The organism is Luteimonas sp. gir, assembly GCF_037198055.1.
Taxonomy (GTDB): Bacteria; Pseudomonadota; Gammaproteobacteria; order Xanthomonadales; family Xanthomonadaceae; genus Luteimonas; species Luteimonas citri_A.
On sequence record NZ_JBBAXQ010000005.1, the window covers coordinates 55,023 to 112,693 of the forward strand.

The 57,671-nt window shown below is 69.4% G+C and carries 47 protein-coding genes (2 of these 47 cut by a window edge); 29 read left to right on the forward strand and 18 right to left on the reverse strand.

All coding sequences use genetic code 11. The features are described 5' to 3' along the window. The 3 genes in view from WAF18_RS08920 to WAF18_RS08930 are tightly spaced (at most 2 nt apart) and all read left to right on the forward strand, a layout consistent with a single transcriptional unit that may run on beyond the window. Positions 1–119: the 3' end of an HlyD family efflux transporter periplasmic adaptor subunit gene (locus WAF18_RS08920; protein ID WP_337244792.1), read on the forward strand. It extends 829 nt beyond the left edge of the window; only the last 119 of its 948 coding nucleotides appear in the window; the start codon falls outside the window, past its left edge; its stop codon occupies positions 117–119. Positions 120–121: 2 nt separating this feature from the next. Continuing rightward, positions 122–1,102: an ABC transporter ATP-binding protein gene (locus WAF18_RS08925; protein ID WP_337244793.1), complete on the forward strand. Its 981-nt coding sequence runs from the start codon at positions 122–124 to the stop codon at positions 1,100–1,102. Next, entirely contained in the window at positions 1,099–2,196 is a 1,098-nt protein-coding gene (locus tag WAF18_RS08930) for an ABC transporter permease (protein ID WP_337244794.1), read from the forward strand. Before WAF18_RS08925 ends, WAF18_RS08930 begins: the two co-directional genes overlap by 4 nt. Before the next feature lie 41 nt (positions 2,197–2,237). Here WAF18_RS08930 and miaB read toward each other — a convergent pair whose 3' ends face one another. Then, positions 2,238–3,680: a tRNA (N6-isopentenyl adenosine(37)-C2)-methylthiotransferase MiaB gene (gene miaB / locus WAF18_RS08935; protein WP_337244795.1), complete on the reverse strand. Its 1,443-nt coding sequence runs from the start codon at positions 3,678–3,680 to the stop codon at positions 2,238–2,240. A gap of 167 nt (positions 3,681–3,847) precedes the next feature. On the opposite strand from miaB, the gene WAF18_RS08940 reads away from it, so the two are divergent. From WAF18_RS08940 to WAF18_RS08965, 6 genes are all read left to right on the forward strand, one after another. After that, complete coding sequence (locus tag WAF18_RS08940; protein WP_337244796.1) at positions 3,848–4,732, forward strand: lytic transglycosylase domain-containing protein; 885 nt, start codon at positions 3,848–3,850, stop codon at positions 4,730–4,732. A 146-nt stretch (positions 4,733–4,878) separates the two neighbouring features. Next, entirely contained in the window at positions 4,879–5,517 is a 639-nt protein-coding gene (gene petA / locus WAF18_RS08945) for a ubiquinol-cytochrome c reductase iron-sulfur subunit (RefSeq protein WP_183426779.1), read from the forward strand. After that, positions 5,517–6,776: a cytochrome bc complex cytochrome b subunit gene (locus WAF18_RS08950; RefSeq protein WP_183426780.1), complete on the forward strand. Its 1,260-nt coding sequence runs from the start codon at positions 5,517–5,519 to the stop codon at positions 6,774–6,776. Before petA ends, WAF18_RS08950 begins: the two co-directional genes overlap by 1 nt. Further along, on the forward strand, positions 6,769–7,512 hold the full coding sequence (locus WAF18_RS08955) for a cytochrome c1 (protein WP_183426781.1): 744 nt from the start codon (positions 6,769–6,771) through the stop codon (positions 7,510–7,512). The genes WAF18_RS08950 and WAF18_RS08955 overlap by 8 nt, the downstream gene beginning before the upstream one ends. Positions 7,513–7,690: 178 nt before the next feature. After that, positions 7,691–8,311 carry a glutathione S-transferase N-terminal domain-containing protein gene (locus WAF18_RS08960; RefSeq protein WP_183426782.1) on the forward strand — a complete coding sequence of 207 codons (621 nt, stop codon included), beginning with the start codon at positions 7,691–7,693 and terminating at the stop codon, positions 8,309–8,311. A 75-nt stretch (positions 8,312–8,386) separates the two neighbouring features. Beyond that, complete coding sequence (locus tag WAF18_RS08965) at positions 8,387–8,911, forward strand: ClpXP protease specificity-enhancing factor (RefSeq protein WP_337244797.1); 525 nt, start codon at positions 8,387–8,389, stop codon at positions 8,909–8,911. Positions 8,912–9,359: 448 nt separating this feature from the next. Here the strand turns inward: WAF18_RS08965 and WAF18_RS08970 are convergent, their stop codons facing one another. From WAF18_RS08970 to WAF18_RS08980, 3 genes are all read right to left on the reverse strand, one after another. Beyond that, positions 9,360–9,692, reverse strand: coding sequence for a DUF3301 domain-containing protein (locus WAF18_RS08970; protein ID WP_337244798.1), 333 nt, complete (start codon positions 9,690–9,692; stop codon positions 9,360–9,362). Between the two features lie 116 nt (positions 9,693–9,808). After that, positions 9,809–10,687 carry a carboxylating nicotinate-nucleotide diphosphorylase gene (gene nadC / locus WAF18_RS08975; RefSeq protein WP_337244799.1) on the reverse strand — a complete coding sequence of 293 codons (879 nt, stop codon included), beginning with the start codon at positions 10,685–10,687 and terminating at the stop codon, positions 9,809–9,811. Between the two features lie 102 nt (positions 10,688–10,789). Beyond that, entirely contained in the window at positions 10,790–11,071 is a 282-nt protein-coding gene (locus tag WAF18_RS08980; protein WP_337244800.1) for a Trm112 family protein, read from the reverse strand. 520 nt (positions 11,072–11,591) lie between these two features. Here WAF18_RS08980 and purE point away from each other — a divergent pair. Together purE and WAF18_RS08990 are read left to right on the forward strand one after the other, a co-directional pair. Then, the gene (gene purE / locus WAF18_RS08985) at positions 11,592–12,056 is read left to right on the forward strand and encodes a 5-(carboxyamino)imidazole ribonucleotide mutase (protein WP_255492934.1); all 465 of its coding nucleotides are present in this window, start codon (positions 11,592–11,594) and stop codon (positions 12,054–12,056) included. A gap of 31 nt (positions 12,057–12,087) precedes the next feature. Then, complete coding sequence (locus tag WAF18_RS08990) at positions 12,088–13,242, forward strand: 5-(carboxyamino)imidazole ribonucleotide synthase (protein WP_337244885.1); 1,155 nt, start codon at positions 12,088–12,090, stop codon at positions 13,240–13,242. Between the two features lie 59 nt (positions 13,243–13,301). Here WAF18_RS08990 and WAF18_RS08995 read toward each other — a convergent pair whose 3' ends face one another. The 8 genes from WAF18_RS08995 to WAF18_RS09030 form a co-directional block, all read right to left on the reverse strand. After that, the gene (locus WAF18_RS08995) at positions 13,302–13,787 is read right to left on the reverse strand and encodes a hypothetical protein (protein ID WP_337244801.1); all 486 of its coding nucleotides are present in this window, start codon (positions 13,785–13,787) and stop codon (positions 13,302–13,304) included. Next, positions 13,784–14,572, reverse strand: coding sequence for a heme ABC transporter ATP-binding protein (locus WAF18_RS09000; protein WP_337244802.1), 789 nt, complete (start codon positions 14,570–14,572; stop codon positions 13,784–13,786). Before WAF18_RS09000 ends, WAF18_RS08995 begins: the two co-directional genes overlap by 4 nt. Next, complete coding sequence (locus WAF18_RS09005) at positions 14,569–15,561, reverse strand: iron ABC transporter permease (RefSeq protein WP_337244886.1); 993 nt, start codon at positions 15,559–15,561, stop codon at positions 14,569–14,571. Before WAF18_RS09005 ends, WAF18_RS09000 begins: the two co-directional genes overlap by 4 nt. A 74-nt stretch (positions 15,562–15,635) precedes the next feature. Beyond that, positions 15,636–16,685, reverse strand: a complete 1,050-nt coding sequence (locus WAF18_RS09010) for an ABC transporter substrate-binding protein (RefSeq protein ID WP_337244803.1) — start codon at positions 16,683–16,685, stop codon at positions 15,636–15,638. Between the two features lie 167 nt (positions 16,686–16,852). Continuing rightward, a complete protein-coding gene (locus WAF18_RS09015) occupies positions 16,853–18,226 on the reverse strand; it encodes a YncE family protein (RefSeq protein WP_337244804.1) in 1,374 nt (457 codons plus the stop codon). 151 nt (positions 18,227–18,377) lie between these two features. Beyond that, the gene (locus WAF18_RS09020) at positions 18,378–19,415 is read right to left on the reverse strand and encodes an alpha/beta hydrolase-fold protein (RefSeq protein ID WP_337244805.1); all 1,038 of its coding nucleotides are present in this window, start codon (positions 19,413–19,415) and stop codon (positions 18,378–18,380) included. 19 nt (positions 19,416–19,434) lie between these two features. Further along, positions 19,435–21,627 carry a FepA family TonB-dependent siderophore receptor gene (locus WAF18_RS09025; RefSeq protein ID WP_337244806.1) on the reverse strand — a complete coding sequence of 731 codons (2,193 nt, stop codon included), beginning with the start codon at positions 21,625–21,627 and terminating at the stop codon, positions 19,435–19,437. 168 nt (positions 21,628–21,795) lie between these two features. Beyond that, on the reverse strand, positions 21,796–23,856 hold the full coding sequence (locus tag WAF18_RS09030) for a TonB-dependent receptor (RefSeq protein ID WP_337244807.1): 2,061 nt from the start codon (positions 23,854–23,856) through the stop codon (positions 21,796–21,798). A gap of 255 nt (positions 23,857–24,111) precedes the next feature. Here WAF18_RS09030 and WAF18_RS09035 point away from each other — a divergent pair, with 255 nt between their 5' ends. The 7 genes from WAF18_RS09035 to WAF18_RS09065 all read left to right on the forward strand — a co-directional run bounded on the left by WAF18_RS09035 (position 24,112) and on the right by WAF18_RS09065 (position 34,689). Further along, positions 24,112–25,323, forward strand: coding sequence for an MFS transporter (locus tag WAF18_RS09035; RefSeq protein ID WP_337244808.1), 1,212 nt, complete (start codon positions 24,112–24,114; stop codon positions 25,321–25,323). Beyond that, positions 25,320–26,504, forward strand: coding sequence for an isochorismate synthase (locus WAF18_RS09040; protein WP_337244809.1), 1,185 nt, complete (start codon positions 25,320–25,322; stop codon positions 26,502–26,504). Before WAF18_RS09035 ends, WAF18_RS09040 begins: the two co-directional genes overlap by 4 nt. 16 nt (positions 26,505–26,520) lie before the next feature. Further along, positions 26,521–28,167, forward strand: a complete 1,647-nt coding sequence (locus WAF18_RS09045; RefSeq protein WP_337244810.1) for an AMP-binding protein — start codon at positions 26,521–26,523, stop codon at positions 28,165–28,167. 313 nt (positions 28,168–28,480) lie between these two features. Next, entirely contained in the window at positions 28,481–29,113 is a 633-nt protein-coding gene (locus tag WAF18_RS09050; RefSeq protein ID WP_337244811.1) for an isochorismatase family protein, read from the forward strand. Further along, positions 29,113–29,358 (forward strand): phosphopantetheine-binding protein, encoded by a 246-nt coding sequence (locus tag WAF18_RS09055; protein ID WP_183426800.1) that lies wholly within the window; start codon positions 29,113–29,115, stop codon positions 29,356–29,358. The genes WAF18_RS09050 and WAF18_RS09055 overlap by 1 nt, the downstream gene beginning before the upstream one ends. After that, positions 29,358–33,830, forward strand: a complete 4,473-nt coding sequence (locus WAF18_RS09060) for an amino acid adenylation domain-containing protein (protein WP_337244812.1) — start codon at positions 29,358–29,360, stop codon at positions 33,828–33,830. Before WAF18_RS09055 ends, WAF18_RS09060 begins: the two co-directional genes overlap by 1 nt. A gap of 88 nt (positions 33,831–33,918) precedes the next feature. Then, positions 33,919–34,689, forward strand: coding sequence for a 2,3-dihydro-2,3-dihydroxybenzoate dehydrogenase (locus WAF18_RS09065; protein WP_337244813.1), 771 nt, complete (start codon positions 33,919–33,921; stop codon positions 34,687–34,689). 35 nt (positions 34,690–34,724) lie between these two features. On the opposite strand, the gene WAF18_RS09070 is transcribed toward WAF18_RS09065, so the two are convergent. Continuing rightward, complete coding sequence (locus WAF18_RS09070) at positions 34,725–37,463, reverse strand: alpha-1,6-glucosidase domain-containing protein (RefSeq protein WP_337244814.1); 2,739 nt, start codon at positions 37,461–37,463, stop codon at positions 34,725–34,727. 4 nt (positions 37,464–37,467) lie between these two features. Then, positions 37,468–39,087, reverse strand: coding sequence for an alpha-glucosidase (locus WAF18_RS09075; protein WP_337244815.1), 1,620 nt, complete (start codon positions 39,085–39,087; stop codon positions 37,468–37,470). Positions 39,088–39,282: 195 nt separating this feature from the next. Here WAF18_RS09075 and WAF18_RS09080 point away from each other — a divergent pair, with 195 nt between their 5' ends. The 4 genes from WAF18_RS09080 (at position 39,283) to WAF18_RS09095 (ending at position 44,849) form a co-directional block, all read left to right on the forward strand. Then, complete coding sequence (locus WAF18_RS09080) at positions 39,283–40,761, forward strand: MFS transporter (RefSeq protein ID WP_337244816.1); 1,479 nt, start codon at positions 39,283–39,285, stop codon at positions 40,759–40,761. Between the two features lie 56 nt (positions 40,762–40,817). After that, the gene (locus WAF18_RS09085; RefSeq protein ID WP_337244817.1) at positions 40,818–42,542 is read left to right on the forward strand and encodes an alpha-amylase family glycosyl hydrolase; all 1,725 of its coding nucleotides are present in this window, start codon (positions 40,818–40,820) and stop codon (positions 42,540–42,542) included. A 121-nt stretch (positions 42,543–42,663) separates the two neighbouring features. Next, the gene (gene hemN / locus WAF18_RS09090) at positions 42,664–44,076 is read left to right on the forward strand and encodes an oxygen-independent coproporphyrinogen III oxidase (RefSeq protein WP_183425953.1); all 1,413 of its coding nucleotides are present in this window, start codon (positions 42,664–42,666) and stop codon (positions 44,074–44,076) included. Positions 44,077–44,099: 23 nt separating this feature from the next. Continuing rightward, complete coding sequence (locus tag WAF18_RS09095; RefSeq protein WP_183425952.1) at positions 44,100–44,849, forward strand: helix-turn-helix domain-containing protein; 750 nt, start codon at positions 44,100–44,102, stop codon at positions 44,847–44,849. 134 nt (positions 44,850–44,983) lie between these two features. On the opposite strand, the gene WAF18_RS09100 is transcribed toward WAF18_RS09095, so the two are convergent. After that, on the reverse strand, positions 44,984–45,427 hold the full coding sequence (locus WAF18_RS09100; RefSeq protein WP_337244818.1) for a hypothetical protein: 444 nt from the start codon (positions 45,425–45,427) through the stop codon (positions 44,984–44,986). 313 nt (positions 45,428–45,740) lie between these two features. Here WAF18_RS09100 and WAF18_RS09105 point away from each other — a divergent pair, with 313 nt between their 5' ends. The 4 genes from WAF18_RS09105 to WAF18_RS09120 all read left to right on the forward strand — a co-directional run bounded on the left by WAF18_RS09105 (position 45,741) and on the right by WAF18_RS09120 (position 50,694). Further along, positions 45,741–48,026, forward strand: coding sequence for a nitric-oxide reductase large subunit (locus WAF18_RS09105; protein ID WP_337244819.1), 2,286 nt, complete (start codon positions 45,741–45,743; stop codon positions 48,024–48,026). Positions 48,027–48,351: 325 nt separating this feature from the next. After that, entirely contained in the window at positions 48,352–48,789 is a 438-nt protein-coding gene (locus WAF18_RS09110; RefSeq protein WP_337244820.1) for an acetyltransferase, read from the forward strand. A gap of 191 nt (positions 48,790–48,980) precedes the next feature. After that, a complete protein-coding gene (locus tag WAF18_RS09115; protein WP_337244821.1) occupies positions 48,981–50,204 on the forward strand; it encodes an NnrS family protein in 1,224 nt (407 codons plus the stop codon). Positions 50,205–50,298: 94 nt separating this feature from the next. Continuing rightward, positions 50,299–50,694, forward strand: a complete 396-nt coding sequence (locus tag WAF18_RS09120; protein WP_337244822.1) for a SirB2 family protein — start codon at positions 50,299–50,301, stop codon at positions 50,692–50,694. Between the two features lie 809 nt (positions 50,695–51,503). On the opposite strand, the gene nirK is transcribed toward WAF18_RS09120, so the two are convergent. Next, complete coding sequence (gene nirK, locus WAF18_RS09125) at positions 51,504–52,673, reverse strand: copper-containing nitrite reductase (RefSeq protein ID WP_337244823.1); 1,170 nt, start codon at positions 52,671–52,673, stop codon at positions 51,504–51,506. A 546-nt stretch (positions 52,674–53,219) separates the two neighbouring features. Further along, positions 53,220–53,675 (reverse strand): azurin, encoded by a 456-nt coding sequence (azu, locus tag WAF18_RS09130; protein WP_183425941.1) that lies wholly within the window; start codon positions 53,673–53,675, stop codon positions 53,220–53,222. Between the two features lie 163 nt (positions 53,676–53,838). On the opposite strand from azu, the gene WAF18_RS09135 reads away from it, so the two are divergent. Then, positions 53,839–54,231, forward strand: a complete 393-nt coding sequence (locus tag WAF18_RS09135; RefSeq protein ID WP_337244824.1) for a group III truncated hemoglobin — start codon at positions 53,839–53,841, stop codon at positions 54,229–54,231. On the opposite strand, the gene WAF18_RS09140 is transcribed toward WAF18_RS09135, so the two are convergent. Continuing rightward, the gene (locus WAF18_RS09140; protein ID WP_337244825.1) at positions 54,210–55,262 is read right to left on the reverse strand and encodes a LacI family DNA-binding transcriptional regulator; all 1,053 of its coding nucleotides are present in this window, start codon (positions 55,260–55,262) and stop codon (positions 54,210–54,212) included. The genes WAF18_RS09135 and WAF18_RS09140 overlap by 22 nt on opposite strands. Before the next feature lie 308 nt (positions 55,263–55,570). Here WAF18_RS09140 and thrS point away from each other — a divergent pair, with 308 nt between their 5' ends. After that, a complete protein-coding gene (gene thrS / locus WAF18_RS09145) occupies positions 55,571–57,478 on the forward strand; it encodes a threonine--tRNA ligase (protein ID WP_183425938.1) in 1,908 nt (635 codons plus the stop codon). 66 nt (positions 57,479–57,544) lie between these two features. After that, positions 57,545–57,671 carry the start of a translation initiation factor IF-3 gene (gene infC / locus WAF18_RS09150; protein ID WP_183425937.1) on the forward strand. The gene runs 419 nt beyond the window's last position, so only the first 127 of its 546 coding nucleotides appear in the window; it begins with the start codon at positions 57,545–57,547; its stop codon lies beyond the right edge, outside the window.

Sequence of the window (57,671 nt, forward strand, 5' to 3'; positions counted from 1 at the left end):
TCACGCCGTACTACGCGCTCAGCGGCAAGGACGCCGCGCGCCTGAGCTATCTGGCCGAGGTCGAGCTCGAAGAGGCCGGCGACCTGCCGGCGGGCCTGCCGCTGCGGGTGGAGTTCTGACGATGGGCGATGGACCTTCGATCGGCACGATGCCATCCGCGGCAGCCAGCGATGCCGCGGTCCACGCCCGTGGCTTGGTCAAGCGCTTCGGCGAACTGGTCGCGGTCGACCATGTCGATCTGACCGTCCCGCGCGCCAGCGTCTACGGCTTCCTCGGGCCGAACGGCTCGGGCAAGTCGACCACGATCCGCATGCTCTGCGGCCTATTGACGCCCAGCGAGGGCGACATCGAGGTACTCGGCCTGCGCATTCCCGACCAGGCCGACGTGCTGCGCCTGCGTATCGGCTACATGACCCAGAAGTTCTCGCTGTTCGAGGACCTGACGGTGCGCGAGAACCTGGAGTTCCTCGCGGCGGTCTACGGCCTGCCGCGTGCGCAGGCGCGTGCCCGGGTCGATGAGCTGGTCGAGCTTTACCATTTCGCCGATCGCCAGGGCCAACTCGCCGGCACGATGAGTGGCGGCCAGAAGCAGCGGCTGGCACTGGCCGGCGCGGTGATCCACCGGCCGGAACTGCTGTTCCTCGACGAGCCGACCAGCGCGGTCGATCCCGAGTCGCGTCGCGACTTCTGGGACAAGCTCTTCGAGCTGGCCGACAGCGGCACCACGCTGCTGGTCTCGACCCACTACATGGACGAGGCCGAGCGCTGCCATCGCATCGCGATCCTCGACCGCGGCGTGCTGGTCGCCGACGGTGCGCCGGGCGCATTGGCGGACGAACTCTCGGGCCGCAGTGTCGAGGTGCACGCCGCGCAGCCGCGGCGGGCGCAGCAGGTCCTCGCCCGTCTGCCCAACGTGCTCAGCGTTGCCCAGATCGGCAACAGCCTGCGTGTGCTCGCACGGGACGGCGCGGATGGGGACGGCGGGCTGGCCGAGGCGCTGCGCGGCGCCGGACTCGAGGCCGAGGTCCGGCCGGCGACACCCAACCTCGAGGACGTGTTCGTCGCCGCGACCCGTCGCGACGATGCGGAAGGCGCCGCATGAACCCGCTGCGCCGGCTCTGGGCCGTGGTGATCAAGGAGCTGCGGCAGATCCGCCGTGATCGGATCAGTCTGGTGATGATCGTGATGATTCCGGTCGTCGACCTGTTGCTGTTCGGCTACGCGATCAACTACAACCCGCGCGGGCTCGATGCGGCGATCGCCGACCAGGCGGTGACCGCGACCTCGCGCGCGGCGGTGATGGATCTGCAGGCGACTGGCGTCGTCGACACTGTCGCGGTCGTCGACAGTCCGCAGCAACTGGTGGAGATGCTGCGCCGGGGCGAGATCAGCGTCGGGATCACGATCCCGCCGGATTTCGAGCGCCGCGTGCTCGACGGCCGGCCGGCGATGCAGGTGATGGTCGACGGCACCGACACTGTCGTGCAGGCGGCTGCGAACCAGATCGCGCAACTGCCGCTCGAAGACCCCGGTGGACATCGGGCCGCGCGCGCGGCGCCGCAGATCGAGGTCGTGAGTTTCTACAATCCCGAGCGGCGCTCGGCGGTGAGCATCGTGCCCGGGCTGATCGGCATCATTCTCACGATGACCATGACGATGTTCACCGCGATGGCGATCGTGCGCGAACGCGAGCGCGGCAACATGGAGCTGTTGATCGCCACCCCGCTGGCGCGCGGCGAGCTGATGGTCGGCAAGGTGCTGCCGTATGCGGCGATCGGCCTGATCCAGACCACGCTGATCCTGGTGCTGGGGTTCTGGTTCTTCGACGTACCGCTGCGCGGCAGCCTGCTCGACGTCTACCTGGCCTCGCTGCTGCTGATCTTCGCGAACCTCGCGATGGGGCTGCTGATCTCCACGCATGCGCGCACCCAGTTCCAGGCGATCCAGGTCGCGATGCTGGTGTTCCTGCCCTCAATCCTGATCTCGGGCTTCATGTTCCCGTTCGCCGGCATGCCGGACGTGGTGCAGTGGGGCGCCGAGGCGTTGCCGATGACCCAGTTCCTGCGCCTGGTACGCGGCATCATGCTGCGCGGCGCCAGCATCTGGGAGCTGTGGACGTCGATCCTGGCGCTGGGCGCGTTCACTGCGGTCACGATGGCGCTGGCGATCGCGCGGTTCCGAAAACGTCTCGATTGACGCGACGCCGCGGCGCGAGAAGGCCGCGGCGGCAGGCCGTACTACGCGGCCTCGGCGTCCTCGTCCAGGCGCACCCGGCCGCGCAGCGAGTTGCTGAGCGCGGCGGTGATCTCGACATCGACGAATTGCCCGATCAGGCGGGCCGGGGCGGGGAAGTTCACCGAGCGCATGTTCTCGGTCTTGCCGGTCAGCTCGTTGGGATCCTTGCGCGAGGGGCCTTCGACCAGCACCCGCTGCACGCTGCCGACCATCCGCTGCGAGATCCCGGCGGCGTAGGCGTTGATGTGCGCCTGCAGGCGGCTGAGCCGGGCGTGCTTCTCGGCCTGGGTCACCGTGTCCTCGAGGTCGGCGGCCGGGGTGCCCGGGCGGCGCGAGTAGATGAAGGAGAACGACTGGTCGAAGCCCACGTCCTCGATCAGCTTCATCGTCTTCTCAAAGTCGGCCTCTGTCTCGCCCGGGAAGCCGACGATGAAGTCCGAGGAGATCGAGATGTCCGGGCGCACGGCGCGAAGTTTCCGGATCTTCTGCTTGAACTCCAGCGCCGTGTAGCCGCGCTTCATCGCCGAGAGGATGCGATCGCTGCCGGCCTGCACCGGCAGGTGCAGGTAGTTGGCCAGCTGCGGCACGTCGCGGTAGGCCTCGATCAGCGAGTCGGAGAACTCCAGCGGATGCGAGGTCGTGAAGCGGATGCGCTCGATGCCGTCGATCTGCGCGATCGTGCGGATCAGCAGGCCCAGGTCAGCCACCTCGTCGCCGCCCATCGGCCCGCGGTAGGCGTTGACGTTCTGCCCGAGCAGGTTGATCTCGCGCACGCCCTGGCCGGCCAGCCGCACGACCTCGACCAGCACGTCCTCGAACGGTCGGCTGACCTCTTCGCCGCGGGTGTAGGGCACCACGCAGAACGAGCAGTACTTCGAGCAGCCCTCCATGATCGAGACGAATGCGCTCGGGCCCTCGGCGCGCGGCTCGGGCAGACGGTCGAACTTCTCGATCTCCGGAAAGCTGATGTCCACCTGCGGCTGGCCGGTCGCACGCTTGGCGCGGATCAGCTCGGGCAGGCGGTGCAGCGTCTGCGGGCCGAACACCAGGTCCACATACGGCGCGCGCTTGACGATCGCTTCGCCCTCCTGGGACGCGACGCAGCCGCCGACGCCGATCAACACCGGCTTGCCCCCTTGCTTGAGGGCCTTCCAGCGGCCGAGCTGGCTGAATACCTTCTCCTGCGCCTTCTCGCGGATCGAGCAGGTATTGACCAGCACGACGTCGGCTTCCTCGACATCGTCGGTGAGCTCCAGGCCTTCGGCGGCAGCGAGCACGTCGGCCATCTTGGCCGAGTCGTACTCGTTCATCTGGCACCCGTGGGTCTGGATGTAGAGCTTGCCGCGTGCGGGCAGCGCCGGGCTGGGCGCAGGCACGCCGTCGGCGGTCAGGACGGGAAGATCGAGGGTCGGCGCGGCGGGCGCCTGGGGAGCGGGCTGGGTCATGGCGTGTCCGGGGCGACGGCGCTGAGTCCGGGCCGGATGGCGGGTGGGGCGCAGAGTGTACCGGGCGCGCCGCGCAGCCGGGCCGCCCGTTCACAATCAAGCACTTGGCAACGCCGCCCGAAGACGCGACACTCCGCCGCGTGAAACGGGGATGGGGACTCATTGCGATGCTCGGTTTGCTGGCGGCCTGTCCGGTCTCCGGCAGTACGCTGTATCGCTGCGACAGCGGCGACGGCATTCCCCAGTACGTCAGCAAGCGGGTCTCGGGCGCGAGCTGTCGCGCGGTCGCCACGGCGCCGCCGGCGCCGCGCCGGACTGCCGCGGCCAAGCCCCAGGCCGCGCCTGCGACGGCGCCTGCCGGCGTGGATCGCGGCGCGCCGGCGACCTTCATGGGCGGGACGCCGAAGCCGGCCGCCGAGGCCAGCCCGGCACCGGCCACGGCGACCCCGGCCCGCAGCGGCGGGCAGCGCCGGCTGCAGCAGGGCCAGGTGTACTCCTATGTCCGCGACGGTGTGCGCCACTACAGCAGCACGCGCCCGGCCGGGGGCGCGCAGGTCGCCGCGGTGCGCACCATCCGCTACAGCTTCTTCGAGACCTGCTACGCCTGCGGCGCGGCGCCGGGGGTCAACTTCGGCACCGTCCGGCTCAACCGCGAGGCGTATCGCGATGAGGTTGCGCGTGCGGCCAGTGAGTTCGGCGTCGAGGAGGCGATCGTGCGCGCGATCATGCATGCCGAGTCGGCGTTCAATCCCAATGCGCTCTCGCGCGCCGGCGCGCAGGGGCTGATGCAACTCATGCCAGCGACCGCGCGGCGCTTTGGCGTGGTCAATGCCTTCGACCCGGAGCAGAACATCCGCGGGGGCGTGGCGTACCTGGCCTGGCTGCTGCGACGCTTCGACGGCGACCTGACCCTGGCCGCGGCCGGCTACAACGCCGGCGAGGGCGCGGTCGATCGCCACAAGGGCGTGCCGCCCTACAGCGAGACCCAGCGCTATGTGCAGCGCGTGGGGACCCTGGCCGAGCGCTATCGCGGCCAGGTCGCCAGCCGCTGAGCGTGGTGCAGGTGCGACATTTCGACCCAATTGTCGCTCGATTCAGGGTTCAGCTACACTGGCACACATCGATGCGGCCGCCCGCGGAACGGGGTTGGTCCGTGGCAGCCAGCGCACAGTAGCTACCGAAGTTTTGCGGAGTACCGATGGTCGACGAAGCGGTGATCGGACCTGGCGGCGGGGATGAGCCAGTCAATGTGGGGCGGCGCCGGTTTCTGACCGCGAGCACCCTGGTCGTGGGCGCGGTGGGGGCGGGCATCACGGCCATTCCCTTCATCAAGTCCTGGAATCCCAGCGCACGTGCGCAGCTCGCCGGCGCGCCGGTGACTGTCGACATCAGCGCGCTCGAGGAAGGTCAGCGTCTGATCGCCGAGTGGCGCGGTCAGCCGATCTGGATCGTCAAGCGCTCCAAGGCGATCCTCGACGCACTGCCCACGCTCGACGACAGGCTCAAGGACCCCGAGTCCAGCAACGTCGACCAGCAGCCGGCGTATGTGCGCGAGGCGAACCCGGAACTGCGCTCGATCAAGCCCGACATCTCGGTGCTCGTCGGTCTGTGCACGCACCTGGGCTGCTCGCCGGAGATGGTCGCCGAGATCCGGCCGGCGCCGTTCGACGCCGACTGGAAGGGCGGCTACTTCTGCCCCTGCCACAAGTCGAAGTTCGACATGGCCGGCCGCGTCTATGACGGCGTGCCCGCGCCGACCAACCTCCTGGTGCCGCCGCACTACTACGCCGACGACAACACCCTCGTCATCGGCGTCGATCCGAAGGGAGCCGCGTGATGGCCAACGTCCTCGTCCGCGGCGCCAACGGCGTCTTCAACTGGGTCAACGAGCGTGCACCGGCTTTGATGCCGATGTACCGCAAGCACATGACCGAGTACTACGCGCCGAAGAACTTCAACATCTGGTACATCTTCGGCGTGCTGTCGCTGGTCGTGCTGGTCAACCAGATCCTGACCGGCATCTTCCTGACGATGCACTACAAGCCGAGCGCGGCGGAAGCCTTCGCCTCGGTCGAATACATCATGCGCGACGTGGAGTGGGGCTGGCTGATCCGCTACATGCACAGCACCGGCGCCTCGCTGTTCTTCATCGTCGTCTACATCCACATGTTCCGCGGCCTGATGTACGGCTCCTACCAGAAGCCGCGCGAACTGGTGTGGATCCTGGGGATGCTGATCTACCTGGTACTGATGGCCGAGGCGTTCCTGGGCTACGTGCTGCCGTGGGGCCAGATGTCGTTCTGGGGCGCGAAGGTGATCATCTCGCTGTTCGGCGCGATCCCGGTCATCGGCAACGGCCTGACCGAATGGATCATGGGCGACTACCTGCCCAGCGACGCCACCCTCAACCGCTTCTTCGCGCTGCACGTGATCGCATTGCCGCTGGTGCTGCTGCTGCTGGTCGTCCTGCACCTGGGCGCGCTGCACGAGGTGGGGTCCAACAACCCCGACGGTGTCGAGATCAAGAAGGGCCCCAAGGGCAACCGTTGGTCGAAGTCCGCACCGGCCGACGGCATCCCGTTCCACCCGTACTACTCGGTCAAGGATGGCTTCTACGTCTGCTTCTTCCTGATCATCGCGGCGTTCATCATCTTCTTCGCCCCGGCGTTCGGCGGCTGGTTCCTCGAGCACGACAACTTCACCGCGGCCAATCACCTGGTCACGCCCGAGCACATCAAGCCGGTGTGGTACTACACGCCCTACTACGCGATGTTGCGCGTGGTGCCGCACAAGCTCAGTGGTGTGATCGTGATGTTCTCCGCGATCGCGGTGCTGTTCCTGATCCCGTGGCTGGACCGGTGCAAGGTCAAGTCGCACCGCTACCGTGGTCCGCTGACCAAGATCATGCTGCTGCTGTTGGCCGTGTGCTTCGTCTGGCTGGGCAAGATCGGTGCCGGCCCGGGTACCGATCCGGTCGAGACCATCGTCGGTCGCGTGCTGACCTTCCTCTACTTCGCTTTCTTCATCACGATGCCCCTGTGGACCAAGCTCGACAGGACCAAGGCCGTGCCCGATCGGGTGACGATGCATGACTAACCGACTCATTGCCCGCATCGCCGTCGCGGCGGCCGGCCTGCTGCTGTCGTTCGGCGCGCTGGCCGCGGCTGGCGGCCCGGTCCAGCATGCCGGCACGGATCTGGGCGACCGCGCCTCGCTGCAACGCGGCGCACAGGCCTACATGAACTACTGCGCGGGCTGCCACTCGCTCAAGTTCATGCGCTACTCGCGCATGGCCCAGGACCTGGGGTTGACCGAGGACGAGGTGATGAACAACCTCAACCTCACCGGCGCGGCGTTCGGCGAGCACATCATGTCGTCGATGCCGGCCGAGCACGCGGCCAAGTGGTTCGGCCAGACCCCGCCGGACCTGAGCCTGATTGCCCGCGTACGCGGCGCCGACTGGATCTTTACCTACCTCAAGTCGTTCTATCTCGACGAGACCCGCCCGCTGGGCTGGAACAACGCGCTGTTCCCCAACGCGTCGATGCCCAACCCGCTGTGGGAGATGCAGGGCCTGCAGCGCCCGATCTACGGCGAGGCGGCCGAAGGCGCCGATCCGGTGGTCGAACACCTGGAGATCGCCACCCCGGGCACCCAGGACGCGCAGCAGTTCGACCAGACGGTCCGCGACATCACTGCGTTCCTGGAGTACGTCGGCGAGCCGGCGGCCCTCAAGCGCCAGCAGATGGGCGTCTGGGTGCTGCTGTTCCTGGTGCTGCTGACCTTCATGGCCTGGTTGCTGAAGAAGGAATACTGGCGCGACGTCCACTGACGCCTTGCGGGCCGGGTGCGTCCCACCCGGCCCGGCATCGGCCCGGTGCCATTGCCGGGCGGCTCAGGGAAATGCGAGACTCGGGCACCGCGACAATCGTCTGCGAGGTGCAGGCGGCATCGCGAGGGCTGGCGGAGCCAGTCTTACGGACAGGCCGAGAAAGGCCACGGGTGCATCCATGCGAAACGTGTTGACACTGTTTTCCTCGGTCGATGATGTGCTGTGCCATCGGGCGCGGCTGGTGCTCGCGGCCAAGGGCGTCACCTACGACATGGTCGTGGTCGACCCGCGCAACCCGTCCGAGGACCTGATCGACCTCAATCCCTACCACTCGGTGCCGACCCTGGTCGAGCGCGAGCTGGTGCTCTACGCGGCCAGCGTGGTCAGCGAGTACCTCGACGAGCGCTATCCGCATCCGCCGCTGATGCCGGTCGATCCGCTGTCGCGCGCGCGGCTGCGCCTGGCCATGCTGCGCATCGAGCACGACTGGGTGCCGCAGGTGCAGGCCATCCAGATGGGCAACAAGGCCCAGGCCGAAGCCGGCCGCAAGCGGCTCAAGGAACTGCTGACCGCCTCGGTCCCGCTGTTCAAGGCCAGCAAGTTCTTCCTCAATCCCGAAATGAGCCTGGCCGACTGCGCGATGGCGCCGATCGTCTGGCGTCTGCAGGCGCTGGAAATCCCGCTGCCCAAGGATGGCGTCAAGGCGATCGAGGACTACGGCAACCGTATCTTCCGCAGCCCCGGTTTCGTCCGCAGCCTGACCCCGCAGGAACGCGCGCTGCGCCCGCTGCCCGAGTGAGTGCGCTGCGACACCGGCCGCGTGCCGGCGCCGCATCGCTGCCCGCTGCCGTCACGAGCCGTTAGACTGTTGCGCATGACGGACCAAGCGCCTGCGATGACCAGCCACCGCCCGTACCTGCTGCGTGCGCTGTACGAGTGGATCGCCGACAACGGCATGACTCCCCATATCCTGGTCGATGCGCGCCGCGCCGGCGTGCGCGTGCCGGCGCATGCCGTGCAGGATGGGCGGGTCGTGCTCAACATCGCCGACCGTGCAGTGGCACGGCTGGAGATGGACAACGACAGCGTGCGTTTTTCCGCGCGCTTTGGCGGCGTCAGCCAGTCGGTCGTGGTGCCGATCGCCGCGGTGCTGGCGGTCTACGCCCGCGAGACCGGGCAGGGCATGGCGCTGCCCGAGGACATCGTCGCGTCCGGCGATGCGCAGGACGCAGACGAGGCGCAGGTCGAGAATGCACCCGCACCCGCACCGGCGCCGACGCGGCCGACCTTCGCGTCGGTGGACGGCGGCGCGCCCGATCGCGATGACGACACCGACGGTCCGCCGGACGACGACACCCCGCCCGAGCCGCGACGCGGGCATCTGCGGGTCATCAAGTAAGACGCGACACGCTGCTCGATTGGCCCCTTATATTCGGTCCTTCTCCCAAGTGTGGGACTGGACGTTCTGCTTCGGATGGGCCGCGGCTTGCCGGCCGGAAGCCACTCTCCCCTCGGTCAAGGCATCCTGCCTTGACTCGGGCGCGCGCCATCCTTGGCGCGCTTGACGCGGCCACCGTCCGTCAATCCGCTGCTCTGAATGCTTGCAACCCGACTTCGGGTAGACGCAAAGCCATTCAGCTGGACGAAGTTGCCCACTTTCGGCCTCAGTGCGTCGTGCCGGTCGGGGATTGCGATAGCGGACCAGGGATGGTCCGCGGCGGCGAGTCCGCCATGGATGGCTGACCGAGCCGGGGAGCAGTCTCCGGCCAGCGCGACGCGCGCTCCGAAGAGGGACGCCTTGAGCGGACGGAGGCAGGTCTCCCTGACTTTGGAGAAGTACCTTACGTTCAGTGCAGCGCCGCGGCGTCGCGGCGCGTCGGTCCACTGAACGCGACCAGCCGCTCGCCGCGCAGCACCAGTTGGCCGACATGGCGCTCGATGCCGTCCTCGGAATACTCGAAGCGGAAACTGCGCTCCACGCGCAGGCGCCCGCTGTCGTCGCGGCGCAGGCGCATCGCATAGGCGTGCACGCTCTGGTCGAGCCACTGCACCCCAGCGCGCTCGCAGGCCTGCCGGCCGAGCTGGCCGGCGCGCTCGGCCGCGCCCCGTGCCGCGCTCCACCACAAGAACGCGGCGAATGCGGCTAGCATCGCGAAGATCATCGTCGGGAAATCGGGCATGGGCGCAATGTGGCGGCGCGCGGCGGCGCATGCAAGTCACGCGCGGGCACGTGCGCCACGCAATCGGGGCGGGGCTGCGTTCGGGCACCGGTCCCGACAGGTCGGACCCGTCGCGGTCAGACGTCCTGGAGCTTGAGCGACAGGTCGATCGCCTGCACGTGCTTGGTCAGGGCGCCGATCGAGACATAGTCCACGCCGTCGGCGGCGATCGCGCGCAGGGCGTCGAGGTCGACGCTGCCCGAGACCTCCAGCGGAATGCGGCCGTCGAACGGCGCGGCATGCGCGATGGCGACGGCCTCGCGTCGCATCGCCACGTCGAAGTCGTCGATCAGGATGCGCGTGCAGCCGGCGGCGAGCGCCTCGCGCAATTCGTCGAGCGTTTCGACCTCGACCACCAGCGGCAGACCGGGGGCCCGGGTATGCGCGTCGGCGATCGCCGCGGCGATGCCGCCAGCGGCGCGGATGTGGTTCTCCTTGAGCATCACCGTGTCGTAGAGCCCGATGCGGTGATTCTCGCCGCCGCCCACGCGCACTGCGTACTTCTGCGCCAGGCGCAGGCCCGGCAGCGTCTTGCGGGTGTCGAGCAGGCGAGTGCCCGTGCCGGCCAGTGCCGCGACATGCTGCGCGGTGGCGGTGGCCGTCGCGCTCAAGGTCTGCAGGAAGTTCAGCGAGGTGCGCTCGGCGGACACCAGGGCGCGGCTGCGGCCGACGAGTGTGGCGAGCACGGTGCCGGCGGTGACGCGGTCGCCCTCGGCGACGTGCCAGTCGATCCGCACGTCTGGGTCGAGCGCGCGATGGCAGGCGTCGAACCACGGCCGGCCGCAGATCACCGCGTCCTGCTTGCACAGCAACTTGGCGGTGGCCGCGCGGTCGGGCAGCAGGGCTGCGGTCACATCGCCCGTGCCCAGATCCTCGGCCAACGCCGCCGCGACGTTGGCGGCGACTGCGTCCGGGTCTGGCGGGGCGAGGCGGGGCGGGGTGGGGCGCTGGGTCATGCGTGTCGTCCGATGGCGGGCCGGTCGTGGCGCGGGGTGTTCGGTGTGTGTGGCCGGCCAGGGGTGGCCGGGCGCCCGATCACGCCGCAGGCGCCCGCATCATCAGGCGCGCGCGCCGTCCTTTGGAAAGTCGGCGACCTGTCCGGTGGCGACGCCTTCCTCGACCAGCAGCACCGGAATGCCGTCGTCGACGCGGTAGACGCGCTTGCGGTCATGGGTGATCAGCGCCTCGCGCAGCGGCTGGTTCTGCGCGGTGCCGTCCTCGCGCTGCACCGTGCCGGCGGCGATCGCGGCATTGAGCGCATCCAGGCCGGGGCGGTCGAGCAGCGACAGCGGCTGGCGGCTGGCGGGGCAGACGAGGATGTCGAGCAACTTGCGGTCCATGGGGCAGGGTCCGGGGCGTTTTTAGGAATCGCGGAAGCGTACCACCTCGCATCCCGGACGCCGGGGGCCAGCACCAGGCACAGGCTCTTCAAACGGGCGCCTTCTTCCCGGCATCGAATCCGTCGCGACCCCAGCCAGTTGGCCAATGTCCTCAACGAAAAACCGGGGTCAGAGTGCAATTTCGCAAGGCGGAATTGCACTCTGACCCCGGTTCTTGGACAGCGGTGTGCGCCGGCGCGTCTGAGGCGCGGCATGCGGACGTCACGCGTGCTTCGCGTGGTCGGATCGCGACGCGGCCTCGACCGAGGGACAGCGGCTTCCGGCTGGCAGGCGGCTGCCCGTCCGAAGTGGCCGGCCATTTCCCGCACAACCATTCCCGCACATGGGAGAAGAACCTCTAAAATGCCCGTTTGAGGCCGGAGCCCGCGCAATGTCAGCCAACGACCACAGCAGCACGTCCGCCAACGCCGCGTCAGGCGATCGGGCCGTGACCGGCAGGGCGCCGGTCGTGGGCATCGTGATGGGGTCGCGCTCGGACTGGGAGACGATGCAGCACGCGGCGCAGAAGCTCGAGCAGCTCGGCGTCGCGCACGAAGTCCGCGTGGTCTCCGCGCATCGCACGCCGGATGTGCTGTTCGATTACGCCGCCTCGGCGCGGTCGCGCGGCCTGCGCGCGATCATTGCCGGCGCTGGCGGTGCCGCGCACCTGCCGGGCATGCTCGCCGCCAAGACCGCGGTCCCGGTGCTCGGGGTGCCGGTGCAGTCCAAGGCCTTCAACGGGCTCGATTCATTGCTGTCGATCGTGCAGATGCCGGCCGGGGTCCCGGTCGCGACGTTCGCGATCGGCAATGCCGGCGCGGCCAACGCTGCGCTGTTCGCCGCGGCGATGCTGGCCGCCGACGACGCGGCGGTCGCGCACGCGTTGGATGCGTTCCGGCAGCGGCAGACCGAAGAGGTCGCCGCCAATGACGATCCGCGTCGATGAGCGCGGTCGCAGCGACGGAGCACGCGCAGGCATGACGACGGTCGGGATTCTGGGTGGCGGCCAGCTGGCGCGCATGCTGGCCTTGGCGGGCCATCCGTTGGGACTGGATTTCCTCGTGCTCGACGGCGCCGCCGACGCCTGCGCTGGCCAATGCGCACCGCTGCTGCTGGGCGGCTACGACGATCCGGCAGCATTGGCCGACCTGGCCGCGCGGGTGGACGTGGCGACGTTCGATTTCGAGAACGTGCCTGCCGATGGCGCGCGGCGGCTCGCTGCCGATGTGCCGGTGTTCCCCAATCCCGATGCGTTGGCGCTGAGCCAGGACCGGCTGGCCGAGAAGACGCTGTTCCGAGAACTCGGCATTCCGGTGCCTGATTTCGCCGATATCGTCACCCGCACCGACCTCGACGCTGCGGTCGCGCGCCTGGGCATGCCCTGCATCCTCAAGACGCGGCGGCTGGGCTACGACGGCAAGGGCCAGTTCCGGATCCGCGAGACGGCCGACATCGATGCCGCCTGGGATGCGCTCGGTGCGCAGGCGCAGGCGACCGGCCTGATCCTCGAGGGCTTCGTCGCGTTCGAGCGCGAGCTCAGCGTGGTCGCGGTGCGCGGGCGCGACGGCACGTTCCGCACCTGGCCGCTGACCGAGAACCGCCACGTCGATGGCGTGCTGTCGACCAGCCTGGCGCCGGCGGTCGCCGACGCGGGGACGGTGCGCACCGCGACCGCGCATGCGCGCGCGATCGCCGAACGGCTGGATTACGTCGGCGTGTTCGCGCTGGAACTGTTCTGCCGCGGCGACGAATTGCTCGCCAACGAGCTCGCGCCGCGCGTGCACAACTCCGGGCACTGGACGATTGAAGGCGCCGAGACCTCGCAGTTCGAGAACCATCTGCGCGCCGTGCTCGGCCTGCCGCTGGGCGAGACCGCGCCGCGCGGCGTGTCGTGCATGCTCAATTGGCTCGGCGCGATGCCCGCCGCCGCCGCCGCGCTGGCCGTGCCCGGCGTGCACTGGCACGACTACGGCAAGCAGCCGCGCGAGGGTCGCAAGGTCGGCCATGCGACCGTCCGCGCCGATGATGCGCAGACGCTGGCCCAGCGCCTGACGGCGCTGGGCGAGGCCTTGGGCCGGCAATCGCAGGTCGCGCCGGTCGTCGCGCGGCTGGGCGCGCTCACCGCCGCGTGATCTCCGCGCTCTGGGGTGCGTAGGGCGATGAGGCGGCGCGTCCGGTGCGCCGCACGCCGTCAGTCACGCGACGACGGCGCCTGCGCGCTGCGGTCCGGTCGGGCCACGGCCCAGAAGCTGGCGGCCACCAGCGCCCAGCACAGGCCGAGCGACAGCGGCACCACCGGTCGCTCGATGAGGGTCTGGAACAGGTAGGCGATCGCGTAGTCCCAGCCGTAGCCGAGGAAGCCGGCGACGTGGATGACTGCCCACAGCACCAGCGCCATGACGGACCACGCCACCACGTAGGACGACAGCGTGCTGCGCCCGAGCCTGCGCAGCGCCGCGTGGGCCGGCAGCCCGATCAACAACATCGCGACGTAGCCGAGCGAAAGTCCAATGGCGGCGCCGAGTGCCAGCCGCTGGCCGCGGCTGAGCTCGGAAAGGATCGCGTCGGTGATCGGAAAGGACACCCGGACGTAGGCGATCGCGAAAGCAGCTGCCCACACCGGCGCGATCGCGGCGGCCGCCAACGTGCGTTTCCAGGACCCAAGGCCGCGGCTCATCTGGGATCGTCGCTGACCACCAGCGGCACGCCGCGGGTCGGGTGCTCGAGCACCAGCACCGGCTGCCGGTACACCCGCTCGATGGTCTCGCGGGTCAGCACCTCGCGCGGGCTGCCATCGGCGGCGACGCGGCCGTGCTGCAGCATGACGATGCGGTCGGCATGGCCGGCGGCGAGGTTGAGGTCGTGCAGCACGACGATCACGCAGGCGCCGTCGTCGGCCAACTGACGGGCGGTCCGCAGCACCGCCTCCTGATGCTGCAGGTCGAGCGCGGCGGTGGGCTCGTCGAGGAACACCACCGGCGTGGTCTGCGCGAGGACGCGCGCGAATGCGGTACGCGAGGCTTCGCCGCCCGAGAGTGTCTGCACGTCACGGCCGGCGAGGTGGACGATGTCGGCGGTGGCCATCGCCGCCTCGGCGATGCGCGTGTCCTGCGCCGGCGCGGGCGGGTGCGGCAGCCGGCCCATCGCGACGACCTCGCGCACGCTGAAGGCGAAGCGCACCGCATGGTCCTGCGGCAGCACGCTGCGCTCGCGTGCCAGCGCGCGTGCCTTCCAGTCGCGCAGTGGTGCGCCAGCGAGCCGGACGTGGCCCGTTGCCGGAGCCAGGTCGCCGGAGGCCACGGCCAGCAGGGTCGACTTGCCGGCGCCATTGGGTCCGACGAGCGCGGTCAGCGTGCCGCGCGCGAAGCGCAGATCGACGTCGTCGAGGATCGCGCGACCGTCGATGCGCACGCTCGCACGCTCGATCGCCAGCACGTCCCGGGGGGCATCGGCTGTGCTCACGCGCCGCCCCGCTTGCGGCCGCGCAGCACCAGCCATAGGAAGAACGGCGCGCCGAGCGCGGCGGAGAACAGGCCCAGCGGAATTTCCGACGGCGGATCGAGGCTGCGCGCGGCGGTATCGGCCAGCACCACCAGCAGGCCGCCGGTCGCGCCCGACAACGGCAGCAACCAGCGATGGCCGGGGCCGGCGAGCAGGCGCACGAAATGCGGCACGACCAGGCCGACGAAGCCGACCACGCCGGCAAATGCGACCGCCGAGCCGACCAGCAGCGCGCAGACCGCGACCAGCAGCGCGCGCGTGCGACGCACATCCAGGCCGATGTGCTGGGCCTGGCGTTCGCCCAGCGCGAGCATGTCCAGTGGCGTCGCCAGGCGCGTCAACGCGATCGCACCGATCGCGAACGCCGGCATCGCGGCCAGCAGATCGGCCCAGTCGGCCATTGCCAACGAGCCCATCTGCCAGAACACCAGCGACTGCAGCTCGTCGCTGCGCGCGATGTAGGTGAAGAACCCGATCGCCGCCGAGCAGCCCGCGGCGATCGCGATGCCCACCAGCAGCAGCGTCGCGGTGCCGCCGCCGCGGTCGGGACGGGCGAGCAGATAGATCAGCGTGGTCGTCACCGCGCCCCCGGCGAACGCCGCGACCGGAATCGTCCACGCGCCGAACACGGTGGCGCCGAGCACGATTGCCGCGACTGCGCCGAGCGCGGCGCCGTGGGTCACGCCGACGATGCCCGGGTCAGCCAGCGGGTTGCCGAACAGGCCCTGCAGCCCGGCGCCGGCCATGGCCAGCGAGGCGCCGACGATGACCGCCAGCAATGCGCGCGGCACGCGCAGGTTCCAGACCACCGAGATGTCGCGTTGGGTCAATGTGCCGGCATCGGCCAGGCCCAACTGGTGGGCGATCACGTGCATCACATCGCCCGGCGGGATCCGCAGCGGGCCGACACCGAACGACAGCACGATCACCAGCGCCAGCAGCGCGAGCATGCCGACGAACAACAGGCCGCCGGGCGGCCGCCTGACCTGGCCGGTGCGCCGCGGCGTCGCGCGGCCCTCGGCACTCATGCGCCGGGCTGGGCGTCGAGCTCGGCGGCCAGTTCGGCCAGCGCGGTCGCCAACGCCAGCGCGCCGGTGCCGCTGGCGACGCTGGTCGCCTTGAGCTGCAGGTCGGGCATCACCCAGACGCGGTTGGCGATGCCCGCCGGCGTCTGCCGCAGGGTCGGGTAGGCCTTCCACAGGCCGTCGGGTCCGCCGAACACGCGCAGGTCGTCCTCGCTGACCAGGATCACTTCAGGATCGGCGGCGATGATGCCTTCGTTGCTCAGCTGCGAGTAGTTGGCCACGCGGGCCTCATCGCCGACGTTGATGCCGCCGGCCAGCCGGATGACATCGGCCGCCGCGGTGTCGGCGCCGCCGACAGTGGGCGCGCCACCGCCGCCGGTGGCCGAGACATGGATCACCCGCGGGCGGCGGGTGTGGCGCGCGGCGATGCCGGCGGCCTCGTCGAGCTGGGCCTGCACGCGCGCGGCCAGGTGCTCGCCCTCATCGGCGTGGCCGAAGGCGGCGGCGATCTTGCGCACCTTGTCCGGGGCCGGCTGCAGTTCGTCGACGATGATCATTGCATGGCCGGCATCGCGCAGCGGCTGCGCGAGCTTGCCGTGTCGGCGCAGGCTGTTGCCGACGAACAAGGTGCCGTCGAGGCTCAGCACGCCCTCGATGCCGGTGGTGCGGTTGAACAGGAAATGGTGCGGCGCCTTGCGCCCGGTCTCGGTGACGCTGTTGACCGGCGCGGCGAACACCTGGTCCGACAGGCCGAGCGCGTCCATGACCATGACGATGTCGTCGTTGCCGACGATCGTGCGGCTGGTGTCGGTGATGGTGACCTCGACGCCGTCGTCGGAGCGGACGGTCGTCGGCAGATCCTGGGTCGAACGCGGGACCTGTGGCACGTCGGTGCCTGCGACCCGGCGCCAGCCATCGGGCAGCGCCGTGTCGGCGGCGGCGTGCGGGGAGGCGGCGCCGTCGTCGCCGTTGCGGGCGCAGCCTGCGAGGGCACAGGCCAGACTGGCGGCGAGCAGGGCCGCATGGCGGATCGTGACGCGCTGGACCATCGGGCTGTCACCTTGTCGAATCGGTTGAAGACGCAGCGGCCGGACGGGGCCGGCCGCTGCGGATATGGATTTTAGCCGGTATCGCCCATCGGGCGGCCGCGCGCCGCGTGCGCTGCCTACGCCACCGAAGTGGCGCGGGCACCGGTCTCGGCACGCCGCCGGCGCGATCAGCGAGCCTTGGGCGCGATCCGGCGGATGTGGTCGCCCTTGGGGTCTTCGGCGCCGCGCGCCTTGTTGACCGAGTAGACGACGCCGTCGGCGCCCTTGCTGACGTGGTTGGGGAAGCTGCCGCCATCGAAGTTCGCCACGACCTGACCGTTGTCGTCGACCACGGTGATCGTGTCGGCGCCGCGGTTGACGACGTAGGCCAGGCGCTGGGTCGGTTCGTAGGACACGTTCAACGCACCGGCGCCAACGTAGACGTCGTGGTCGATCGTGCCGGTCTGCGGATCGACGATCAGCAGGTTGTCGCTGCCCTGCGACACCACCAGCAGACGCTGGCCGACCGGGTTCCAGGCCACGCCGATCGCGCTGCGCGCATTGACCAGCGGCACCACCTTCTCCACCGCGTTGCTGGCGGTGTCGATGACCGCGGCCTCGGGCGTGGACATGCTGGCGGTGTAGAGCTTGCCGGTCGCCACATCCAGATCGAGGCTGGTCGGGGCGAAGGATTCGCCGCGCACGCCGGACTCGATGACGATATTGTCGAGCTGGGTCAGTTGCTTAGCGTCGAACACCGAAATGAAATTCTCGCCCGAGGCGGTGGCGTAGACGCGGCCGCGCTGGGTGTCGACAACGACGTCGCGCGCGTGCGGTACGGCACCGACCGGGAACTGCTTGACCAGCGACAGGTCGGACTGGCGGTAGACGGCGACCGTGTCCTGGCGGGTGTTGGTGACCCAGACGTGGCCGTTGGCGTCGTCGACGCCGACGCCGTACACGGCGAACACGCCACCGGCCGGTGCTGCGCCGGGCGTGGCGCTCGCCACGACCTGCAGCGACTGCGGGTCGACCTTCTGCAGCGCCGAGACAGTGACCGGCGGGCGGCCGACCGCGCTGGTCACGAACAGCGCGTCGTTCTTCGCGCTGTAGGCCACCTGGTACAGGCCCTGGGCGAGCTTGGCGCTGCGCACGTCGAAGCGTGCTTCACCCGACACCGGCAACTGCTGCGAGACCTTCAGCTCGAAGATCGAGGCCGCATCCGGGCCGCTGGTGCGCACGACCACCGGATGCACGCCAACGGCCGCATCGGCCGGGATCGCGACCCGGCCCTTGAAGGCGCCCTGGGCGTCGGCGACGAACGGCTGCGCGTTGAGCACGGTCTCGCCGCGCAGCAGCGTGACCTGCTGGCCGGGCTTGAAGCCGCTGCCGTTGAGCTCGACCTCGCTGCCCGGCAGCACGACCTGGCTGGCGGCGCGGACGTTGCCCTTGAAGTCGGTATCGGGCTGGCTGAACACCTGGGCGCCGGCGAGGCCGGTCACGGCCGAAAGTGCAAGGGCGAGGGCGGCCAGCCGCAGGCGGCGGGAAGGCGAGGTTGTCATGACGGACTCCTGGAGCGCTGAAAGAACCGGCGGAACGTGCAGCCGGAAGAAGGGAAACACGGTGGCTGGGACGTCGGACGTCGTGGCGATGGCGGACGCCGGCAAAGCCGGGGTCCGGGTCGGGCGGGGCGCGGCCTGGGTCGCGCCGGGATCATCGTGCCGGGTCCACGCCATCGGCGTGGCTCGGCGTGTCGCTGTGGTCGGCGATGCCGGCAACGGCATGGAGCGTCCACATCAGCGAGGCCCGGAACATCGGGCCGTGGGTCAGTTCGGGGAACTCGCGGTAGCTCACCTGCAGGCCGTCGACGCCGGACAGGCGCTCGGCAAGCCGGTGCGCCGCGTCCGGCGGCGCGGCTTCGATGCGGCGCAGGTGGACCTGCACACGCGGATCCGACAGGTCGCGATGCGCAACCTGTCGCGTGCGCTCGCCTTCGCCCAACCCGATCAGCACGCGTGCGTGGCGGCCGGCATTGTTGGCCACGAATCGCTGCTCGGGCGCGCCCAGCAGCGCGCCATCGCCCCACCACAGCGACGGGCTGCCTGCGGCATAGGTGTCGAACGCACCGGTGCGCGTGTACAGCGCATGCAGCGTGAACAGGCCAGCCAGTGAATGGCCCCACAGCGTCTGCCGCGCCGGGTCGGTCTGCACCCGGCGGGCGACCTCGGGCCGAATCGTGCGCTCGAGGGTCTCGAGCATCGCGTCGGCCCCGCCGCCACCGACGATCGTGCCGCCGCCGCGCACCGGCCGTTCGCCTTCGAACGGGGTGTAGTCGCGCGTGCGCGCCTGTGCATCGATCCGCAGATCATTGGGATAGCCGACGAACACCAGTGCATGCGGCACCGGCTGCGCGGCGAGTTCGGCCAGCAGCGCATCGTCGAATTCGACCAGCGCGGCATTGCCGTCGAGCATCCACAGTGCCGGATAGCCGGTGGCCGGTGCCGGCGCCCTCGGCACCGCAACGTGCACGCGCCAGCTGCGCTGGCCGTCGGGGCTGCTGACGTCGAAGCGCTCGAAGGCGTAGTGGGGCGAGGCGTGGTCGGCGACGGTCTGGCCGATCGCGCGCGTGGGATCGCGCTGCTGCGCGGCCGCGGTCGAGGGCACGGCCTGCAGCGCGAGCAACAGGCCGGCGGCCGCGGCCAGCGTCGCCAAGCGGATCGGGCGGTGGGAGGTGGGGCGGCGGGTGTGCATGGGCGTGCGCATCGAGGGCTCAGAACCCGATGTTGGTGCTGACAAACCAGGCGCGTCCAGGCTCGTTGTAGGTATAGGCACCGGCGCCCTGGATCTCGTTGGGCGTGCCGAGGTTGACGCCCGAGGCGTTGCCGCGGCGGAAGATGCGCTTGTCGAGCAGGTTGTCGACGCCCAGCGTGACGCTGACCCGATCGGTGATGCGGTAGCGCCCGCTCAGGCCCACGAGTGCGTAGGGCGGCATGCGGTCGGCGGCGCTGCCGGTGACCGGGCGGCCCTGGTAGTCGAGGCGCTGCGGCACCTGCTCGCCGTAGAACGTGGCCTTGGCCAGCAGCGACAGGCGCGCGCTGGCCTGCCAGTCGAACGCGGTGTTGATCGTGTACTCGGGAATCGTCGAGAGCGTGTCACCGGTGCTGCGGTTCTTCGAGGTGAGCATCCAGGTCACGTTGGTGTTCCAGCGCAACGTGTCCGCCAGCGGCAACTCCATGCTGCCTTCCAGGCCCTCGATCACCGCCTTGGGGATGTTGTCCCAGCGGAACACGTCGACGTTGCCGACGCGATCGATGGCGACGTGGCCGGCTTCGACCTTGTCACGGTAGTCGTTACGGAACCAGGTCAGGCCGGCCTGCACGCGACCGTCGGCGAACTGCACGCCCAGCTCCTTGTTGACGCTGGTCTCGGCGTCGAGGGCGTCGTTGCCGACCAGAAAGCACGGGCCGCCACCGCCCCAGCAACCGATGCCCGCGCTGTAGAGCGAATAGCCGGCATTGCTCTGGTAGAGGTTGGGCGCCTTGTAGGCGCGGGCGATGCCGGCGCGCAGCGTCCAGGATGGCAGGAACGCGAACGCGGCGCTGACCGCCGGGCTGAGGTTGCCGCCCAACTGGTCATGGTGGTCGTAGCGCAGCGTCGGGGTCACGGTCAGCGCGTCACCGATGTAGACATTGTCCTCGACGAACACCGAGGCGATGCGCGCATCGGTGCGGCCGCTCCATTGGGTCGGCGGCACCGGTACGTTCGGCTGCGGATTGCGGTCCTTCAGGCCGGAGGCGTTGTCCTCGAGTCGGCTGTCGACCCACTCGGCGCCGACCGTCAGCACGTGGTCGACGCTGTCGCCGGTCATCGTGTGGTTGACTTCGCCATGCAGGGTGAGCGTGCGCAGGTCGATGTCGCCGAAGCCGCCGTCAACGATGAAGATGCCCTCGGTGCCGCCGGCCAGGCCCTCGAGCAGCCGCGTGTTGCGGGTCTTCTCGACGGCGGCGTAGGCCAGTGAGCGGGTGGCCTGGCCGTACTCGCCGCGATGGCTGATGTCGAACGTCCGGCGGTAGAGCCGGTTGGTCTCCGCATCGATCCACTTGAGCACTTCGGGATTGCGGTTGGTGTTCTGGGTATCGCCGGCATAGAGATTGCCCTGGCGGCTGAACCCCGCGCCCACGTCGATCCGGTGGCCGGGCAGCACGTCCCACAGCAGCTTGGCCGCGGCGTTGCGGTTGCGCACGCCCTCGCGCCCGGCGGGGAAGGTGCCGGCATTGCTGCCGCTGCGCTGCGATGCATGGTCGCGATTGATGTCGAAGGCGTCGGATTCGGCCTTGCCGGCGCTGCCCGACAGGCGGAACGACAGCCGGCCCGACAGCGGCCCGCTCATCTGCAAGCCGGCGCGCTGGCTGCCGCCGTCGACCCCGTGGGTAGGCACCAGCCCGTAGACGTTCAGCGAACCGCCGAACTGCGGGCCCGGCGCCCGGGTGACGATGTTGACCACACCGCCGGCCGCGCCGCTGCCGTAGCGCGCAGCCGCCGGACCGCGCAGCACTTCGATGCGCTCGATCTGCTCGGGCGGCACCCAGCCGGTGTCGCCGCGCGAGTCGCGCTCGCCGCGCCAGCCGTAACGCACCGAGTTGCGGCTCGACACCGGGATGCCGTCGACCAGGATCAGGGTGTTCTCCGGCCCCATGCCGCGGATGTCGATCTGGCGGTTGTTGCCGCGCTGGCCGCTGGTCGAATTGCCGGTCAGATTGACACCCGGCAACGTGCGCAGGAACTCGGCGATGTCGTTGCGCGGCGGCTGGCGCTCGATGTCGTCGGCGAGCACGGTGGACGCGCCCAGCGCCTGGCGTGCGATCTGCTCGGCGGTCACCCGCACGGTGTCGAGCGTCGTTGCTTCCTCCGGCGTCTGGGCCAGAGCCGTGAGCGGCAGCAGCGCGGCGATGGCGCTGGTCAACAGGGCGGGACGGAGGAGCGGGCGGGAGCGAACGGGCATGGGGGATCCGAGACGGCGCAGGACGAGGCGCGTGAAGGCCTCGTTATTTTAGGGTTTATGAGATTGATTCTCAATCGTGACGTCCAGCGCATGGGGCGGACAGGCCGCCCCATGCATGGCGATGGCCGCTCAGAAACGTGCGGTGGCCCCCACGAACCACGTGCGGCCGCCGCCGTCGTAGTTGCTGCCGTCTTCCAGCGTCGATTCGTCGGTGAAGTTGCGCACGCCTGCACGCAGCGTCAGATGGGCGTTGACGTCGAAGCCACCGACCAGGTCCCAGGTGGTGTAGGCCTTGGCGAAGGTCGGGCTGGTCGCCGAGATCAACTGCTCGCCAACGTGTTGGGCGCTCAGCGACAGCGCCCAGGCGTCGTCGATGCGCCAGTCCAGCGAGGTGTAGGCCGTGAGCTTGGGCACGACCAGCAGGTTGGCGCCGGTGGTGCGGTTCTTGGACTCGAGCATCCGGGTGGCATTGGTGGACCAGGTCAGGCGCTCGTGCAGCGGCACCACGATGCTGGCCTCGACGCCGCGGGTGCGCGCCTCCTGGATGTTCTGCGCGACCGTCCACCAGAACCCGTTGACATAGCTGCTGTCGAAGCCGGGCAGGCTGCTGAGCGGCATCTGTTCGATCTTGTCCTCGAAGTCGGTGTGGAAGTACGTCGCCGCGAGCGACCAGCCGCCGCGATCGAAGCCGGCGCCGATCTCGTAGTTCGTGCTCGTTTCCGGCTCGAGATTGGGGTTGCCGGCCATGTAGCAGCCACGCGTGCCGTCGGCGTTGGGCCGGTAGGTCGGCGAGGTGGTGTCGTTGGTCCAGCCCTCGGGCGCCAGGCTGCGGCAGCCGTTGCCGCCGGACTGGGTCGCCGCGCCGGCCGAACCCTGCTTGAGATTGGGGGCGCGGAAGCCGCGCGAGACGCCGCCGCGGACCGTCCAGTCGCGCGAGGGATGCCAGACTGCATAGACGCGGGGGCTCAGGTTGTCGTCGTAGTTCTCGGTGTTGTCCCAGCGCAGGCCCAGCGTCAGCGTCAGGTTCTCGCGCAGCGACAGATGGTCCTCGACGAACAGGGCCCAGGCGTCTGCCTCGTTTTTCGGGCTGATCCGGCCGCTGCCGGTCCAGGTCACCGGCACGGTGCCGATCGTGTCGAGGTTCTGCAGTTCCTCGCGCTTCCACTGTCCGCCGACGTTGAGCGCGTGCGGGATGCCCCAGTCGAAGCCCGTATTGAATACGGCGTCGAGTACGGTCTCCTGGGAATGGTTGCCGACTGCGCTGCCCTCGTCCTCGTAGTCGTTCTGGACCAGCGTGATCTTGGAGGTCGAGGCGTCGCCGTAGCGGCCGTCGTGGGTGACCACGTAGCCGGTGTGCACCAGCTTCGACAGGCCCCAGGCACTGACCGCCTCGCCACCCACGTTGCGCTGCACGCCGCGCGAGGCCTCCATGCCGATGGTGTGGTCGTCGTTGATGCGCCAGTTGAGCAGGGCGTTGGCATTCTCGGATTTGCTGCCGGGGGTCCGGGCGAAGCCCGCGCCGGTATCGGCATCGCGATCGGTGAGGTTGGCACCGACGCGCAGGCCTAGCCGGTCGGTCAGCGGGCCGCTGAACTGGGCGCCGAGCTGGATGATGTCGCCGCGCGCGTCGTCGCTGGGGCGGCTGTAGTTGTAGGTCGCGGTGCCGCCCCATTCTGGCGCGATCTTGCGGGTGATGATGTTGATCACGCCGCCCATTGCGTCGGAGCCGTACAGCGACGACATCGGGCCGCGCACGACCTCGATGCGCTCGATCATGTCCGGCGACAGCCAGTTCAGATCCTGCGGGCCCAGGTCGTCGCGGTAGTTCACACCCGCCGAATTGCCCTGGCGGCGCCCGTCGATGAGGATCAGCGTGTACTGCTCGGGCAGGCCGCGCAGCCGGATCTTGGACTGCGCGCCCGACAGCGCGTAGCCGCCGGTCACGCCGGGGATCGTGCTGAGCAACTGCCCGAGGCTGCTGACCGGTTTGCGCTCGATCTCCTCGCGCGTGATCACGCTGATGCTCGCCGGGGCGTCGCGGATCCACTGTTGCACGCCGGTCGCGGTGACCACGACGGTATCGAAGTCGGTCGCCGTCGATGCCGGCGAAGCGGGCTGGGCAGCGGCGGGGGACGCCAGAACGAGCGCGACCACGGCCGCGAGCGGAGAGAGGGCGAGACAGCGTGACATGGGGACTCCGAGGGAGATCGGGGCAGGAAGGGGGTCTGACAGATGGCCGGCTTCGGCATGCGCAGACATGAACATGAATGATACTTGTTTGCGAACGATTCTCAACAACTGATTCGGCTATGGATTGCAAATGAGAGTTGGTATCATTTGGCAGCGTCGTGCCGCCCCGCTTCGGGCGTTGCCGGCCGGCGCGGGATGACGGATCCGTCGTTCCTGGCCCTGTCGCCGGCCCGGCCGGCGAATCGAGATTTGCGCATGTCCGCTGTTCCCGCGTCCTCCCCTCGCGTGCCCGGCCTGTCGGCGCTGGTGTTCACCGCGTTCGCCGGGACGATGGCGATGATGGCCTTCGTCGCCGTCGTCGGCCCGATCGTGCGGTTGCTGGGGCTGGCGGAGTGGCATGCCGGCTTGTCGGTGACCGCGGCCGGCGTGCTGTGGATGCTGTCGGCGCGCCGCTGGGGCGCGCTGAGCGACCGCATCGGACGCCGGCGCGTCCTGCTCGCAGGCCTCATCGGTTACGCCCTGGTCTATATCGCGATGGCGGTGTTCGTCGATCTGGCGTTGCGGCATCCGCCGGCAGTGCTGCTGTCGGTGCTCGCGCTGGTCGCCACGCGTGCGCTGGTCGGACTGTTCTATGCCGCGGTGCCGCCGACCGCCGCGGCGCTGGTCGCCGACGCGGTGCCGCCGGGCGGTCGCGGCGCGGTGATGGCGCGGCTGGGCAGCGCGAACGCGGTCGGCATGGTGCTGGGCCCTGCTGCCGCCGGCTGGATCGCCTCCCGCAGCATCGCGCTGGCGCTGTACCTGGCGGCGGCCCTGCCGTTGTTGTCGCTGCTGGTGCTGTGGTGGCGGCTGCCCGCGGCGCCGGTCGCGTCGGCGCCGCGATCGGGCCCGCGCCCGACCATGGCGGTGGCCGATCGCCGCCTGCGCCTGCCGGTCTACGCGGTGTTTGCGGCGATGGTCTCGGTGACGATCGCGCAGGTCGTGGTCGGCTTCTTCGCGATCGACCGGCTGGATCTGTCGCCGACCGACGGCGCGCGCGCGGCCGGGATGTCGCTGACCGCGGTCGGCCTGGGCCTGATGTGCGCCCAGGCGCTGGTGATGCGATTGCGCGCGGTGCCGCCGGCGCGCTGGATCGCGATCGGCGCGCTGATCGCGGCGCTGGGCTTCACTTCGTCGGCGCTGGTGGCCGTGCAATGGCAGTTGTTGCTGGCCTACGGGGTCGCGGCCTTCGGCATGGGGTTTGTGTTTCCGTCGTTCCAGGCGCTGGCGGCCGATTCGGTCGAGGCGCACGAGCAGGGCGCGGCCGCCGGCACCATCGCTTCGGTCCAGGGCCTGGGCATGGTCGTCGGCCCGCTGCTGGGCACGCTGCTCTACCGCGTCTCGCCCAGCGCGCCGTATCTGCTGATCGGCGTCGTGCTGTTGGTGCTGTCGGTGGCTGCGGCACTGCACCCGCGCGAGGCGCTGCTATGACCGAGGCAGCCTTCATGGCAGGGCCCGAGACGATTGTCGGCGACGGCGATCCGATTGCGGCATCGATCTGGTTCCGCCTGCACGGGCCATCGCGACAGATCGCCGCAGAAGGCCGGCGCGCATCGTTGCCTGCGGGGCCGACATCGACGCTCGGCGCCCGGGTGGCTGCGTTCTTCGCCCAGGGGCGCCACGGGCCGGACGTGCTGGTCGGGGCGCTGCCGTTCGACCCGCACGGCGACGATGCGCTGTACCAGCCTGCAGGCCTGTCGACAGCCGACGATGCGGTGGCAGTTGCGGCCTGGCCGCCGCCGTTGCGCGGGCATGTGGCCGAACCGGCTGCCGATGCCTATGCGACGGCGGTCGCGCGCTGCCTCGACCGCTTGCATGCGGTGGACGCCGCCGCACCGCTGCGCAAGGTCGTGCTCGCTCGTAGCCTGCGGATCGATGCCGCCTCCAGGATCGATCCGCTGGCGCTGGCCTCGCGCCTGGGCGCCGATGCCAGCGTGACCACGTATGTGGCACCGCTGCCGGTGGCCGTGGGTGAGGCGCCGGCCTGGCTGGTCGGGGCCACCCCCGAACTGTTGGTCTCGCGCCGAGGCCTGGAGGTGGTCTCGCATCCGTTGGCAGGCTCGGCGCGCCGCGCGCGCGACCCGGCCAAGGACACGCGCGCGGCGCAGGCGCTGCTGGCCTCGGCCAAGGACCACGACGAGCATCGGCATGTGGTCGAGGCGATCGTCGACACGCTCGCGCCGCTGTGCAGCCGGCTGCAGGCACCGTCGACGCCCTCTCTGCATGCGACCGCGACGATGTGGCACCTGGGCACGCGGATCGTCGGCACCTTGAAGGATCCGTCGCTGTCCTCGGCCGCGCTGGCCGGCCTGCTGCATCCCACGCCAGCGGTCTGCGGCACGCCGCGCGAGGCCGCGCTGGCCGCGATCCGCGCGCTCGAGCCGGTGGACCGGGGGTTCTATGCGGGCGCGGTGGGCTGGACCGATGCGCAGGGTGATGGCGACTGGTACGTGTCGATCCGCTGCGCGCGTGTGCAGGGCCGCTCGATGCGTCTGTTCGCCGGTGCGGGTATCGTGGCCGGCTCGCAGCCGGCGCTCGAGGTCGACGAGACCGCGGCCAAGTTCCGCGCGCTGCTCGATGCATTGGACATCGACGACGTGCGCGCTGCCTGATTCGATCGAGGATGCCATGAGCGACACTTCCGCCCCGCAGCGTCTGCCGCTGCGCCAGGTCTGGCCCGAGGCGCAGGCCGCGCACTACCGCGCGGCCGGTTACTGGCGCGGCGAGACCTTTCCCGGCTTCCTTCGCGCGCGTGCGGCGGCGCATCCCGATGCGGTCGCCGTGGTCGGTGGCGCGGTGCGCTGGACCTACGCGCAGTTGTGGGCCGAGGCCGAGCGCATCGCCGCCGGCCTGCTGGCCCAAGGCCTGGCGCCGGGCGATCGGGTGGTCGTGCAGTTGGGCAACGTGCCCGAATTCATCGCGGTGGTGTGCGCACTGTTCCGCGCGCAACTGGTGCCGGTGTATGCGTTGCCGGCGCACCGGCTGACCGAAGTCGCGCATTTCGCGCGCAAGGCCGAGGCCAGCGCCTACGTCTGCGCGGAGAAGTACGAAGGCTTCGATTACCGCACGCTGGCGCGGGAGTTGCAGCGCGAGGTGCCGGCGGTGCGCCACGTGACCGTGGTTGGTGACGGTGCGGAATTCGTGTCGGTCGCCGCGCTCGACGGCGATCGTGCCGCGCTGCCGGGCGATCCCGATCCGCAGTCGGTCGCGTTCCTGCAGATCTCCGGCGGCAGCACCGGGCTGTCGAAGCTGATCCCGCGCACGCACGACGATTACATCTACAGTTTCCGCGCCAGCAACGATATCTGCGGCATCGATCGCGACAGCGTGTATCTGGTCGCGCTGCCGGCTGCGCACAATTTCCCGATGAGCTCGCCTGGATTTTTCGGGGCGCTGTACGCCGGTGCGCGCGTGGTGCTGAGCCCAGGGCCGGGCCCGGATGTGGCGTTTCCGCTGATCGCGCGCGAGCGCGTGACCTGCGTCGGCCTGGTGCCGCCGCTGGCGCTGCTCTGGGCCGATGCGGCCGGCAAGACGGCGCACGATCTGTCGAGTCTGCGGGTGGTGCAGGTCGGCGGCGCCAAGCTGGTGCCCGAGGCGGCGCGGCGGGTGATCGCGGGGCTGGGCTGCACGCTGCAGCAGGTGTTCGGCATGGCCGAGGGCCTGGTCAACTACACCCGGCTCGACGATCCGGAAGCGGTCGTGGTCCAGACGCAGGGGCGGCCGATCAGTCCTGACGACGAGGTGTTGATCGTCGATGATCACGGTGCGCCGGTGCCGGAGGGCAGCACGGGGCATCTGCTCACGCGCGGTCCGTACACGATCCGCGCGTATCACAATGATCCGGCGGCGAATGCGCGGTCGTTCACCGATGATGGGTGGTACCGCACGGGCGATATGGTCCTGCGGACGGCCGAGGGCAATTTGGTGGTGCAGGGGCGGGCGACCGATCACATCAATCGGGCGGGCGAGAAGATTTCGGCCGAGGAGATCGAGGATCATCTGCTTGCGCATCCGCAGGTGTTCGATGCGGCGGTGGTGTCGATCCCGGACGATTTTCTTGGCGAGCGCAGTTGTGCGTTCGTGATTCCGGGCGAGGCGCGGCCGCGGCCTGCCGAGTTGAAGGCTTGGGTGCGTGGGCGGGGCTTGGCGGCATTCAAAGTGCCGGACCAGATCGTGTTCGTCGATGCGTTCGGCACGACGGCGGTGGGCAAGGTGAGCCGCCGCGAGTTGCGTGCGCAGTTGCGGGCACGGTTTCTTGCGGAGCAGGGCGCGTGATCAGGGCGCGTATCACCGATGGTGTGCTTGGCGTGGCCGCCGGTCATCCGTTCGTTGTTGCCGCGTTAGTGGGGCATCGGCCTGCTGGCCGGCAGCCGCTTGTCCCTCGGTCAGGGCATCCTGCCCTGACTCGGGCGCGCACCGTCCCTGGCGCGCTTGGCGCGGCCACCGGCCATCAGTCCACTGCTGGCGACGTTTCGATCGTGCCTCCGGTGAGCGCGGCTCTGTCTTGCGATGCCGATCGCGTGCCGTCTGCGAATGAGGCGAGTGTCGGGCGTGCGATCACGACTGCAGATGGACTAAGCGAGTAGACATGGGCCTTCCGACGATTTCTGCGTACCCGTTGCCGACGGCGGCCGAGCTGCCGGCCGCGCGTGGGCCGTGGCAGCCCGAGACGGGGCGTCTTGCGTTGCTGGTGCATGACATGCAGCGCTATTTCCTGGCGGCCTACGAGGCGCAGGCGGCGCCGATCGCGCCGGCGATCGCCAACCTGGCACGGTTGCTGGCGCATGCGCGCAGCCGAGGTATTCCGGTGGTCTACACCGCGCAACGCGGCAATCAGGATCGGCGCGATCGGGGCCTGCAGGCCGATCTGTGGGGCCCGGGCATGCGTGCGGTGCCCGAGCACGAGGCGATCGTCGATGCGCTGGCGCCGGCCGATGGCGACCATGTGCTGGTCAAGCATCGTTACAGCGCGTTCCAGCGCAGCAATCTCGAGACGCTGATGCGGGCGCGTGGTCGCGACCAGGTGCTGATCACGGGCGTCTACGCGCATATCGGCGTGCTGTCGACGGCGACCGAGGCGTTCCAGCGCGACATCCAGACGTTCGTCGCTGCCGATGCCGTTGCCGATTTCACCCGCGCCGACCATGACATGGCGCTGCATTGGATTGCGCGCACCTGCGGTGTGCCGCTGACCACCGACCGGATTCTGGAGCTGTTGTGATGAGCGACCCCCTGACCCTGGCGCGCATGCGCGCCGACATCGCCCGGCAGCTGGGCGAGGCGCCCGAGGACATCGGCGATGACGACAATCTGATGGATCTGGGCCTGGACTCGATGCGCGTGCTTGGCCTGGTGATGAAGTGGGGCGAGTCCGGCCTGCCGCTGGAGTTCTCGCATCTGGCCGAGCACACCACGCTGGCTGGCTGGTGGCGTGTGGTGCAGGACCTGCAGCAGAAGCGCGTCTGATGGCCGAGGCGGTGGAGGTGTCCGCGGTGCCGGTCGTCGGCGATTGGCCGCTGACCCAGGCGCAGTCGGGTCTGTGGTACGCGCAGCGGTTGGCGCCGGACAATCCAGCGTTCAACACCGCGCATGCGCTGTGGATCGATGGCCCGCTGGACGTGGACGCATTCGTGCGCGCGGCCGAGCAGGCCGCGGCCGAGGCACCGGCGCTGTCGCTGCGCATGCGCGATACCGCCGATGGCCCGCGGATGGGCGTCGATCCCGAGCATTTGCCACCATTGGAGGTCGTCGATCTGTCGCACATGGACGCGCCCGAGCGAGCTGCGCGGGCGGCGCTGGCGCGCGACCGCGATACGCCGGTCGACCCGACGCGCGACCGGCTGGCGCTGCAACGGCTGTACGCGCTCGGCGATCAGCGTTTCGTCTGGTATCTGCGTGTGCACCACCTGGCGACCGACGGCTACGGGATGGCGCTGCTGACCGAGCGTGTGCTGGCCCTGTACGGGGCTGCTTGCGGCGGCGCCGACGCAGGCGCGCCCTTTGCGGCGCTCGAGGGCGTGATCGCCGAGGACGCGACCTACGCCGCCTCGGAGAAATGCAGCAAAGATGCGGCCTACTGGCGCGAGACGCTCGCCGGCATGCCGGCGGTCTCCGGCCTGGGCGCTGGATTTGCGCCGGCCGCGCATGGCTGCCGTCGCCTGAGCGTCGGCCTTGATCCGGCGTTGCGCGCCGACCTGCTCGCGCTTGCGCAGCGGCTCGAACAGCCCTGGCCGGACGTATTGACCGCGCTGGCGGCCGAGTACTGCCGGCGCATGGCCGGGCAGGCCGAAGCGGTGGTCGGGGTGCCGTATATGGGCCGGCTGGGTAGTGCGAGTGCGCGGGTGCCGGCGATGGTCATGAACGTGCTGCCGCTGCGCGTGCCAGCGATGCCTGGTGCCTCGCTGGCCGACTTCGTGCAGGCGACCGCACGCGCGCTGGTGCGTGGGCGACGCCACGGCCGTTACCGCGGCGAGCAGTTGCGCCGCGATCTCGGCCTGATCGGCGGCCAGCGCCGGCTGCATGGCCCGCTGGTCAACGTGCAGCCGTTCTACCGTCCGCCTCGGTTGCACGGCGCGCAGGTTCGGCTGGAGATATTGGGAACCGGACCGATCGACGATGTGACGATCGGCTTCCGTGGCGACGGGGCGACCGCGCTCGAGCTTGAGTTCGAAGCCAATCCGACGCTGTACAGGGCCGACGCCATCGCCGCGCACGCGCAGCGGCTGCAGGCATTTCTCGCCGCGGCCTGCACGGCCGACGGCATCGACGACATCCCGTTGGCGACACCGGACGAGGCGCGGCGCGCGCTGGTGGACTTCAACGCGACCGACCATCCGCTGCCCGACACCACGCTGGCCGCATTGATCGAGGCGACGATGGCGGCAACGCCGGATGCGCCGGCGCTGGCGTTCGGCGACATCACGCTGAGCTACGCCCAGCTCGACCACCGCACCCGCGCGCTCGCGCGCGCACTGCAGGCACGCGGGCTCGGCCCTGACGCTGTCGTCGCGGTCGCGCTGCCGCGCTCGCTGGATCTCGTGATCGCACTGGTCGCAGTGCTGCGCGCCGGCGGCGCCTACCTGCCGCTCGATCTCGCGCACCCGGACGACCGGCTTGCCCGCATCCTGCGCTCGGCCCAGCCGCTCTGCGTGCTTGCCGCATGCGACACGGCGGACCGCTGGCCCAGCGACGTGCCGCTGTTCGCGCCGGACGACTGGCCTGTGGCCAGCGCGACAGAGATCGAGCTCTCCCCCGCGAGCGGGGGAGGGTTGGGTGGGGGCGAACGCCGCGACGCGCCTGGCCCCCACCCGTCGCCTACGGCGCCGACCTCCCCCGCAGGCGGGGGAGGTGAGGGTTCCCGGATGCTCGCGCCGACCGCGGTGATCGAGCCCTCTCCCGCAGGTGGGGGAGGTGGGGCTTCCCGGTTGATGGCAACGACCGCAGCGATCGAGCCCTCCCCCGCGGGCTGGGGAGGGTTGGGTGGGGGCGAACGCCGCGATGTGCCCGGCCCCCACCCGTCGCCTACGGCGCCGACCTCCCCCGCAGGCGGGGGAGGTGGGGCTTCACGGATGCTGGCAACGACCGCAGCGATCGAGTCCTCCCCCGCGAGCGGGGGAGGGTTGGGTGGGGGGGAACGCCTCGGCGAGCTCAGCCCCCACCCGTCGCCTACGGCGCCGACCTCCCCCGCAGGCGGGGGAGGCGGGGCTTCCCGGTTGATGGCAACGACCGCGGCGATCGAGCCCTCCCCCGCGAGCGGGGGAGGGTTGGGTGGGGGCGCTGCCGACGCGCCGTTCGCGTCGCCCGCACAGCCAGGCGATGCGGCCTATGTGATCTACACCTCGGGCTCGACCGGTGAGCCGAAGGGCGTCGTCGTCGAGCATCGCGCGATCGTCAATCGCCTGGAATGGATGCGCACGCATTACCGCGTCGACGCGTCCGATCGCATCCTGCAGAAGACGCCGGCGACCTTCGATGTCTCAGTGTGGGAGTTCTTCCTGCCGTTGATTGCCGGCGCGGTGCTCGATGTCGCGCCGCCGGACGCGCATCGCGATCCGGTCGCGCTGGCCCGGTTGATCCGCGTGCGCGGCATCACCACGCTGCATTTCGTGCCGTCGATGCTGGCCGCGTTCCTGGCGGTGCCCGATGCCGACGGCTTGGCCGTGCGTCGGGTGTTCTGCAGCGGCGAGGCGCTGGATGCCGAACTGCGCGATCGCTTCCACCGCAGCGTGCGCGCCGAGCTGCACAACCTCTACGGGCCGACCGAGGCCGCGGTCGATGTGAGTTTCTGGCCGGCGTGCGCCGACGACACCTCGCGCCCGGTGCCGATCGGGTTTCCGGTCTGGAACACGCAGCTGTATGTGCTCGATGCACGCATGCGCCCGCTGCCGCCCGGCGTCGTCGGCGACCTGTACCTGGGCGGTGTGCAGCTCGCGCGCGGTTACCTCGGCCGTGACGACCTGACCGCCGAGCGGTTCATCGCCGATCCGTATCGGCCCGGCGGGCGCCTGTACCGCACCGGCGACCTCGCGCGCTGGCGCGACGATGGCGCGGTCGAATTCCTTGGCCGCAGCGACCACCAGGTCAAGCTGCGCGGCCTGCGCATCGAGCTGGGCGAGATCGAGGCGGCGATCGTCGCCAGTGGGCAGGCTGCGCAGGCGGCGGTGATCGTGCGCGAGGACCGCGCCGGCGATCGACGCCTGGTCGGGTATCTGCAGCCGGTCGCCGCCGATGCGTTCGACGCCGAGGCGCTGCGCACGGCCGTGGCCGCGCAGGTGCCCGACTACATGGTGCCGGCCGCGTTCGTCGCGCTGGACACCTGGCCGGTGACGGCCAATGGCAAGCTTGACCGTGATGCGTTGCCGGCGCCGGCGTTCGATGCCGGGGCGTTCGTGGCCCTGCGTACGCCGACCGAGGCCGCGGTCGCCGAGTTGTTTGCGCAGGCGCTGGGGGTCGCGCGTGTCGGCGGCGATGGCGACTTCTTCGCGCTGGGCGGCGATTCGTTGTCCGCGGTGCACCTGCTGCTGGCGATCCAGCGCCGGTTCGGTCGCGATCCGGGCCTGGGCGCGTTGTTCGCGACGCCGACGGTGGCCGGCATCGCCGCGCTGCTCGACGCCGACGAGGCCATGCCCGACCACGGTCTCGGCCCGACGATCACGCTGGCGCGTGGCGACGCGGCGCCCGCGCGTGTGCCCTTGTTCGTCGTGCATCCGGCCGGTGGCATCGCGTGGTGCTATCGGGAATTGGCGCGCGCGCTGCGTCCGCGGCGCGACGTGCACGGGCTGCAGTCGCCGGCGCTGGACCTGGCGCAGCCGCTGCCGGGCAGCATCGACGCGCTGGCCGACGACTACGCCCGCTGCGTGGCCGCGTTGCAGCCGACCGGCCCGCTGCACCTGCTCGGCTGGTCGGTTGGTGGCATCCTCGCCCAGGCGATGGCGGTGCGCCTGCAGGCGCTCGGCCGCGAGGTCGGCGTGCTCGCATTGCTCGATGCCTATCCCAGCGAGTGCTGGCGCGCCGAGCCCGAGCCCGACGCGGTCGATGCGCTGCGGGCGTTGCTGGCGATCGCCGGCTACGACCCGGACCGTCATCCCGAGTTGCGCAGTCGCGAAGCGATCGTCGAGTTCCTGCGCCGCGGCGACAGCGCGCTCGGCAATCTCCCGGGCCACGTGCTCGACGGTGTGGTGCGCGCGGTCGTCGACACCAATCGACTCGTGCGCCTGCACCACCACACGCGTTATGACGGCACACTGCTGCATGTGCGTGCCGGCCTCGACCATGTCGACCGGCCGCAGCTGCAGTCGGCGCTGTGGCAGGCGCATGCGGCGCGGGTCGAGGCGGTCGAGCTGCCGTTCCGGCACGGCGAGTTGACCGGTCGCGATGCGACTGCGGCGATCGCGCCGCTGCTCGACGCGCGGCTGGCGGCCTTCGACCCAAACCCCTGAGCGCGACGTGCGATGCGCCGGACGCGCGTTGAAGCGTCAGGCCACAGCGTACGACCGCGTCCACGCCCCCCCCTTTGCGGAGACCCTCATGCAACTCACAGGATTCGAAGGCCGGATCGCGCTGGTCACCGGCGCGGCCGGCGGCATCGGCGCGGCGGTCGTGGACCTGCTGCGGGCCAGCGGCGCGACGGTGATCGCGACCGACCTGCGCGCGCCCGAACTCGCCGAGGCGAGCGGCGTCGCACCGGCCCATGCGTTCGCGCTCGATGTAACCGATGCGGCGGCGGTCGATGCGCTCATCGCGCAGGTGGAGGCCGATGTCGGGCCGATCGACCTCGCCGCGCATGTTGCCGGCGTGCTGTCGACGACCCCGGTGCTGGAGACCAGCGATGCGGAGTGGCGGCGCACGTTCGCGGTCAATGTCGACGGCGTGTTCCACGTCGGTCGCGCGCTTGCCCGGGTCATGGCGCCACGCCGCCGCGGTGCGCTGGTCGTCGTCGGGTCCAACGCCGCAGGCATCCCGCGCCATGCGATGTCGGCCTATGCCGCGTCGAAGGCCGCGGCGACGATGTTCGTGCGCTGTCTGGGGCTGGAGCTCGCGCCGCTGGGCATCCGCTGCAACCTCGTCGCACCGGGGTCCACGCGCACGCCGATGCAGACCGGGATGTGGGCCGATGCCCATGGCGAGGCCAGGGTCATCGCCGGTAGTCTGGAGACGTTCAAGAGCGGCATCCCGCTCGGCAAGCTCGCCGAGCCGGTCGACATCGCGCACGCCGCAATGTTCCTGTTGTCCGAGCAGGCCGGCCACATCGCGATGCAGGACCTGTACGTCGACGGCGGCGCGACGCTGCGCGCCTGAGTCGATCGCGCCGCGCCCTCGCGCGCGGCGCGGCGTTACCCTCCGGTCGTGGACGACCCGGACGCGTCCGTTGGCACGACGAAGACGAGCGCCGTGCGCGGCGGCACGGTGAAGCGGCCGCGCGTGGCGTCGATCCTGGCCGATTCGCGCGGGCGCGGATCGGCCGCCTCGGGCGCACGGTGCACCGGATGCAGGGTCCACGCACGCCCGGCAAGCTCGGGCGCATCGAGCGTGCGCGCCTCACTGGCGACGTTGATCGCGTAGAGCACCTCGGCAAAGCCGGCATCGGCCAGACCGCGGCCGTCCAGGTGACCGGCGACGAGCTCGGGGTCGGCATCGGCGCCGGGGAAACGCAGGCGGGCCTGGACCTGCGCGGCATCGGGCAGGCGGAACAGCGGCGTGCTGGCGCGGATGCGCAGCAGGTCCAGGCTCATGTCGCGCGTGCGCAACACATCGCCTTGGCCCGGGCGGATGCGCGTCGCATCGGCCAGCAACGGGCGCATCAGCGGCCAGTTGGCGCCGTTGTCGGGGGCCGGCGGCAAGCCGGTGCCGAAGCCGTGGACCGCGCCGGTCCAGTCGATGCGGTTGAACCAGTCGCCCGAGTCGAAGCTATTGCGGTCCAGCGACTTGGAGCGCAGCAGTTCGACGCCGGCGTGCAGGTAGGCGATGCCTTGGCTGAAAGCGGTGGTGGCGATGGCCAGTACCTGCGCGTGCACGCGCGCCTCGACGTCGGCATCGGCCGGCAGGCGGAACACGTTGATGTCGAACAACGTCTGGTTGTCGTGGTTCTCGACGTAGTTCACGACCTCGGTCGGTTGGGTCGCAAAGCCGGCCGGCTGTCCGGCATAGTCGACCTGCGCGAGCGTGCGGCCGTCGGGCAGCCGGTAGTCGCGCAACGTGCCGGCCAGGCCGACACGGACCAGTTCGGCCTGGCGCCGCAGCAACGCCGCGTCGGCGTGGCCGTGGATCCAGCCGCGGTGGGCGTGCAATGCCGCACCGCTGTCCGACGGTCCGCCGCCGCGCACCGCGTCGCGCGCCCGGTCGCTGAAGCTGCCGATGCCGGTGCCGCCCAGCGATTGCTGCGAGGCCTGCACGAAGCGCGCGCCGTCGGCGACCTCGCCGAAGTTCCAGCCTTCGCCCAGCAACTGCACCGGACGCCCGGCCGCCGCGTCCACGCGCGCCTGCAGCGCGCGCATCGCCGCACGCGGCTGGTGGCCCATCAGGTCGAAGCGGAACGAATCGATGCGGTAGTGGCGCACCCACAGCTCGGCCGAATCGAGCATGAGCTTGGCCATCATCGCGTGCTCGGTCGCGGTGTTGGCGCAGCAGGTCGACTGCGCCACGCGGCCGTCGGCGTCGTAACGGTGGTAATAGCCGGGCACGATGCGGTCGAGCACCGAGTGTGGGGCCTGGCCCCAGGCGCTGGTGTGGTTGTAGACCACGTCCATGCCCACGCGCAGATCGAGCGCGTGCAGCGCCTGCACCATCTGCCGGAACTCGACGATGCGCGCGGCCGGGTCGGTCGCATCGCTGGCGAAACTGCCTTCGGGCGCATTGAAGTGCAGCGGGTCGTAGCCCCAGTTGAAGCAGTCCTGCGCGGCCACCGCCATCACCGCGGCCTGCTGCGCAGTGCTGTCGGGTGCTGCATCGGGCACTTTGGGCGTGACGCAGCCGACCTCCGGTACCGTGGCCAGATCGAACACCGGCAGCAGATGCACATCGGTCACGCCGGCCGCGCGCAGCCTGCGCAGATGGCGCACGCCGTGCGAGTCGGCCTGTGCGAAGGCGGCATAGCGGCCGCGTTGGGCTGGCGGCACGCTGACGTCGTCGCGTGAGAAGTCGCGCACGTGCAACTCGTAGACCACCTGGTCGGTCGCGGCGCGGAGCGAGGGCGCGGCGTGCGCGTCCCAGCCCTCGGGCTTGAGCGCGGGCGTGTCGAGGTCGAACACGACGCTGCGCCGCGAGTCGGCCGTCAGTGCGACCGAGTAAGGATCGGTGACGCGGTTGCGGACGACACCGGTGCCCGGTACGAACACGTCGACCAGCCACAGGTAGGCGTGGCCCGACAGGTCGCCAGGGACCACCGTGGCCCAACTGCCGGTCGTGGCGTCGCGCTCGAGCGTGCGAACCGCGGCGGCTGGTGTGTCGGCATCGTCGTAGAGGCACAGTGCGACCGACTGCGCTGTGGGCGCCCACAGTCGGAACGTGGTCTCGGCGGGGCGGGGCAATGCACCGAGGTCGGACAGCGTAGTCGCGGCAGCATAAAGGTCGTCGAGAGCGCCGGCGTGTTGGAGGGCGGTCGCGTCGAGTACGCGGCCATGTGCGTCTTCGTGCACCAGCAGTAACTGGCCGCGATGCAGCGTCGACAGTGTGGCGTCGTCCGCGTCGGTTTCCAGCGTGGCGCCCTCGCCGACGAAGCCGAAGCGCTCGGCCAGTGCCGCAGGCACCGGGGCCGCGCGAACATGGAGATCGAGTGCGCCATCGTGGCCCTGGACCGTCGCGCCCGGCCGTACGGCCAGTGTGGCGTCGGCGGCGTGATACAGCCGGAAGCGCGTATTGGGTGCAGTCTCGGCCCCGGGCCAGCGCAGCAGATGGCGGTCGAGCCAGTGGGCGCGTGCGTGATCGGGCAGCGCGCCGGCCTGGACGGGGTGCAGCGTGCGCGCGAAGCCAGGCGCGTCGCAGTCGGCCAGTGCGCCCGGAGCGGCGAGGGCGCCGCCGCAGGCCAGCAGACCGGCGGCAAGCGCTCCGGACAGCGCGCTGCGCGACAGGCGCACCGCGTCAGTCCACCGCAGCGAACAGCGCCGCGTGTGGCGGCAGGCGGACGCGGTCACCATCGAGGACGCCGGCCAACAGGCCGTGGCCGTCGAGCACGCGCAGGCGCGCGAACTCCGCCGGCAGCGTCCAGTCGAGCGCCTGTCCCGACAGATTGAAGACCGCCAGTACACGGTCGTCGCTGTCGCCGCGCACGAAGGCCAGCACCGGCTGGGGCGCATCGACGAAGCGCTGCGTGCCGGTCACCAGTGCCGGCTGGGCGCGGCGCCAGTGCAGGAAACGGCGGACGCCGGCAAGCACCGAGCCGTCGTCGCGCGACTGCGCCTCGACGCTGCGCGCGCGATGCGCATCGGGGATCGGCAGCCATGGCTGTCCGCTGGTGAAGCCGGCGCCGGCGTCGGCGGTCCACGGCATCGGCGTGCGGCAGCCGTCGCGGCCCTTGAAGTTCGGCCAGAACGCGATGCCGTAGGGGTCGCGCAACTGCTCGAACGGTACTTCCGCCTCGGGCAGGCCCAGTTCCTCGCCCTGGTACAGGCAGACCGAACCGCGCAGTGCGCAGACCAGGCCGACCAACTGCCGGGCGAAGTCGTCGCTGGGCTGTGCGCCGCCCCAGCGCGTGACCGCGCGCTGCACGTCGTGGTTGGAGATCGCCCAGCACGGCCAGCCGTCGGTCATCGCCGCTTCCAGGCGTTCGACGGTGTCGCGGATGTAGCCGGCGCTGAAGTCGTCGACCAGCAGCTCGAAGCTGTAGCCCATGTGCAGGCGGCCGGGGCTGGTGTACTCGGCGGTGGTCGCCAGCGAATCCTCGGCCGAGATCTCGCCCAGCGCGGCGACATCCCCGTACTCGTCCATCAGCGCACGCAGCCGCTCGAGGAAGCCGATGTTCTCCGGCTGGGTGTTGTTGTACCAGTGGTACTGGAAGGCGTACGGATTGTCGGGCGCGAAGCCGCGGCCCACGCGCAGCGCCTCGGGCTTGGGCGGGTTGTCGCGCAGCTGCGCGTCGTGGAAGCAGAAGTTGATCGAGTCCAGCCGGAAGCCGTCGACGCCGCGGTCGAGCCAGAACTTGACGTAATCCAGCGTGGCCTGCTGCACATCCGGATTGTGGAAGTTCAGGTCGGGCTGGCTCGACAGGAAGTTGTGCAGGTAGTACTGGCAGCGCCGCGGATCCCAGCGCCAGGCCGGGCCGCCGAAGATCGACAGCCAGTTGTTGGGCGGCGTGCCATCGGGTTTGGCATCGGCCCAGACGTACCAGTCGGCCTTGGGGTTGTCGCGCGATTGCCGGCTCTCCTCGAACCAGGCATGCGCGTCGGAGGTGTGGCTGAAGACCTGATCGATCATCACCTTCAGGCCCAGCGCGTGTGCCTTGGCCAGCAATGCATCGAAGTCGGCCAGGGTGCCGAACATCGGGTCGACGTCGCACTGGTCGGCGATGTCGTAACCGTAGTCGGCCATCGGCGAGCGGAAGAACGGCGAGATCCAGATCGCATCCACCCCCAGGCTGGCGACATGCGCCAGCCGGTCGATGATGCCGGGCAGGTCGCCCACGCCGTCGCCGTCGCTGTCCATGAAGCTGCGCGGGTAGATCTGGTAGATCACCGCGCCCCGCCACCACCTGTTGTCGCTCATCGCTCTCTGCCTTCGGTCGCCTTCTGCGGCGCGGTGGGACGGTAGACGATGCCGCGCCGGCTGCGAAAGCACACGTCCCGGACCTGTGGCATGAATACGTATGCAGGTCGTCGCCGCCATGAGCGCGCTCGCTACCATGGCCTGGCCGGCGCAACCTGCGTCGGCGCAGCGGACCTTGGGAGGGGCCTCGCAGCGATGGGCAACCGCAAACCGTCACTGTCGTTCTGGCAGATCTGGAACATGTGTTTCGGCTTTCTGGGCATCCAGTTCGGATTCGCCCTGCAGAACGCCAACGTCAGCCGCATTTTCCAGACGCTCGGCGCCGACATGGAACAGGTCCCCGGCCTGTGGATCGCCGCCCCGCTGACCGGCCTGCTGGTGCAGCCGGTGATCGGCTACTTCTCCGACCGCACCTGGACGCGGCTGGGCCGCCGCCGCCCGTATTTCCTGTGGGGCGCGCTGTTCTCGACCGCAGCCTTGGTGGTGATGCCGACCTCGCCCGAGTTGTGGATCGCCGCCGGCACGCTGTGGGTGCTCGATGCGTCACTGAATGTGTCGATGGAACCGTTCCGCGCCTTCGTGGGCGACCAGTTGGCGCCCAGGCAGCGCCCGACCGGCTATGCGATGCAGAGCTTCTTCATCGGCGTTGGCTCGGTGGTCGCCAGTGCGCTGCCGTTCGTGCTCGCCAAGGTGGGCGTCGCCAACACCGCCGGGCCCGGTGAGGTGCCCGACACGGTGCGCTATGCGTTCTGGTTCGGTGGCGCGGTGCTGCTGCTGGCCGTGCTGTGGACGGTGGTGCGCACGCGCGAATACCCGCCCGAGGTGCTGCGCACATTCGACGATGCGACGCCCGAAGGCGCGCTGCCGGCCGCCGACGCGCCGGTGCCGCCGGCCGGTGGTGGGCTGGCCTGGTTGCTGGTCGGCGTGGCCGGCCTCGTCGCGGTGGCCGCGCTCGACCTGGACCGCATGCTCTACGTGCTGGCGGGCCTGCCGCTGGGCTACGGCCTACTGCGGCTGGTCGCCAGGCGGCTCGCGCCGCAGCGGATGCTGGCCACGATCGCCGCCGACCTGCATGCGATGCCCACGACGATGCGCCAGTTGGCGGTCGTGCAATTCTTCTCGTGGTTCGGCCTGTTCGCGATGTGGATCTACACCACCGCGGCCGTCGCACAGACCCACTACGGCAGCAGCGATCCGCAGTCGGCGGCCTACAACGACGGCGCCAACTGGGTCGGCGTGCTGTTCGCCGCCTATAACGGCTTTGCCGCGCTGGCCGCGATCGTGATCCCGTGGCTGGCACGTCGTCTGGGACTGCGCGGCGCGCATCTGGTCAATCTGATGCTCGGCGCGCTGGGCTTGCTGTCGATTGCATTCGTCGACGACCCGCGCTGGCTGCTCGGCTCGATGGTCGGTGTCGGTTTTGCCTGGGCCTCGATCCTGTCGCTGCCCTATGCGCTGCTGTCCGACAGCCTGCCGGCCGAGAAGATGGGCGTGTACATGGGCATCTTCAATTTCTTCATCGTGATTCCGCAGCTGGTTGCGGTCAGCACGCTGGGTTTCCTGCTCGGGCGTGTGTTCGACGGCGAGCCGATGCGCGTGCTGATGCTCGGCGGCGCCAGTCTGGCGATCGCAGGGCTTTGCGTGCTGCGGGTCTCACGCCCGCGCAGCGCATGAGGCGCGCAGTCCGACCTGGCCATCTTTCCTCCCGTTCCCCCGTCAGGAGCCGCGCGATGCCGCGAACGTCCCCCCTCCTGCTCGCCGCGCTGCTGTGCGCCGGCTGCAGCCATGTCGCGACCCGCAATGCGCCGGACGCACTCGACACGACGGACCTGTACGGCACGCTCGAGCCATTCGCCGAGCACGCCGTGTACTTCGTCGTCACCGATCGCTTCGTCAACGGCGATCCCGCCAACGACCATCGCGAGCAGGGCGGGGCGCATCGCACCTTCGACATTCCGGTCCGCTGCCCGGACGGCATCGATGGCAACATCGGCTACCTCGGCGGCGACTTCCGCGGCGTGCTCGACAACGCCGGCTACATCCGTGACATGGGCTTTGGCGCGGTGTGGATCACGCCGATCGTCGACAATCCCGACGAAGCCTTCACCGGCGGCGACCCGATCTCGTGCAACAGCACACTCAGCGACCGCGGCAAGACCGGCTACCACGGCTACTGGGGGACGAACTTCTACAGGCTCGATGAGCACCTGCCCAGCGCCGATCTCGACTTCCGCGGCTTCACCGACGGCATGCGCGCCGCGGGCCTGAAGACCGTGCTCGACATCGTCGGCAACCACGGCTCGCCATCGTGGACGATGCCCACCGCGCAGCCCGGCTTCGGCCAGATCTTCGACGCGCAGGGCAGGCTGGTCGCCGACCACCAGAACCTGCCGCCGCAGCAGCTCGACCCGGCGGGCAACCCGCTGCACGCGTTCTACAGCAACGTCGGCCCGGTCGATGCCAAGACCGGTTCGATCTTCGATGGCAACCTCGCCCAGCTCAGCGATTTCGATGCCGCGAACCCTGCGGTCATGGCGTATCTCGCCGGCGCCTACCTGCAGTGGATCGACCAGGGCGCGGATGCCTTCCGGGTCGACACCATCGCCTGGATGCCGCATGCGTTCTGGCGCGAGTTCGCCGAGCGCATCCGCACCCGGCATCCGGGCTTCTTCATGTTCGGCGAGGCGTTCGAGTTCGACGCCAATCGGATCGCCGAGCACACCTGGCCCGGCAATGGCGGCATCAGCGTGCTCGACTTTCCGATGAAGCAGGCGATGGACGAGGTCTTCGCCCAGGGCGCCGGCTTCGAGCGCCTGGCGCCGTCGTTGCATCTGGAAGGCGGGCCGTACGCGAACCCCTACGAGCTGACGACGTTCTACGACAACCACGACATGCCGCGCATGGACGCCAGCGATGCCGGCTTCATCGATGCGCACAACTGGCTGTTCACGGCGCGCGGGATCCCGGTGATCTACTACGGTTCGGAGACCGGCTTCATGCGCGGCCGTGCCGAGCATGCCGGCAACCGTGCCTACTTCGGCCAGGCGCGCGTCGATGCCGCCCCCGCGCATCCGATCCATGCCGCACTGACCCGGGTGGCGAACCTGCGCCGCACGACCCCGGCACTGCAGCGCGGGTTGCAACTGCAGCTTGAACTCGAGGGCGACCGCGCGGCGTTCTATCGCGTACTCGATGTCGAGGGCCGTGCGCAGATTGCGCTGGTGTTGCTCAACAAGGGCGAGGCGCCGTGGCAGGCCGAAGTGACCCGCTGGCTCGAGCCGGGCACCTGGCGCGACGCGCTCGACGGTGGCACGCGTGCGGTGACCGACCGGCTACAGGCCACCGTGCCCGCGCACGGGCTGCGGGTCTTCGTGCTCGACGCGGTGCCTCGCCGCGCCGACCTGCGCGCCCGCCTTCGGCAGGCGATGGACGGCCGGCTCGGCGGCCCGCGCTGATCGGGGCGCCCGGCGCGCCGCATGCGCGTCTGCTGCTTGTTCAGACTGAATGGGCGTATCCGGTTGATCGGATTGACTTCAGTCAAGGCGGGGGCGACACACTGTCGCGGATACTGCCCGCATGGACACCATCGCTTCCGCCTTTCCGCAGGACTGGCCCTTCGATCCGGACCTGCTGCGTCGCTACGACCGGCCCGGGCCCCGTTACACCTCGTACCCGACCGCGCCGCAGTTCCTGCCCGGCTTCGGCGAGGTCGACTTGCAGGAACTCGCGCGGCGCGGCAATGACGACCCGATCCCGCGCCAGCTGTCGCTGTACGTACACGTGCCGTTCTGCCGCAGCCCCTGCTTCTACTGCGGCTGCAACCGCATCATCACCCGCGATGAGGCGCGCGGGCAGGTGTACCTGGACCGCCTGCATCGCGAGATCGCGATGGTCGCGCCGCTGTTCGATGCCGATCGCGAGGTGGTGCAACTGCACCTGGGCGGCGGCACGCCGAACTTCCTCGGCCCCGGCCAGATCGCCGAGCTGGTCGAAAGCCTCGGCGCGCACTTCCGCTTCAGCCAGGACCCGGCGCGGGATTTCTCGATCGAACTCGACCCGCGCTTCGTCACCCCCGACGACATCGGCCGCCTGGCCGAGATCGGCTTCAACCGGGCCAGTCTCGGCGTGCAGGATTTCGACCCGGTCGTGCAGGCCGCGGTCAACCGCATCCAGAGCGTCGAGCAGACGCTGGAGATCATCGAGGCCAGCCGTCGCTACGGCATGCGCTCGCTCAACGTCGATCTGATCTACGGCCTGCCCAAGCAGACGCTCGAAGGCTTCGGCCGCACGCTCGACACCGTGATGCAGGCGCGCCCCGACCGGCTGGCGATCTATGGCTATGCGCACCTGCCGGACGTGTTCCGGCCGCAGCGCCAGATCGATGCCGCCACGCTGCCGGCGCCCGAGGAGAAGCTCGCGCTGCTGGGCCTGGCGGTCGAAAAGCTGGCGGCGGCCGGCTACCGCTACGTCGGCATGGACCACTTCGCGCTGCCCGACGACGAACTGGCGCGGGCCCAGCGCGAGGGCGGGCTGCACCGCAACTTCATGGGCTACACTACGCACGCGCAGACCGATCTGGTGGGCCTGGGCGTGAGCGCGATCAGCCATGTCGGCGACAGCTTCTCGCAGAACCACCGCGGCCTGACCGAGTGGGAAGCGGCGATCGACGCCGGCACGCTGCCGATCTGGCGCGGCCTGGTGCTCGGCCACGACGACGTGCTGCGCGCCGACCTGATCCAGCGGCTGATGTGCCAGGGTGAGATCGACATCGGGGCGATCGAGCGTGCCTACGACCTCGACTTCGCGGCCTATTTCGCCGGCGAGCTGGCGGCGCTGGCGCCGCTGCAGGCCGATGCCCTGGTCGAGTGCACCCCCACCAGGATCCGGGCGACGTCGCGCGGGCGGCCGTTGCTGCGTATCATCGCGATGTGTTTCGACCGGTACCTGCAGAAGCCGAGTGAGCAGCCTCGCTATTCCCGCACGATCTGACGCCGCGCGTCCGGAGTTCGCCCATGGCCGGCCTTGAGCCGCGACCGCGGCCCAGCCCGATTGCCGACGACGGCGACGAGGTCCGCTTCTGCAGCACCTGTGCGTTCTCCTCGGCGTGTCTGGCCGAGGGCTACGACAAGACCGATCTGCGCGACCTGCATGTGCTGGTCGAGCACGTCGGCCCATTCCGTGAGGGCGACTACGTCTTCCGGGAAGGCGCGCCGTTCAACGCGATCGCCGCGGTCCGCGCCGGTACCATCAAGACCTACGTCATCGATGGCAATGGCCGCGAGCAGGTGCTGGGCTTCTTCCTGCCGGGCGAGGTGATCGGCCTGAACGCGATCCACAGCGCGCGCTACCCCTGCAACGCGGTCGCGTTGGACACCGTGATGCTGTGCCGGTTCTCGTTCCCGATGATGGCCACGCTGGCCGGGCGCATGCCGGGCCTGCAGAAGCATCTGTTCAGTCTGCTCAGTCAGGACATCGGCAAGGCTTCGCTGCTGACCGGCAACTTCAGCGCCGAGGAACGGCTGGCCGCGTTCCTGGTCACGCTCTCGCGCCGTTTCGCCGCGCGCGGCTTCTCGGCCACGCGGCTGCGGCTGATGATGCCGCGCACCGATATCGCCAACTACCTGCGCCTGGCGCCGGAGACGGTCAGCCGGGTGCTGCGGCGGATGCAGGACGACGGCGTGCTGCGCGTGGACCGCCGCGACCTGGAGATCCTGCAGCCGGTGGAGCTGGAGACGCTGGCCCACCACGTGCTGCGCGACTGACTGCTACGACCCGCCGCATCCGCAGGGCCAAGGCCGCCGAAGTGCACTACGGTAGGCGAAGTTCTGCAGTCGGCCCGTCGGTTGCGTGCGCGCCGTCGAAGTTGCCGTAGACACGCAGACACGCTGCCGGCGATTCACCAGCTCAGGTGGAACATCAGCTTGGCGAGCAGCACGATGCCGACCATGTGCGCGAACACGCTCAGGTGCAGACGTTTGAAGGTGGACGCCACCAGGTGGCCGCGCTTGCGCAGACGCATCGCGAACAGGAAGTGTCCGAACACACCCAGCGCGAGCGCGATCTTGAGCGTCAACAACGTGCCGAAGCTGCTGGACAGCGGCTCGGCGAGCAGTGCGCGGTAGCGCCAGGCCATGCCCAGCCCGCTGCCGTAGAGCGCCAGCAACACCCACGGCATCAACCGACGGGCGCGCGCGCCGATCGCGACTTCGATCTGGTGCATGACGGTGCGCGGGATATGACGACGCACGCCTTCGAGAATCAGCACTTCGAAGAACACGGTGCCGACGAAGACGAAGGCCGCAAGCAGGTGCAGCACGTGGAGCAGGGCGTAGTGGCGCATGCTGGGCTCGCATTCGATCGCGACGCGCAGGCCGGATTGGTCGACGTCGGGGAGGGGGAGCACCCGCGCGTGCACGGCGCGAGTGCAGTTGTATCATCGACAAGGCGGAGCGCTGGGCCAATGACATGGATCAACCCGGTCGCTGTCTGCGTCTTTGGGGAATATCTGCAGTGCGATCGCCGCGGCGTGTCGTGTGTCGCGGCGCGCACTTCCAGCACGCCATCAGGCGCATTTCACGCGTGCTTGACACAGGTCAAGGTTGCCCGGGCGGGGCTGGCCGACGATGCCGCGGACCCCGAAAGAGACCAGTGCCATGAGTTCGACACGCAAGTTATGGATAGGGCTGACCGCCCTGTTGCTCGCATCCTTCGCGGTGCTGTTATGGGTGGGCAGCGAGGTCCACCGCAAAGCGCCGCCGATGCCCGACAAGGTGGTCACCGTCGATGGCGAGGTATTGTTCACCCGCGCCGACATCGAGACCGGCCGGCAGGTGTGGCAATCGATCGGCGGACAGCAGTTGGGCTCGATCTGGGGCCATGGTGCCTATGTCGCCCCCGACTGGGGCGCGGACTGGCTGCACCGCGAAGCCGAAGCCGTGCTGGACCTGTGGGCACGCCGCGAGCATGGCGTCGACAGCTACAAGCAGCTCGACGAGCCGACCCAGGCCGCCTATGCCAAGCGCGTGCAGGCGCTGCTGCGCCGCAATACCTGGGACGAAAGCGCGGGCACCATCACCATCGAGCGCGATCGTGCCGAGGCGATGGTGCTGGTCGGCGCACACTACATCGACCTGTTCGGCAACGAGCCGGCCACCGCGGAGCTGCGCGAAGCCTACGCGATGCGCAACGACACGGTGCCCGATGCCGCACACCGCAAGGCGATGACCGGCTTCTTCTGGTGGGCGGCCTGGTCGTCGGTGACCGAGCGTCCCGATGACGTGATCAGCTACACCGCCAACTGGCCCGCCGACGAACTGGTCGGCAACACCCCGCCGCCCAGCGCCTTCCTGTGGACGGTCTTCAGTGTGCTGTTCTTGATCGCCGGTGTCGCGCTGCTGGGCTGGCACTACGCGGTCAACCATGGCGACGAGATGGTGCCCGAGCTGCCGCGGACCGATCCGCTGGCCTCGATCCGCATCACCCCGTCGATGCGCGCGAGCGCCAAGTACTTCTGGATCGTGATTGCGTTGTTCCTGGTGCAGATCCTGCTCGGCGCAACGACCGCGCATTACCAGGTCGAGGGCCAGGAGGCCTACGGTTTCGCGCTGGCCGACATCCTGCCGTACTCGCTGACGCGCACCTGGCACACGCAGCTCGCGGTGCTGTGGATCGCCACCGCCTGGCTCGGCATGGGGCTGTACATCGCGCCGGCGATCTCGGGCCATGAGCCGAAGTTCCAGCGTCTGGGCGTCAATGTGCTGTGGATCTGCCTGATCACGATCGTGGTCGGTTCGTTCACCGGCCAGTGGTTTGCGGTGATGCAGAAGATGGGTCTGGCGCACAACTTCTGGTTCGGTCACCAGGGTTGGGAATACGTCGATCTTGGCCGCTTCTGGCAGTGGTTCCTGTTCATCGGCCTGATCCTGTGGTTGACGCTGGTCGGCCGCGCGCTGTGGCCGGCGATCCGCCACGGCGGCGAATCACGCTCGATCGTCAGCCTGCTGTTCCTGTCGGTCGTGGCGATTGGCGTGTTCTACGCCGCGGGCCTGATGTGGGGCGAGCACACGCACCTGTCGATGGTCGAATACTGGCGCTGGTGGGTCGTGCACCTGTGGGTGGAAGGCTTCTTCGAGGTGTTCGCGGTGGCGGTGATCGCCTTCCTGTTCACCCGCCTGGGCCTGCTGCAGGTGCGTACGGCCACGATCGCGGTGCTGTTTGCGACGGTTGTGTTCATGGCTGGCGGCGTGCTGGGCACATTGCACCATCTGTACTTCGCCGGCACGCCCACCTCGGTGATCGCGTTGGGCGCGAGCTTCTCTGCGCTCGAAGTGGTGCCGCTGGCCTATGTCGGATTCGAGGCCTACCAGAGCTATCGACTGGGCCGCTCGACGCCGTGGATGCAGCGCTACAAGTGGCCGATCATGTTCTTCATCGCAGTGGCGTTCTGGAACCTCGTCGGTGCGGGCCTGTTCGGGTTCCTGATCAACCCGCCGCTGCCGCTGTACTACATGCAGGGCCTCAACCTGACGGCCAACCATGGCCACACCGCACTGTTCGGTGTCTACGGCATGCTCGGCATCGGCCTGATGCTGTTCTGCCTGCGCGGCCTGAAGCCGGGCGTGGAATGGAACGAGCGCGCGCTGAACGTTTCGTTCTGGTCGCTCAACATCGGACTGGCAGGCATGTCGGCGTTCACGCTGCTGCCGCTGGGCATCCTGCAGCTCAACGCAGTGCTCGATCATGGCTACTGGTACGCACGCTCGGCGGAGTTCATGCAGCAGCCGCTGGTGGAGATGCTGGTGTGGATGCGCGTTCCGGCCGACACGCTCTTCAGCGTGGGCGCGCTGGCACTGGCCTGGTTCGTCCTGCGCCTGTGGATCGCGCCCAAGCAGGCGTCTGTGCCTGTGAACGCCGCAGGTATCGCCGCCGCCAAGCGCTGATTCCACTGATCTGTTGCACCGACCGGGGCCGCCACGCGGCCCCGGTTCTTTTTGGGGCCAGCGTGATCCAGTCGGCAGGGACCGCCAGCCGCATTGCGTGTCGTCGGCCCCAGAAGGTCGGCAGCGCACTCGCGGCCCAAGCGCGGGGCGGGCATCACTCCTGGATGGGCAACCGCGGCATACGGGCCCTCGACCCCGGCCACTGCATGGCGGCCGCCTCCACGTTCGGCTCTCGGCCTCGTCAGACTGTGCAGGCGCCATTACGGTTCCGGTGCGGCGAGGCCGCGGGCACACTATCGTTTCCATCCTGGCCGTGACGTTCCATATGCCCCACCTTCGTCCTGCTCGGATCGAGGAGGGTGCCGAGCTGGTCGAGCTCTGGCGCCGCTCGGTCGACGCCACCCATGATTTCCTCAGCGCACAGGACCGCCGCGCCATCGACGCCGAGGTTGCCGCCATGCTGCCGCACGCGCCGCTGCTGGTCGCCGCCGATGCCCAGGACCGGCCAGTGGGTTTCATGTTGCTGGATGGTCACCATATGGACGCACTCTTCATCGATCCTGCTGCGCGCGGTACCGGTGTCGGCCGTTTGCTGGTCCAGCATGCGCTGGCCCGACATCCCGGGCTGAGTACCGACGTCAATGCACAGAATGCGCAGGCGCTCGGGTTCTATCTGCGGATGGGCTTTGTCGAGATCGGCCGCTCGGCGCACGACGCGCAGGGGCGGCCCTATCCGTTGATCCATCTGCGCCACGGCGGCTGAGCCGCGGTCATGCCTCACCACGTCATCGCCCTGTTGCAGCGTCGTACCGCGGCATGGGGTGCTGCACGCGGTCTTGAAGCACGGTCGTGGCCGGTAGGGATCGCGGTCGCGTGACGCCAGCCCCTGCAGTTCCGACACGCGGTTGACCCACGTCAACGACGCAGCCGTGGCGCATGGCCGAAGATGCCTGCATGAAATCACCCGCATCCCGTCCCTCGCCACAGCTGTTGGCGGCTGCTCCGCACCGGCTGATGTTCTTCATCGGTGCGGGCAATCTGCTGCTCGCGATGCTGTGGTGGGCGGCCTGGCTGGTGTCCCAACGCTGGTCGCTGGGCTTCGGAATGCCGCAAGCGGCGACCTATCCAGGCTGGCTGCACGCGTTCGTGATGCAGTACCAGGTGCTGCCGAGCTTCTTCTTCGGTTTCCTGCTGACCACGTTTCCGCGCTGGATGGGCCTGCGCGAGGTGCCGCGCTGGCAGTACCTGCCGGTCGGCATCGGTCTGATGGGCGGTCAGGCGTTGCTGCTGTGCGCAGCGCTGGGGCTGGAGGTCGCGTTGACGGTCGGCCTGTTCATGACGCTGGCCGGCTGGGGCGCCGGGTTGTGGCTGCTGACACGGCTGGTGCTGGCCGAGCGCGGTCGCACCTGGCATGCCTGGTCGTGCCTGGCCGCGTTGTGGTTGGGCATGGCGGGGCTGCTGTGCTTCGCCGGGTTCGTTGCGACCGGCTCGCCATGGCTGGTGTTTGTCAGCATCAAGCTCGGGACCTTCGGCTTGCTGGCGCCGGTGTACCTCACCGTCGCGCACCGGATGTTTCCGTTCTTTGCCGGCAATGCCGTGCCCGGTTACGTCGCCTGGCGGCCGATGTGGTGGCTCGGCGCGATGTGGGGCTTGTTGATCGCCCACCTGGCGCTCGAGCTCGTACATGCCTACGCCTGGCTGTGGCTGGTTGATCTGCCGATGCTCGCTCTGGCCCTGTACACGCTCTGGCGCTGGTGGCCGCGCGGCGCCGCGCCGGGGCTGCTGAGCACCCTGTTCTTCGGGCTGTTGTGGTGGCCGGTGACGTGCGTGCTGCATGCCGCGCAGAGCTTGCTGTATCTGCAGACCGGCACGTTCCTGCTTGGCCGCGCACCGGCGCACGCCTTGTTCATCGGCCTGTTCGGTAGCGTGCTGGTCGCGATGGTGACGCGCGTCACCCAGGGGCATTCCGGGCGCCCGCTGCGCATGACCGGCACGGCGTGGTGGGCATTTGTCGGCATCCAGGCCATCGCCGCGCTGCGGATCTCAGCCGAGGTGCTGCCAGACACGATGCTGTGGCTGGCGGTGTCCGCGCTCGGCTGGCTGGTCGTGCTCGGCCCGTGGGTGGCCCGAATCGGCGCCATCTATCTGTCGCCGCGCGCCGACGGCAAGCCCGGATGACGGTCGTAGAGCCGTCGGGCATGCTGCTGCTTTCATCGCTGGCCGCGTTGCGATCGTGGCGCGCTGGCCGGCCTCGTGTCGAGGGTCCGTTCCGATGATCGAGTTCTATCCCCAGATCAAGCATGCGCACATGGGACTGGCGTTGACCAGCGGCGCGCTGTTCGCGCTGCGTGGTGCGGCGCTGCTTGCCGGCATGCGCTGGCCGAAGGTGGCCGTCGTGCGTTACGTCAGCTATACGATCGATACCGCGCTGCTGACCGCAGCGATGATGCTGCTGACCATCCTGCCCGGCGCGCTTTATGCCAACGGCTGGCTGGCGACCAAGGTGGTGCTGATCGTGGTCTATGTCGTGCTGGGCATTCTGGCCTTCGGCGACAAGCGGTCGCGGCGCGCGCGGGTCATGTTCTATGTCGCCGCGTTGCTGACGTTCGGGCAGATCTATTGCATTGCCCGTGCGCATCACCCGCTGGGGCTCTTCTACCTGCTCTGAGCGAGCGCCGGTGCGGGCGAGACGCGCACGCTCGCCTTCATCCTCCAGCGCTGCGTCGTGCCGCAGTGCCGACTGCGTTTGCGACGATGCCTCATCCTCAAGGGCATCGCGTGTTCGAGCCTCGCGGTGGATCGCCGCAACGCGGCGCCAGCATCTGACGCACACCGCTCGCGCGTCTGACGAACCGGTCAGTGCGCCTGCACACCTGGCGTGTAGCGTTGGCACAGCGCGTGCGTTGGTGGTACGCGCCCGCAGCTCCATGTGCGCTGAGCGCCGGTGCGCTTAACCGGCGTCCTGTCCCGCTGCGCTCTGTGCAGTGGACGTCGGTGCCAGTGGCACCACATGGGCAATGCGCCCCGGTCTGACCCATCAGCATCCACAGCCGCGCAGCCCCGTCAAAGGTGGCGTTGAGAGCGCTGGCTTCTGATCGACCGCGTCCAGTCGGATTGGCATGCGCAGGGGGGCGGGGCGATGGGGGTCGGGCCGTGAGCAGGCCGGTATCGGCTGAGTGGGCGGTCCCTCAGCACGCACGGGGCCAGGCGGCAGCGTCCGGCATCTGGCGTGGGGTCGCGCAGGGGGCAGGCCATCACGCGCGCGAAGCCGATCGCGATGCCTGGTCAATCGACTGGACCGGCCACAGCGTGGGTGGACGTCCTGCAGGCGCCGAATCTGACGGGTGACGGTGACCCGACAAGACCTCTGGCGCCATCTTCCGGCGTTGTGGAATGTGACGGTGCGTTACGCCGAGAACAAGAAAGGCCACCCCTGCAATGCAGAGGTGGCCCAGGGCGCTGGAGAGAGCGCGTGACTTACTTGTCGGCAGGCAGCGCGAGGCTGGTGCTGGCCTTGATCGGACCGGCCGGGGCCGGCGTGGTCATCAGGTCGTGGTTCCACGTATCGCCGTCGACCTTGATGTGTGCGGCGGCACCGAGCAGGACGGCCTCGATCAGGTTGTGGTTGAGGTACACATACAGGCCGGGCTGACGGAAGGTGTAGAGCGCAGCGCCCGCCGAGCCGCCACGGATGAACCAGGTCTCCAGGTCCTTGGCCGGCGCGTTGTTGAACTTGCCTTCTTCCCAGACGTAGTCACCATGGCCGCCGATCAGATGCGGACGGCTGTCGCGGTTGGCCTGGGAGTGCACCAGCAGGACCGTTTCGCCGACCTTGCTGGTCATCGCGTGCTCGCCCGTCAGGGCGCCGACGGCGCCGTTGAACACGACATGCGAGGGCGTGAGGCTCTTCATGGTGGCCAGCGTGTCGGGCAGCGCCTCGGCATGCGAGCCATAGGTCTTGAAGTTGCCGTCGGCATCGCGCGGGACGTAGAAGTCCGTCTCGCCGACATAGTAGGCACGGTCGTAGTGCAGCGGCTTGCCGTCGCCGTCCTTCAGGCCGTCGCGGGGCAGCACCATCACCGTGCCCTGCATGCCCGAGACCACGTGCCAGGGTGTCATCGGACCGCCGGGGGCGCAGTGGTAGACGAACGTGCCCGGACGCGTGGCCTTCCAGCGCAGCACCACTTCCTCGCCGGGCTGGATGACCGTGAGGTCGCCGCCGCCCAGCGCGCCGGTGGCCGCATGGAAATCGATGTTGTGCACCATCGAATTCGTTGCAGGATTGACCAGCGTGAGTTCGACATAATCGCCCTCGTGCACGACCATCAACGGACCCGGCACTGAACCGCCGAAGGTCATCGCGTGCATCGTGGTGCCCTGGCCGTCGATGACGATTTCCTTTTCGACAATCGGCAGCGTGAACTGGATGACCTTGGGACCGCCCTTGGCGACCTGGTCATGGTCATGGACGAACGGCGGGCGCTTGAGTTCGACGTGCTGGCGCGGCAGATTGGCCAGATCCGAGGCGTCGCTCAGCGTCGCGTTGACGAGGTCCTTGGCATCGACCGCCTGAGCGGGGCTGGACAGCAGAGGGGAGGCTGCGAGTGCGATCGCAGCGGCGAGCAGGCTGGTCTTCAGGACGTTCATCTGGGTGTCTCCTCTTGTTTCCGTTCGCTTGTTATTGGCGTGGAAACAATATGCGTCCGAGGATTATCTGCCGCCTTGATCGGGATCAAGAATATGTGAACAAATAATCGGTTGATTATTGTTTCAATTGAATAAATTGATTTCGATCAAAACCGAGATTGATTCAAATCAATCGATTCTCGATATGCGATTGAGCAGGATGCCTTGGCCGTTCCGGCAGCTCAGTGACCGTGCGGTCTGGCCGAAAAGGCGCGACTTCCGCCGGGAGAGAGCTGCCACTGTCCGCAGCAGCGGACTGCCAGACAACCGGGCTAAAAGAACCGGGGTCAGAGTGCGATTTCGCAAGGCGAAAGTGCACTCTGACCCCGGTTTGTGGCGGGGGCGCCCGCGTCGCGAGGCGGCCTGTCGAGGTAGGCGACTTCCGGCTGGCAGGGCGCTGGTGTCGGAAGAGGCACACCATTCCCGCATTGGGCGAAGCACCAAAAAAAAGCGCCACCCGAAGGTGGCGCCTGGTGTCGCGGATCGGGCCGGCGGCCCGGCGAACGGTCAGGGCTGGACGACCAGCTTGCCGCGCATGATCGCCGAGTGGCCCGGGAACGAGCAGAAGTAGGTGTAGTCGCCACCGGCCTTGAGCGCCGAGCCGGGGAGGGTGATCGTGGTCGTCTGGCCGCCACCCACCAACTTGGTGTGCGCCAGCACGCGCTTGTCGCCGGCCTGGATGTAGTCGGCGGCTGCGCCGGCCTTGATGCCGTCGCGGGCGACCGCATCGGCGTCCGGGGTCGCGGTGAGGACCACGTTGTGGCCCATGGCGGTGACCGGCAGGTTGCCGACGTGGGCGAGTTCGATCGTGACCGTGCGGCAGCTCGCCGACACCGTGGCGGTTCTCTGGTCGAACTGCATCTGGTCGTTGCCCTTGAGGCTGACCTTGCAGTTCGGGGTGGCGTGGGCCATGCCGGCGGCACCGAGGAGGGCGAGGCCGAGCAGCATCGTACGGGTGTTCATGGAGCGTCTCCGTTGGGGTCTGGTCTTCTTGCGTGGGGCCATCTTCCCCCGTTGCCGGCCGCCGCGCCTTGATCTGGATCATTCCTGGCCTTTCAGGTGATCCGCCGGGATGATGTGCTTCCCTGCCGTTCATTCCGGGCGCTTACGGCCCGGCGCACCGACCATGCCCGACCGCTCGACACCCACTCCCGGTCCCGATTTGTGCAGCGAAGAGGAGGTGGTCCGGCTGGTCCACGCTTTCTATGCGCGGGCCCGCGCGGACGCACAGCTGGGGCCGGTGTTCGAGGCGCACGTCGAGGACTGGCCAGCCCATCTGGCGCTGCTGGTCGACTTCTGGTCGGCGATGTTGCGCGGGACGCGACGGTTCCGCGGCGCGCCTGTGCAGCGACACATGCGCCTGGACGGGCTCGATGAGGCCATGTTCGCGCGCTGGCTGGCGCTGTTCCGCCAGACCACCGCCGAGTTGGGCAATGTGCCGATGCAGCAACTGGCCGACGAGATGGCCGAGCGGGTCGCTGCGACGTTCCTGGCCCGCTACCGCGACGCGCGCGGCTGAGCCGGCGACAGCGCGCCGGTCGAGCCGCGCAGTACCAGCCGGCCGGGAATCGTCCGGCTTTCGACCGGCGCCCCTTCGATCTGCGCGATCAGCGTATCGACCAGCAGTGCGCCGGCCTGACGCGTGTCCTGCTGCACGGTCGACAGCCCCGGGGTCACGAATGCGGCCAGCGGGATGTCGTCGAATCCGGCCACCGCGACATCGTCGGGCACCCGCAGGCCGTGCTCGTGCAGCGCCTTCATCGCGCCGATCGCGATCAGATCGCTGCCGGCGAAGATCGCGTCGAATGGCGTGCCGCGGGCGAGCAGGGCGCGGGCGGCCTCGAAGCCGGACTGCTCGCTGGTGACCGCATCGACCTGCAGGGCGGGCCCGGTGGCCAGGCCGGCCTCGGCCAGCGCCGCCGCCAGGCCGCGGTGGCGCTCCTGGAACTCGGGGTAGCGCGCGGAGGCGTCGCCGAGGAAGGCGATGCGCCGGCGCCCCTGCGCGAGCAGGTGCTCGGCCATCGCCCGGCCGCCCTGGAAGTTGTCGCTGCCGATCGACACCCCCGGCTGGCCCGGCAGCGCCGCGCCCCAGCGCACGAAGCGGGTGCCCTGTTCGACCAGTTGCTGCAGCTGGTCGCGGGCCTGGAGGTAGTCGCCGTAGCCGAGCAGCAGCAGACCGTCGGCCTTGTGGGAGTCCTCGTAGTCGGCGTGCCAGTCGCTGGAGAGCTGCTGGAACGAGATCAGCAGGTCGTAGCCGCGCAGCGCGCAGGCCCGGGTGATCGCGCCAAGCATCGACAGGAAGAACGGATTGATCGCGTCGTCCGCCGGTTCTTCGAAGAACAGCAGCGCCAGCGTGCCGGACTGCTGGCAGCGCAGGTTGGAGGCGTTCTTGTCGACCTTGTAGTTGAGCTCGCGGGCGATCGCGAGGATGCGCTCGCGCGTGTCCCGGCTCACCGACGGGTGGCCGCGTAATGCGCGCGAGACGGTCGGCTGGGACACGCCGGCCAGATGCGCGATATCGAGGGAAGTGGGCTTGCCTTTGATGGTCATCGCACGCCGTCGCGGCGCTGGGGGCGACCGCATGATGCCACGGCCGCGGCGCGCAACGCCGGCCCGGCGTTCTGGGCTAGAATCGGCCCCTGGCGTCCCTCCAGCCGAACAGGTGGCCCGCGTTTGCGCCGGCCGAGCGTGCGACATGAGCACTACCCCCTTCCAGCGCTGATCGTCCCCGCGGGTCCTCCAAGGCGCCCTCGTGGCGCTTTTTTTGTGCGACACGCCGCGACCCGGGAACGACCATCGACTGCTTGCGATCGGCCCGCGTTCGCGAATCTCCACCTCCCCTCATAGCCATCACGCCCATGATCACCATCACGCTTCCCGACGGCAGCCGCCGCGAGTTCGACCACCCCGTCACGGTCATGCAGGTCGCCCAGTCGATCGGCCCGGGCCTGGCCAAGGCCACCGTCGCCGGCAAGGTCGACGGCCGCCAGGTCGACGCCTCCGATCTGATCGACCACGACGCCTCGCTGCAGATCCTCACCCCCAAGGACCCGGAGGGTGTGGAGATCATCCGCCACTCCTGCGCGCACCTGGTCGGGCACGCGGTCAAGCAGCTCTACCCCGAGGTCAAGATGGTCATCGGCCCGGTGATCGATGAAGGCTTCTATTACGACGTCTACAGCGAGCGGCCGTTCACGCCCGAGGACCTGGCGGCGATCGAGAAGCGCATGGGCGAGCTGATCGACACCGAGTACGACGTGATCAAGAAGATGACCCCGCGTGCGGAGGTCATCGAGACATTCCGGGCGCGCGGCGAGGATTACAAGCTGCGGCTGATCGACGACATGGGCCCGGACATCACCGAGATGGGGCTGTACTTCCATCAGGAATACGTCGATATGTGTCGCGGACCGCACGTGCCCAATACGCGCTTCCTCAAGGCGTTCAAGCTCACGCGCATTTCCGGCGCATACTGGCGCGGCGACTCGAAGAACGAGCAGCTCCAGCGCATCTACGGCACCGCCTGGGCCGACGCCAAGCAGCTCAAGGCCTATATCCAGCGCATCGAGGAAGCCGAGAAGCGCGACCACCGGCGCATCGGCAAGGCCCAGGACCTGTTCCACCTTCAGGAAGAAGCGCCGGGTCTGGTGTTCTGGCACCCCAAGGGCTGGGCGCTGTGGCAGGTGGTCGAGCAGTACATGCGCCAGGTCTACCGCGACAGCGGCTACGGCGAGGTGCGCTGCCCGCAGATCCTCGATGTCTCGCTGTGGCAGAAGTCCGGCCACTGGGACAACTACAAGGACAACATGTTCTTCACCGAGTCCGAGAAGCGGACCTATGCGGTGAAGCCGATGAACTGCCCCGGCCACGTGCAGGTCTTCAATCAGGGCCTGCACAGCTATCGCGACCTGCCGATCCGCTATGGCGAATTCGGCTCCTGCCATCGCAACGAGCCCTCGGGCGCGCTGCACGGCATCCTGCGCGTGCGCGGCTTCACCCAGGACGACGGCCACGTGTTCTGCACCGAGGCGCAGATCGAGTCGGAGGTGACCGCGTTCCACCAGCAGGCGCTCGCGGTCTATGCGCATTTCGGCTTCCAGGACATCCAGATCAAGATCGCGCTGCGGCCCGAGTCGCGGCTGGGCGACGACGCGACCTGGGACAAGGCCGAGGCCGCGCTGCGCAATGCGTTGTCGGCCTGCGGCGTGGCCTGGGAGGAGCTGCCGGGCGAGGGCGCGTTCTACGGCCCGAAGATCGAGTACCACCTCAAGGACGCCATCGGCCGGACCTGGCAGCTGGGCACGATGCAGGTCGACTTCATGATGCCCGGGCGCCTGGGCGCGGAGTACGTCGACGAGCAGAGCCAGCGCCGCACCCCGGTCATGCTGCACCGGGCGATCGTCGGCTCCATGGAGCGTTTCATCGGCATCCTGATCGAGCACCATGCCGGGCAGTTCCCCGCCTGGCTGGCCCCGGTGCAGGCGGTGGTGATGAACATCACCGACGCCCAGGCCGACTTCGTCGAGGCGGTGCGGAAATCCCTTGCGAATCAAGGCGTCCGGGTCGAGGCCGATTTGCGGAACGAGAAAATCGGCTATAAGATCCGCGAGCACACGCTGCAGCGGGTGCCGTATCTGCTCGTGGTCGGGGACCGCGAGAAGGAAAACGGTGCAGTCGCGGTTCGGACGCGGTCCGGGGAAGATCTGGGCACGATGCCGGTCGGCGATTTCGTTTCGCGCCTCCGCGCGGAGCCGGTGTCAGCATGAGTTCTTCACCGGCGCGGCGCCATCATCGGCCGCGCCGGTCGCCCCGTTGGCTGACGAGCCGGCGGTATGTTCCATTTCGGAGATTGCAGTATTAGCACCCCTGACAAGCAGAATCGGCGCAACCAGGATATCCGCGTACCCCGTGTGCGCGTGATCGGTTCGGACGGAGAAATGATTGGCGTGCTCTCGCGCG

Coding starts and splice junctions, on each gene's coding strand:
- WAF18_RS08925 (WP_337244793.1), top strand. CDS start 122: ATGGGCGATGGACCTTCGATCGGCACGATGCCATCCGCGGCAGCCAGC.
- WAF18_RS08930 (WP_337244794.1), top strand. CDS start 1,099: ATGAACCCGCTGCGCCGGCTCTGGGCCGTGGTGATCAAGGAGCTGCGG.
- miaB (WP_337244795.1), bottom strand. CDS start 3,680: ATGACCCAGCCCGCTCCCCAGGCGCCCGCCGCGCCGACCCTCGATCTT.
- WAF18_RS08940 (WP_337244796.1), top strand. CDS start 3,848: ATGCTCGGTTTGCTGGCGGCCTGTCCGGTCTCCGGCAGTACGCTGTAT.
- petA (WP_183426779.1), top strand. CDS start 4,879: ATGGTCGACGAAGCGGTGATCGGACCTGGCGGCGGGGATGAGCCAGTC.
- WAF18_RS08950 (WP_183426780.1), top strand. CDS start 5,517: ATGGCCAACGTCCTCGTCCGCGGCGCCAACGGCGTCTTCAACTGGGTC.
- WAF18_RS08955 (WP_183426781.1), top strand. CDS start 6,769: ATGACTAACCGACTCATTGCCCGCATCGCCGTCGCGGCGGCCGGCCTG.
- WAF18_RS08960 (WP_183426782.1), top strand. CDS start 7,691: ATGCGAAACGTGTTGACACTGTTTTCCTCGGTCGATGATGTGCTGTGC.
- WAF18_RS08965 (WP_337244797.1), top strand. CDS start 8,387: ATGACGGACCAAGCGCCTGCGATGACCAGCCACCGCCCGTACCTGCTG.
- WAF18_RS08970 (WP_337244798.1), bottom strand. CDS start 9,692: ATGCCCGATTTCCCGACGATGATCTTCGCGATGCTAGCCGCATTCGCC.
- nadC (WP_337244799.1), bottom strand. CDS start 10,687: ATGACCCAGCGCCCCACCCCGCCCCGCCTCGCCCCGCCAGACCCGGAC.
- WAF18_RS08980 (WP_337244800.1), bottom strand. CDS start 11,071: ATGGACCGCAAGTTGCTCGACATCCTCGTCTGCCCCGCCAGCCGCCAG.
- purE (WP_255492934.1), top strand. CDS start 11,592: ATGGGGTCGCGCTCGGACTGGGAGACGATGCAGCACGCGGCGCAGAAG.
- WAF18_RS08990 (WP_337244885.1), top strand. CDS start 12,088: ATGACGACGGTCGGGATTCTGGGTGGCGGCCAGCTGGCGCGCATGCTG.
- WAF18_RS08995 (WP_337244801.1), bottom strand. CDS start 13,787: ATGAGCCGCGGCCTTGGGTCCTGGAAACGCACGTTGGCGGCCGCCGCG.
- WAF18_RS09005 (WP_337244886.1), bottom strand. CDS start 15,561: ATGCTCGCGCTGCTGGCGCTGGTGATCGTGCTGTCGTTCGGTGTCGGC.
- WAF18_RS09010 (WP_337244803.1), bottom strand. CDS start 16,685: ATGGTCCAGCGCGTCACGATCCGCCATGCGGCCCTGCTCGCCGCCAGT.
- WAF18_RS09015 (WP_337244804.1), bottom strand. CDS start 18,226: ATGACAACCTCGCCTTCCCGCCGCCTGCGGCTGGCCGCCCTCGCCCTT.
- WAF18_RS09020 (WP_337244805.1), bottom strand. CDS start 19,415: ATGCACACCCGCCGCCCCACCTCCCACCGCCCGATCCGCTTGGCGACG.
- WAF18_RS09030 (WP_337244807.1), bottom strand. CDS start 23,856: ATGTCACGCTGTCTCGCCCTCTCTCCGCTCGCGGCCGTGGTCGCGCTC.
- WAF18_RS09035 (WP_337244808.1), top strand. CDS start 24,112: ATGTCCGCTGTTCCCGCGTCCTCCCCTCGCGTGCCCGGCCTGTCGGCG.
- WAF18_RS09040 (WP_337244809.1), top strand. CDS start 25,320: ATGACCGAGGCAGCCTTCATGGCAGGGCCCGAGACGATTGTCGGCGAC.
- WAF18_RS09045 (WP_337244810.1), top strand. CDS start 26,521: ATGAGCGACACTTCCGCCCCGCAGCGTCTGCCGCTGCGCCAGGTCTGG.
- WAF18_RS09050 (WP_337244811.1), top strand. CDS start 28,481: ATGGGCCTTCCGACGATTTCTGCGTACCCGTTGCCGACGGCGGCCGAG.
- WAF18_RS09055 (WP_183426800.1), top strand. CDS start 29,113: ATGAGCGACCCCCTGACCCTGGCGCGCATGCGCGCCGACATCGCCCGG.
- WAF18_RS09060 (WP_337244812.1), top strand. CDS start 29,358: ATGGCCGAGGCGGTGGAGGTGTCCGCGGTGCCGGTCGTCGGCGATTGG.
- WAF18_RS09065 (WP_337244813.1), top strand. CDS start 33,919: ATGCAACTCACAGGATTCGAAGGCCGGATCGCGCTGGTCACCGGCGCG.
- WAF18_RS09075 (WP_337244815.1), bottom strand. CDS start 39,087: ATGAGCGACAACAGGTGGTGGCGGGGCGCGGTGATCTACCAGATCTAC.
- WAF18_RS09080 (WP_337244816.1), top strand. CDS start 39,283: ATGGGCAACCGCAAACCGTCACTGTCGTTCTGGCAGATCTGGAACATG.
- WAF18_RS09085 (WP_337244817.1), top strand. CDS start 40,818: ATGCCGCGAACGTCCCCCCTCCTGCTCGCCGCGCTGCTGTGCGCCGGC.
- hemN (WP_183425953.1), top strand. CDS start 42,664: ATGGACACCATCGCTTCCGCCTTTCCGCAGGACTGGCCCTTCGATCCG.
- WAF18_RS09095 (WP_183425952.1), top strand. CDS start 44,100: ATGGCCGGCCTTGAGCCGCGACCGCGGCCCAGCCCGATTGCCGACGAC.
- WAF18_RS09100 (WP_337244818.1), bottom strand. CDS start 45,427: ATGCGCCACTACGCCCTGCTCCACGTGCTGCACCTGCTTGCGGCCTTC.
- WAF18_RS09105 (WP_337244819.1), top strand. CDS start 45,741: ATGAGTTCGACACGCAAGTTATGGATAGGGCTGACCGCCCTGTTGCTC.
- WAF18_RS09110 (WP_337244820.1), top strand. CDS start 48,352: ATGCCCCACCTTCGTCCTGCTCGGATCGAGGAGGGTGCCGAGCTGGTC.
- WAF18_RS09115 (WP_337244821.1), top strand. CDS start 48,981: ATGAAATCACCCGCATCCCGTCCCTCGCCACAGCTGTTGGCGGCTGCT.
- WAF18_RS09120 (WP_337244822.1), top strand. CDS start 50,299: ATGATCGAGTTCTATCCCCAGATCAAGCATGCGCACATGGGACTGGCG.
- nirK (WP_337244823.1), bottom strand. CDS start 52,673: ATGAACGTCCTGAAGACCAGCCTGCTCGCCGCTGCGATCGCACTCGCA.
- azu (WP_183425941.1), bottom strand. CDS start 53,675: ATGAACACCCGTACGATGCTGCTCGGCCTCGCCCTCCTCGGTGCCGCC.
- WAF18_RS09135 (WP_337244824.1), top strand. CDS start 53,839: ATGCCCGACCGCTCGACACCCACTCCCGGTCCCGATTTGTGCAGCGAA.
- WAF18_RS09140 (WP_337244825.1), bottom strand. CDS start 55,262: ATGACCATCAAAGGCAAGCCCACTTCCCTCGATATCGCGCATCTGGCC.
- thrS (WP_183425938.1), top strand. CDS start 55,571: ATGATCACCATCACGCTTCCCGACGGCAGCCGCCGCGAGTTCGACCAC.